At 39.1% G+C, this 57671-nt stretch carries 51 protein-coding genes, 1 pseudogene and 1 riboswitch (2 of these 53 running past the window's edge); of the genes and pseudogenes, 12 read left to right on the top strand and 40 right to left on the bottom strand.

The genetic code is table 11. The annotated features are described in order from the left end of the window. The 5 genes from H7U04_RS00665 to H7U04_RS00645 all read right to left on the bottom strand — a co-directional run. Positions 1-476: the 5' end (the start) of a BglG family transcription antiterminator gene (locus H7U04_RS00665; RefSeq protein WP_060933722.1), read on the bottom strand. 1555 nt of this gene lie to the left of the window's left edge; only the first 476 of its 2031 coding nucleotides appear in the window; its start codon is at positions 474-476; the stop codon falls past the left edge of the window. A 259-nt stretch (positions 477-735) separates the two neighbouring features. Further along, on the bottom strand, positions 736-4647 hold the full coding sequence (locus H7U04_RS00660) for a GH32 C-terminal domain-containing protein (protein ID WP_201059225.1): 3912 nt from the start codon (positions 4645-4647) through the stop codon (positions 736-738). Positions 4648-4901: 254 nt separating this feature from the next. Next, entirely contained in the window at positions 4902-5822 is a 921-nt protein-coding gene (locus H7U04_RS00655; protein WP_070838938.1) for a multidrug resistance efflux transporter family protein, read from the bottom strand. Positions 5823-5947: 125 nt separating this feature from the next. Continuing rightward, positions 5948-6466 carry an RDD family protein gene (locus H7U04_RS00650; protein ID WP_141760007.1) on the bottom strand — a complete coding sequence of 173 codons (519 nt, stop codon included), beginning with the start codon at positions 6464-6466 and terminating at the stop codon, positions 5948-5950. Beyond that, positions 6432-6575 carry a hypothetical protein gene (locus H7U04_RS00645; protein ID WP_176745608.1) on the bottom strand — a complete coding sequence of 48 codons (144 nt, stop codon included), beginning with the start codon at positions 6573-6575 and terminating at the stop codon, positions 6432-6434. Before H7U04_RS00645 ends, H7U04_RS00650 begins: the two co-directional genes overlap by 35 nt. 111 nt (positions 6576-6686) lie before the next feature. Here H7U04_RS00645 and H7U04_RS00640 point away from each other — a divergent pair, with 111 nt between their 5' ends. From H7U04_RS00640 to H7U04_RS00625, 4 genes are all read left to right on the top strand, one after another. Then, on the top strand, positions 6687-7598 hold the full coding sequence (locus tag H7U04_RS00640) for a helix-turn-helix domain-containing protein (protein ID WP_201059224.1): 912 nt from the start codon (positions 6687-6689) through the stop codon (positions 7596-7598). Positions 7599-7683: 85 nt separating this feature from the next. Continuing rightward, positions 7684-8520 (top strand): ABC transporter ATP-binding protein, encoded by an 837-nt coding sequence (locus H7U04_RS00635; protein ID WP_201059223.1) that lies wholly within the window; start codon positions 7684-7686, stop codon positions 8518-8520. Then, the gene (locus H7U04_RS00630) at positions 8513-9232 is read left to right on the top strand and encodes an ABC transporter permease (protein WP_201059222.1); all 720 of its coding nucleotides are present in this window, start codon (positions 8513-8515) and stop codon (positions 9230-9232) included. The genes H7U04_RS00635 and H7U04_RS00630 overlap by 8 nt, the downstream gene beginning before the upstream one ends. 157 nt (positions 9233-9389) lie before the next feature. Then, entirely contained in the window at positions 9390-10301 is a 912-nt protein-coding gene (locus H7U04_RS00625; protein ID WP_110981473.1) for a helix-turn-helix domain-containing protein, read from the top strand. 109 nt (positions 10302-10410) lie between these two features. Here the strand turns inward: H7U04_RS00625 and H7U04_RS00620 are convergent, their stop codons facing one another. The 22 genes from H7U04_RS00620 to H7U04_RS00515 form a co-directional block, all read right to left on the bottom strand. After that, the gene (locus tag H7U04_RS00620) at positions 10411-11337 is read right to left on the bottom strand and encodes a hypothetical protein (RefSeq protein WP_257056585.1); all 927 of its coding nucleotides are present in this window, start codon (positions 11335-11337) and stop codon (positions 10411-10413) included. A gap of 332 nt (positions 11338-11669) precedes the next feature. Beyond that, complete coding sequence (locus H7U04_RS00615; protein WP_073690234.1) at positions 11670-12131, bottom strand: GNAT family N-acetyltransferase; 462 nt, start codon at positions 12129-12131, stop codon at positions 11670-11672. Positions 12132-12169: 38 nt separating this feature from the next. After that, a complete protein-coding gene (locus H7U04_RS00610; RefSeq protein ID WP_073690233.1) occupies positions 12170-12955 on the bottom strand; it encodes an ABC transporter permease in 786 nt (261 codons plus the stop codon). A 1-nt stretch (position 12956) separates the two neighbouring features. Further along, complete coding sequence (locus H7U04_RS00605; protein WP_073690232.1) at positions 12957-13775, bottom strand: ABC transporter permease; 819 nt, start codon at positions 13773-13775, stop codon at positions 12957-12959. A gap of 1 nt (position 13776) precedes the next feature. Continuing rightward, positions 13777-14769: an ATP-binding cassette domain-containing protein gene (locus H7U04_RS00600; protein WP_201059221.1), complete on the bottom strand. Its 993-nt coding sequence runs from the start codon at positions 14767-14769 to the stop codon at positions 13777-13779. Positions 14770-15138: 369 nt separating this feature from the next. Continuing rightward, entirely contained in the window at positions 15139-15741 is a 603-nt protein-coding gene (locus H7U04_RS00595; protein ID WP_201059220.1) for a response regulator transcription factor, read from the bottom strand. Further along, the gene (locus tag H7U04_RS00590) at positions 15738-16832 is read right to left on the bottom strand and encodes a sensor histidine kinase (protein WP_201059219.1); all 1095 of its coding nucleotides are present in this window, start codon (positions 16830-16832) and stop codon (positions 15738-15740) included. Before H7U04_RS00590 ends, H7U04_RS00595 begins: the two co-directional genes overlap by 4 nt. Next, on the bottom strand, positions 16825-17562 hold the full coding sequence (locus H7U04_RS00585) for an ABC transporter permease (protein WP_073690187.1): 738 nt from the start codon (positions 17560-17562) through the stop codon (positions 16825-16827). Before H7U04_RS00585 ends, H7U04_RS00590 begins: the two co-directional genes overlap by 8 nt. Continuing rightward, positions 17559-18440: an ABC transporter ATP-binding protein gene (locus H7U04_RS00580; RefSeq protein WP_201059217.1), complete on the bottom strand. Its 882-nt coding sequence runs from the start codon at positions 18438-18440 to the stop codon at positions 17559-17561. The genes H7U04_RS00585 and H7U04_RS00580 overlap by 4 nt, the downstream gene beginning before the upstream one ends. Beyond that, positions 18433-18612: a hypothetical protein gene (locus tag H7U04_RS00575; RefSeq protein WP_117647979.1), complete on the bottom strand. Its 180-nt coding sequence runs from the start codon at positions 18610-18612 to the stop codon at positions 18433-18435. Before H7U04_RS00575 ends, H7U04_RS00580 begins: the two co-directional genes overlap by 8 nt. Positions 18613-18622: 10 nt before the next feature. Then, on the bottom strand, positions 18623-18832 hold the full coding sequence (locus H7U04_RS00570) for a hypothetical protein (RefSeq protein ID WP_021143966.1): 210 nt from the start codon (positions 18830-18832) through the stop codon (positions 18623-18625). A gap of 424 nt (positions 18833-19256) precedes the next feature. Then, positions 19257-20195, bottom strand: coding sequence for a bile acid:sodium symporter family protein (locus H7U04_RS00565; RefSeq protein WP_037602152.1), 939 nt, complete (start codon positions 20193-20195; stop codon positions 19257-19259). A 142-nt stretch (positions 20196-20337) separates the two neighbouring features. Further along, a complete protein-coding gene (locus tag H7U04_RS00560) occupies positions 20338-20787 on the bottom strand; it encodes a cytidine deaminase family protein (protein ID WP_107373189.1) in 450 nt (149 codons plus the stop codon). A gap of 10 nt (positions 20788-20797) precedes the next feature. After that, positions 20798-21535, bottom strand: a complete 738-nt coding sequence (locus H7U04_RS00555; RefSeq protein WP_002891235.1) for an ABC transporter permease — start codon at positions 21533-21535, stop codon at positions 20798-20800. Further along, complete coding sequence (locus H7U04_RS00550) at positions 21532-22413, bottom strand: ABC transporter ATP-binding protein (RefSeq protein ID WP_201041696.1); 882 nt, start codon at positions 22411-22413, stop codon at positions 21532-21534. Before H7U04_RS00550 ends, H7U04_RS00555 begins: the two co-directional genes overlap by 4 nt. A 71-nt stretch (positions 22414-22484) precedes the next feature. Beyond that, positions 22485-23162 carry a hypothetical protein gene (locus tag H7U04_RS00545; protein WP_155222633.1) on the bottom strand — a complete coding sequence of 226 codons (678 nt, stop codon included), beginning with the start codon at positions 23160-23162 and terminating at the stop codon, positions 22485-22487. 136 nt (positions 23163-23298) lie between these two features. Next, on the bottom strand, positions 23299-23964 hold the full coding sequence (locus H7U04_RS00540; protein ID WP_110981482.1) for a hypothetical protein: 666 nt from the start codon (positions 23962-23964) through the stop codon (positions 23299-23301). Between the two features lie 12 nt (positions 23965-23976). After that, positions 23977-24471 carry a YkgJ family cysteine cluster protein gene (locus tag H7U04_RS00535; protein WP_002885314.1) on the bottom strand — a complete coding sequence of 165 codons (495 nt, stop codon included), beginning with the start codon at positions 24469-24471 and terminating at the stop codon, positions 23977-23979. Positions 24472-24555: 84 nt separating this feature from the next. Continuing rightward, a complete protein-coding gene (locus H7U04_RS00530) occupies positions 24556-26556 on the bottom strand; it encodes an ABC transporter permease (RefSeq protein WP_201059216.1) in 2001 nt (666 codons plus the stop codon). 1 nt (position 26557) lies between these two features. Further along, positions 26558-27316 carry an ABC transporter ATP-binding protein gene (locus tag H7U04_RS00525; protein ID WP_008534947.1) on the bottom strand — a complete coding sequence of 253 codons (759 nt, stop codon included), beginning with the start codon at positions 27314-27316 and terminating at the stop codon, positions 26558-26560. A gap of 144 nt (positions 27317-27460) precedes the next feature. After that, positions 27461-28435 carry a sensor histidine kinase gene (locus tag H7U04_RS00520; RefSeq protein ID WP_371515012.1) on the bottom strand — a complete coding sequence of 325 codons (975 nt, stop codon included), beginning with the start codon at positions 28433-28435 and terminating at the stop codon, positions 27461-27463. Beyond that, a complete protein-coding gene (locus tag H7U04_RS00515; RefSeq protein WP_004182305.1) occupies positions 28425-29105 on the bottom strand; it encodes a response regulator transcription factor in 681 nt (226 codons plus the stop codon). Before H7U04_RS00515 ends, H7U04_RS00520 begins: the two co-directional genes overlap by 11 nt. A 206-nt stretch (positions 29106-29311) precedes the next feature. Further along, positions 29312-29407, top strand: a riboswitch (purine riboswitch). A 146-nt stretch (positions 29408-29553) separates the two neighbouring features. Between H7U04_RS00515 and H7U04_RS00510 the strand changes: the two genes are divergently transcribed. Together H7U04_RS00510 and H7U04_RS00505 are read left to right on the top strand one after the other, a co-directional pair. Next, complete coding sequence (locus H7U04_RS00510) at positions 29554-30135, top strand: xanthine phosphoribosyltransferase (protein WP_004182304.1); 582 nt, start codon at positions 29554-29556, stop codon at positions 30133-30135. Continuing rightward, positions 30135-31403 (top strand): nucleobase:cation symporter-2 family protein, encoded by a 1269-nt coding sequence (locus tag H7U04_RS00505; protein ID WP_145517405.1) that lies wholly within the window; start codon positions 30135-30137, stop codon positions 31401-31403. The genes H7U04_RS00510 and H7U04_RS00505 overlap by 1 nt, the downstream gene beginning before the upstream one ends. A gap of 49 nt (positions 31404-31452) precedes the next feature. On the opposite strand, the gene H7U04_RS00500 is transcribed toward H7U04_RS00505, so the two are convergent. Beyond that, on the bottom strand, positions 31453-31869 hold the full coding sequence (locus H7U04_RS00500; protein ID WP_201041697.1) for a pyridoxamine 5'-phosphate oxidase family protein: 417 nt from the start codon (positions 31867-31869) through the stop codon (positions 31453-31455). A 111-nt stretch (positions 31870-31980) separates the two neighbouring features. Then, entirely contained in the window at positions 31981-33582 is a 1602-nt protein-coding gene (locus H7U04_RS00495) for an ABC transporter ATP-binding protein (RefSeq protein ID WP_201042789.1), read from the bottom strand. Positions 33583-33673: 91 nt separating this feature from the next. Here H7U04_RS00495 and H7U04_RS00490 point away from each other — a divergent pair, with 91 nt between their 5' ends. Beyond that, positions 33674-34507, top strand: a complete 834-nt coding sequence (locus H7U04_RS00490) for a helix-turn-helix domain-containing protein (protein WP_073685800.1) — start codon at positions 33674-33676, stop codon at positions 34505-34507. Between the two features lie 63 nt (positions 34508-34570). After that, positions 34571-35909: pseudogene (locus H7U04_RS00485) on the top strand (MATE family efflux transporter). An 885-nt stretch (positions 35910-36794) separates the two neighbouring features. Here H7U04_RS00485 and msrB read toward each other — a convergent pair. From msrB to manA, 7 genes are all read right to left on the bottom strand, one after another. Continuing rightward, a complete protein-coding gene (gene msrB / locus H7U04_RS00480; protein ID WP_073686878.1) occupies positions 36795-37745 on the bottom strand; it encodes a peptide-methionine (R)-S-oxide reductase MsrB in 951 nt (316 codons plus the stop codon). Between the two features lie 146 nt (positions 37746-37891). Further along, on the bottom strand, positions 37892-38296 hold the full coding sequence (locus H7U04_RS00475) for an SMI1/KNR4 family protein (protein WP_073686879.1): 405 nt from the start codon (positions 38294-38296) through the stop codon (positions 37892-37894). Next, positions 38296-38865 (bottom strand): HNH/ENDO VII family nuclease, encoded by a 570-nt coding sequence (locus tag H7U04_RS00470; protein WP_073686880.1) that lies wholly within the window; start codon positions 38863-38865, stop codon positions 38296-38298. The genes H7U04_RS00475 and H7U04_RS00470 overlap by 1 nt, the downstream gene beginning before the upstream one ends. Then, positions 38862-42263, bottom strand: coding sequence for a helicase HerA domain-containing protein (locus H7U04_RS00465; RefSeq protein ID WP_201042800.1), 3402 nt, complete (start codon positions 42261-42263; stop codon positions 38862-38864). The genes H7U04_RS00470 and H7U04_RS00465 overlap by 4 nt, the downstream gene beginning before the upstream one ends. Positions 42264-42283: 20 nt before the next feature. Further along, complete coding sequence (locus H7U04_RS00460; RefSeq protein WP_155197949.1) at positions 42284-44758, bottom strand: dynamin family protein; 2475 nt, start codon at positions 44756-44758, stop codon at positions 42284-42286. Between the two features lie 164 nt (positions 44759-44922). Beyond that, on the bottom strand, positions 44923-46251 hold the full coding sequence (gene brnQ / locus H7U04_RS00455; protein ID WP_048790061.1) for a branched-chain amino acid transport system II carrier protein: 1329 nt from the start codon (positions 46249-46251) through the stop codon (positions 44923-44925). A 215-nt stretch (positions 46252-46466) separates the two neighbouring features. Beyond that, complete coding sequence (manA, locus tag H7U04_RS00450; protein ID WP_022496483.1) at positions 46467-47408, bottom strand: mannose-6-phosphate isomerase, class I; 942 nt, start codon at positions 47406-47408, stop codon at positions 46467-46469. Between the two features lie 377 nt (positions 47409-47785). Between manA and H7U04_RS00445 the strand changes: the two genes are divergently transcribed. The 3 genes from H7U04_RS00445 (at position 47786) to H7U04_RS00435 (ending at position 49131) form a co-directional block, all read left to right on the top strand. After that, on the top strand, positions 47786-48238 hold the full coding sequence (locus H7U04_RS00445) for a DUF3290 family protein (protein ID WP_155197950.1): 453 nt from the start codon (positions 47786-47788) through the stop codon (positions 48236-48238). Beyond that, positions 48235-48867, top strand: a complete 633-nt coding sequence (locus H7U04_RS00440; RefSeq protein ID WP_155197951.1) for a DUF421 domain-containing protein — start codon at positions 48235-48237, stop codon at positions 48865-48867. Before H7U04_RS00445 ends, H7U04_RS00440 begins: the two co-directional genes overlap by 4 nt. Before the next feature lie 66 nt (positions 48868-48933). Continuing rightward, positions 48934-49131: a CsbD family protein gene (locus H7U04_RS00435; protein ID WP_008534959.1), complete on the top strand. Its 198-nt coding sequence runs from the start codon at positions 48934-48936 to the stop codon at positions 49129-49131. 71 nt (positions 49132-49202) lie between these two features. On the opposite strand, the gene H7U04_RS00430 is transcribed toward H7U04_RS00435, so the two are convergent. The 3 genes from H7U04_RS00430 to H7U04_RS00420 form a co-directional block, all read right to left on the bottom strand. Then, the gene (locus H7U04_RS00430; RefSeq protein ID WP_201042802.1) at positions 49203-51932 is read right to left on the bottom strand and encodes a carbohydrate-binding domain-containing protein; all 2730 of its coding nucleotides are present in this window, start codon (positions 51930-51932) and stop codon (positions 49203-49205) included. Between the two features lie 120 nt (positions 51933-52052). After that, positions 52053-52496: an ASCH domain-containing protein gene (locus tag H7U04_RS00425; RefSeq protein WP_201042803.1), complete on the bottom strand. Its 444-nt coding sequence runs from the start codon at positions 52494-52496 to the stop codon at positions 52053-52055. A gap of 73 nt (positions 52497-52569) precedes the next feature. Next, positions 52570-53955, bottom strand: coding sequence for an amino acid permease (locus tag H7U04_RS00420; RefSeq protein WP_201042804.1), 1386 nt, complete (start codon positions 53953-53955; stop codon positions 52570-52572). Positions 53956-54280: 325 nt separating this feature from the next. Here H7U04_RS00420 and H7U04_RS00415 point away from each other — a divergent pair, with 325 nt between their 5' ends. Then, entirely contained in the window at positions 54281-57430 is a 3150-nt protein-coding gene (locus H7U04_RS00415) for a KxYKxGKxW signal peptide domain-containing protein (protein WP_201059215.1), read from the top strand. 169 nt (positions 57431-57599) lie between these two features. Here the strand turns inward: H7U04_RS00415 and H7U04_RS00410 are convergent, their stop codons facing one another. Beyond that, positions 57600-57671 carry the final stretch of an amino acid ABC transporter ATP-binding protein gene (locus H7U04_RS00410; RefSeq protein WP_201059214.1) on the bottom strand. 693 nt of this gene lie beyond the right edge of the window, so only the last 72 of its 765 coding nucleotides appear in the window; its start codon lies beyond the right edge, outside the window — the gene reads right to left on this strand; it ends in the stop codon at positions 57600-57602.

Below are 57671 nucleotides of genomic sequence, written 5' to 3'. Positions count from 1 at the left end.
TTAAAAGCCATCAAATGTTTCTGTTTTTCATCACCAAGTATAATGTATCCTTGAGATCTAGAATATTCTATATCCAAGTGATGAGTTTGCAGATTCTTTCTCAAAGAACGAATATCAGACAAGGTGGTATTCTTACTAACCTTCAAAAAATCTTGATAGTGCCAATTGGAAACAAAATCCGTCCGACAAAAAGTATAAAGGTAAATTAACTGTAAACGAATCCTTTTGGGAAGCTGTAATTCTTCAGAACCAATTAAAGTCGCTATATTTTCATCGTTTAGTATGCCAGTAACGTAATACCTCCCTTTATCTTGCTCGATTTTTATTCCTCGGTTATCAAGATAAATAGTTAATTGATTGATACAATCTCTAACGTCTTTTATTGAGCAACGAGTTTTTACAGATAACTCATACAAAGAAAGATTTTGATTAGCCAGTAATGTTATCAAAACTACTATAATTTTATGATCAATCATTTTTTAACCTTTCTACTTAGATTATATGACACCGCTTACAAAACATAAAGATAATTAGGGCACAATTTAGAACGTTGTAAAAACTCTTTAGATTGTGCCCAAGATAGTATTTTAATGGATTTTAAAATAAAGCGACTTACAAAATCAAACCTTTTGAAAAGAACTGAATCATCCCATGACTATTTCTAAGCAAAAAAACTTAGAAGTATGAGTGCTTCTAAGTTTTTTCTTCTTATATAGCCTTTTCAACGTTTTGATCTTAGTTGAATAACCATTTTGTCAAAAAGTGCCATGTTTCTTTGGCAATACTTGCAAGGAAGGTTGATAGACTAAATTTGTTAAATGTTTTTAGGAGATTGTCAACTATTGGAGCAATAGTCTTAGGTGTTTCCACTGGAGTCTTACTTTCTTCTTCCTTACCAGTATTATCCTGAGATGGATTTGGTACTGTACTTGTATTGTCATGGCTATTATTTTGTCCAGTTGGTTCAGGCTCTGGAGCAACCTCAGGTTGATGCTCAGGTTCATCTGGTTTATTTTCCGGACTTGGTTCTGGACTAGGTTGTGGTTGAGGATCAGGTTTGATCGGCTCGTCAGTGGTGTCACTACTTGTGTTTGTCATTTTTTCAGTAACGAAGAAATTTTTGAATTCTACTGCTCCATCCCAAAGACCAACACCTACATGGGCTTGATTGAAGTAATTATCCACGGCATCAAATTGATGATGGAGCACTTCCTTACCATCGACATAGACTGTCATGGTGTCCTTGCCCTTTTCAACCTTGACGTGGTGGTACTGACCATCGTTGATTGCTTTATCCAGATGAGCTTCAGCGATGGTTTCACCACCAAAACGGAAGAGACGTACAGTATCGTTGTCAGCAAATTGGACAGAGTAGGCACGGCCTGGTTCTTCACGTTCCGCAGCTACAAAGAGGTTGACCAATCCATGTTGGTATTTGACGTCGATATCATAGTCAAATTGCTTGAAGCCATTACTTTCATAAGCCATGAAGAAGTCATTGGCACTGACATTGCTATCGTAAAGCGTATCGTCATCAATATACCAATTACCAGTGACAGCTTTCAAGCCTTTAAGGTTGGTCGCAAAATTATTGAGAGTGATGGCAATCTTAAAGGTCTTGGTCAATGAAGGATTTTCAACTGAGGTTGCTGTAACAGTGAGATGACCTTTATGAAGAGCTTTGAGAGAAAGTTTATTGTCATGTTCAGTATATGACACCAAACTTGGATCACTGACCGTCCATGTCACATCTTGCTCTTCAGAAGCGGGTGCGAGGTAAACCTGCAAGTCCTTGCTTTGACCAACTTCGAGGGTCAAATCACCTGCAACTGTGGTGTTCATGGCAACAGCCTTAGTGACTTCCTTCTTGTCAGTCCAAGTACTCTTAATTGGGTAGATAGCAATATTTGCTTTGGCTGGACCACCTTCAACCAAGACGCTCGCTCCAACGGCTCTTGGGCTTGGGAAAATCTGATTGGCACCAGCTACCGTATTGCCCTTAGCAAAGACTTCCACACTCGCACGGTCCACATAAAGATGCAAATCAATAGAACCATCTTCATTGCGAGTCACTTGTTGGCTATTAACCTTAGCAAAGGCATCAGAAAGAATTGTCCCAGATTGGCTACGGTCAATAGACAAAGTTTCCTTGGTTAAATCGTAAACGACCTTTGTAGCTTGACCATCACCGACGCGAAGGTTAAATCCAACTGCAGTCGTGTCCTTACCTGGTACAAAGTGAGAAACCACTTCATAAGTATCACCTGAGAAATCTTTAAGCAGTTCATTGTCAGAAGCTACTCTGACATTTTCAAAATACTGGGCATTATCTGTATCACGAAGGCTTTCATAGGCCTTAACAGGTGTTTGTGTTAAGAGGTAACGGTCGCCTGATTTAACCAAACCAAGGTCAAGGTTAAGGTTAAAGGTACCATTAAATTTTTGACCAACAGTATCTGCAACTAGATTGCAATAATCTTCCCAAGTGTTCATCCAGTTGATTTCAGTCAATTGCGGGATGTTTGGATGGTCAGCTGTCCCAAAATCATGAACATAGTAAGTCATGGCAGCATAGGAATCCTTACCAAAATTCATGATTTCATCATGTTCTTGGTAAACTTCATCAGCTACAAAGGCCCACTTACCATCCACTTGTTTAAAGTCTCCAACCTTGTAAGAACGACCACCACGTGAGAGGACCCACTTGAGTGCCCCATCATTGGCCACAATTGGATAGAGGTCAGGACATTCCGTATGCAAATCCTTATAGGTTGTTTCAACCTGCCAGTTCTTCAAATCTGGTGAGGAATAAATGCGGAGTGGACCACCAGCAAGGACCATAAACCATTGGTTATCCCAGCGAAAGACCTTAGGATCACGGAAATCTTGGTTTTGAAGTGGGTCCTGAGACCAGTCGGCAACCACCTTATCATATTTTTGCCAAGTTCTACCCTCGTCCTCACTATAGGCAATTTCAATCCGTTGCCCATTACCATTTGAAGTGATAATAGCTACCAGACCGCCTTCCGGAGATTTGAAGAGACCTGAGCTATTGGTACTATCAACCACGACAGAGCCTGAGAACATGTGACCTGTTGCATCTGGATAAAAAGCAATTGGCTCTTCATCCCAATGAAGCAAGTCTCGGCTGGTCGCATGAGCCCAGTGCATTGGACCCCATTTGGTATCATCGTAAAATTGATAGAAAAGATGGTAACGTCCTTTGTAGAAGACCAAGCCATTAGGGTCATTAGCCCAGCCATCCTTAACAGAATAATGATACTGATCACGGTAAAGCTCGTTGTAATAGACATCATCGCTCTGTCTTCGGTGGATATTGACACGGTAGGTCAAGGTCACTGGACGACCAAGCGAATCGGTCACACTACTTTCAATAGTAAAGTAATTGGAACCTACAGCCACTGGCAATTGAGAAATATCTGTGTAGACATTTCCTTTGGCATCTTCTACCTTGATAACAGCATTTGGATTATGCTTAGTGATGTCAAAGCCTACTGCCTCAGCATTGTGTCCCACATATTGGATATGGAGTGGTTCTTCAGAGAAGAATTGGGCTTGTTTTTCAACAGAACCTGTCTTTGAGGTCACCACAAGATTGTCAATCAAAGGAAGACTGGCATCATCAAGATTAACATAGCGGGTGTTTTTGAAAATGACATTGGCATTCCAATTAAGAAGTCCAAAGTAACCTTCTGGAAGGACTTGAGGTTGGCCCTTGTCACTTTTTTGAAGAACAGCGTCACCTGTACTTGCGACAAGCACATCATTGACATAGTAAGATAGCCACTGATTAGCCGCAACTACTCTAAGATTGTAGGTTTCATCGGCAGTTGGTGTTACATCTTTTTCATCTACAAGTTGAATATCATGATTATTGACCCAACGCCAAAACTTAACCTTATGGTTACCAGAGTCTACGTTGACCCCGTACATATTTTTATCGCTACTATCATTGTTACCACGGAAAATGAGGGCAGCGGCACCACCAGCTTCCTTGAAGGTCACATCCGTTGAATAGATAAAATTCTTGCCCTCGGATTGAGAATAAAGGAAAGAGTCTCCCTTGTCTTTGGCTTCTGAATGAATACCGTCAGCCTGCATTTCCCAGTGACCATTTTGGTCTGCGGTCATCCCTTCAAGATTGGTAACCGCTTCATTATTAGGCAAATCCGTTTTTTCCTCTGTCACATGAACAGGACTGGTGCTATTCGTTACAACTGGAGATTGCTCTTGACTGGTCTGATTCAAATCGGCTTCTTGCGTTTGCTTAGCCACTTTCTCAGCCTCACTAGCCTGTATTTGTACTTCTTTTGACTGGTCAGGGCTAGGCTGAGTGGGATTCTCTTGAGCTGTTTTAGCAGATTCGGAAACAAGGGACTGGCTAGGCTCTACCACTTGGGGGACTTCCTTGGTCGTGCTAGGAGCAAGCTCCGCTTGAGGAGCAACTTGATGGTCAGTTTGAGTTACCACTTCTTGAGGTACTTGGCTCACAGTTGCCTGTTCCACTTGGTCCGCATAGACAGGACCAGCCAGGGCCAAACCTGCAAAGCTTACCAAGGCACAGCCATAGACCCAAGTTTTCCCACTTTTACGCATAAACCAATTTTTACAAACAGTATCATTCATGACTCTTCTCCTTCTTTAGAGTAACATTAAATGTTAACTCATTTTTCATGAAAATTCAAAGTGAATACATTCGCCTTTATTAATAAGCCTATCAAAGTTTCCGGAAATATCTCTAGGATTTACATTAAAACGGTAAACGCTTACTTTTAATATCATTATATCACTATAATCTGAAAATACCATCTTTTTCTGTAATATTTTTCATATAAATGAAAAACTTCCGAATTTGCCATTCGAAAGTCCGTTCCTTATGCTTAATCTGAGCCTGTTAGCAGGCTATTTCCAATAATACCAATGGTTACAATAGCAATCCCAAGGAATCCCAAAAGGCTAGGTAGACTATCTCCGAGGAAGAGGCAACCACCCAAGAGGGTAAAGAGAACTTCACCAGCCTGAGTAGCCTCAACTACTGCCAGTTGCTTATGGTTATGCTTAACTAGATTAGTGGCCTCGAAGAAAAGCAAGGTTGCGACAACCCCAGAAAAGACAGCCACAATTAAAGACTGTAAAATCTGTCCGCCTGATGGAAGACCAGCATCTGCACCAGCAAAAGCTGACAAAAGCAACCAAAAAGGTGTACTCATCAAGGTCATTCCAAACACGCGCTGCGTCGTTGAAAGCTGATCCTGCTTACAGTGGACCATCATCTTACGATTGCCCAAAGGATAGGCAAAAGCGGCCAGTAAAATCAAGAGACTAGCACGGACCACACCGCTACCAAGACCACTACCGAAGTAAGGAATCTGGATGAGAATGATCCCTAAAAGGATAACCAATGTCATAAGCAGTTGCTTACCAGGTACCCTCTGCCCAAAGAGTGGGGTCAAGAGCAGACCAGCCAGAATGGTAATCTGCCAAGTGGCTGCCACAAACCAGGACTCACCATAAATGGAGGCTAGAGACAGTGGCCCATAGAAAAGCCCAAAACCAACCGTACTCCAAATCAACCAAGTCAGGGGTGCTTTCTTAATGGCAGACAGAACACCTGCCAGCTCACCCTTACGCCAGACCAAAACAGTCAGCATGGGCAAGCTAAACAAATAGCGTAGACTAGCACTCCACATCCAGGACCCACCCGAAAGATTCATACTACGATTAAAGATAAAAGTAAAAGCAAAAAAGAGGGCACCCAGAATACCATACCAAAGCGCCCTCGCAAATTGAGATTGTTTCATATTTGTAAACTCCTGTAATTATTCTATTGTATATTATTTGCAGCAATAAAAAAAGGAGGTCATCAAAATGACTTCCTTGGTTTCGTTTCAATTTTTACTTATGGACCAAGTAAACAACCTGTATTTTAATCACCTTTTAGCTGTACTTGTGTATGTGCTAGCAGGTCTCCTAGATGTCTCCTATCTTTCCTAAAAAACGTCATTGCCAGTAACAAAACTGCGATTAGAGTCGCTGAAAACGAGAGGATAATGGATAACACATCAAAATCACTATAGAAGCCATGAATCGTGCCCATATGACCGAGTTGCCAAGGTAAAAATTTGATGACGTTTCTGATCAAGCTAGCCTGCACTGTTTTTTTCTGGTAGACCAGTTCAAGCCCTGCTTTTCCCTTCCCCAAGCTCCCATTTTTTGCATAATCCAAGAATGTGAAAAGGAGCGTGATTGGCAAAACAGAGGTGAAAAATACAAGCCACTGCGACTGAATTTCTGTAAACTCTGGGACGCCATTAAAAAAAATAATGTATATAAGCATAGAACCTAAAAACAGAAGACCTAAATAAGCTATAATAAAAAGATAATCGAATAGAAATTCAATCATTCTTTTTTTAAACGAAATAGGATTTGTTGCTAAGATCTTCATCGCCCTCTCCTCCTTTATCATCTCCCATTATAACATTTTTTAATATTCTAAATAATATTTGAGAGGAAAATTTGTAGGCTATTGAGCTCGCAAATTGAGATTGTTTCATAATTGTAAACTCCTGTAGGTTTTATTATACACTACTTCTATTATGGCTTTTGGACTTTATTTAGATTTTACGTTATAGTAGTATTAAAAATCTAAATCATAAGGGTAATGTATGTCTCAGGATATTAAAGTAGAAATTGGAAAAAGAATTCGTGAAGAACGTGAACGACAAGGGTTAACACGTGAGCAAGTTTGTTATGCTGAAGATGAATTAACTGTCAAACAGCTGATGAGGATTGAGCTCGGACGTTCATTGCCAACTATTGTAAAACTTCAATATATCAGTGATAAACTAAATGTTTCCCTGAATTATTTGTTGGGAGAAACTAATTTAGACATTCCTGAAGACTATTATCAGGCTAAATATAAACTCATGAAGTCTCCTGTCTATGGCGACCCCGAACGTATCAAGAAGAAGCTAAAAGATATTGAGGAACTCTACGACAACTATATTGAGATTCTACCAGAGGACGAGCTTTTTGCTATTGATATCATTGAAAGAACATTAAATTTCATAGCTGAAGGGGAGGGAGAAGACCTTGTTGAAATAGTATTTGAAGATTATTTAAATCAAGTATTGAAAAAAGAACAGTACACATTGAATGATCTTTTATTGATAAAATATTATTCTGTACAGTGCCAATCATCTTCATATGATGAATCTATGATTGAGAATTTTCGAAAAAATTTGATAAAACAAAGATTGCAAGGAGATGAATTAACCAATGTGGAACTATTGGGAGCATTATCAGCTATAGCTGGGATATATGTTATGCACCATGAATACGAACATATGAAGTCTCTCGTCGATAAGATGTATGAAATCATACATTCCATTATGCAACACTCATATCAGCCAGGTATAACAATGCTTGAAGCAAAATACTATCTCTTCTATGAGAACAATAAAGATAAAGCAACTGAACTTTACAAAATGGCTACCGTACTAGCCGAAGCCTTCGGTGACCAAGTCTTCATCAAAAATCTTAAAATGGAAATGAAAAAAGACTTAAATACGAAATAACAAATCTAAGTGACATAAATGTCCTTTTGATTCGTTATTTTTTTGTTTATACTCATTCATATAATCAAATAGGAGAAATCAAGATATGACAAACCTTATCGTAGCAAAACAGTTAAGCAAACAATTTCAAAAATATATAGCAATAGAAAATCTAAACTTCACAGTTGAAGAAGGTGAAATTCTAGGTTTCCTAGGGCCTTCAGGCTCTGGGAAAACGACAACAATTAATATCTTAACAGGTCAACTCACTCCTAGTCAGGGAGAAACTTATATTTTAGGCAAATCATCCCTTCAGTTAAAAGAAAAAGATTTGTCAAAGATTGGATTAATTACTGAAAATAGTGGCTTTTATGAAAAATTAACACTTCATGATAATCTTCTATTCTTCGCCAAACTCTACAATGTTTCACCAGATTATATTGACGATTTGATGAAACGTGTAGGTCTTTATGATCATCGTAAAACCTTGGCAGAAAAACTCTCTACAGGGATGAAACAACGGATGCTTCTAGTTAGGGCTATCATTAACAAGCCAAAAGTTCTCTTTCTTGATGAACCTACTTCTGGTCTAGATCCATCAACATCTCAAACCATTCACGCTCTTATTGAAGAACTAAAACAACAAGGAACAACCATTTTTCTGACGACACATGACATGCACGAGGCTACCATTTTATGCGATAAAATTGTACTTCTAAATAAAGGGAAGATTGTTGAGGAAGGAAAACCTGCTGAGCTTATTCAGAAATATAATGCAAATAAAATGGTAAAAGTGACCTACTGTTCAGGTCAAGAGAAAGTGATTCCCTTCTCTGAATTAAATCATATTACTGCAACTCAAGATATTCAAACCATCCATTCATGTGAACCAACTTTAGAAGACATCTTCATCCAACTTACAGGAGGAAAACTTAATGTTTAACCAATTGAAATCTTTACTATGGCTTAGAAAACGAGTTATCAAATCTAACAAAACCATTATCCTACAAATCCTCCTTCCTTTAGGATTTGCCTTTCTCTACAAATATATTTATGAGATTCAAGGTAGCCTAAACAATTCAATGAAAGTCAATCTATTAGGCCTGTGTTTAGCTTTATCTTTGAGTTTATCAGTTGGAAATCCAATCAGTACTATTGTTTCCGAAGAAAAAGAAAAAAATATTTTAAGAACTTTGTTTTTAAGTGGTGTTAACAGTACGAACTATATCCTTTCAGTTTTGTTTTACCCAGTGCTTATTAGCTTAGTTATGACGACTGCTATTCCGAGAATACTAGAACTGAATATTGAAACTCATTATGGTCCTTATCTTATTGTCTCATTTGGTACAGCTTTAGTAATGATGCTTATCAATCTTTTCATTGGCTTAATCAGCAAAACTCAAGTGTCTGCCCAAGTGATTAGTCTTCCAGTATCAATGATTAGTATGTTTATTCCAATGCTTTCAGGGATCAGTAAAGATTTCGATAATGTCGTGAAATATAGTTATATGGGACTTTTCACGAAATCTATAAGCCAGCTTGAAACCTTTAAGTGGCAGGATCAAGTTGCTAGCTCACTATCTCTGCTAGCCTGGTTGCTCCTCTTTACTGCACTGACCATTCTACAGTCTAAGAGATTACGAAAAATATCTTAATTCAAAACCATAACCATCTAAACTGAGTGTTAGATGGTTATTTTGTTTATTCCCCCTCTTTTGCTCTAACTAGAAACACAGTCAGCTTCCTAGAGTCTTTTCATTCACATGATTTTAAGGTATATTATTATATAATTAAAACTCAAGGGGAATACAGATGTCTGATGATATTAAAATCGAGATTGGAAAAAGAATTCGTGAAGAACGTGAACGAATAGGTTTAACACGTGAGCAAGTTTGTGACACCGAAGAAGAATTAACCGTCAAACAGCTGATGAGAATTGAGCTCGGTCGCTCATTACCAACTATTGTCAAACTGCAGTATATCAGTGATAAATTAGGAGTTTCCCTCAACTATTTGCTAGGTGAAACAAAACTAGACATTCCTGAAGACTATTACAAGGCTAAATATAAACTCATGAAGTCTCCTGTCTATGGCGACCCCGAACGTATCAAGAAGAAGCTAAAAGATATTGAGGAACTCTATGACAACTATATTGACATTCTACCAGAAGAAGAACTCTTAACCATTGATATCATTGAAAGAACCCTGAATTTTATATCTGAAGAGAAGAAAGAGGATCTTGTCGAGATTGTATATGAAGACTATTTGAACCAGGTATTAAAAAAAGAAGAGTACACCTTGAATGACCTTCTGCTAATAAAATACTATACCTTTCAATGTCAAGTTGGTGACTATGATAAAGAAATTGTTGAAAGTTTTCGATGTAAATTAATTAATCAAGAATTACAAGGGGAAGAGCTAGTTAATGTTGATCTACTGGGGGCATTGTCAACTATAGGTGGAATCTATGTGATGCATCATGATTATAGAAATATGAAAACTATTGTCGATAAAATGCATACTATTATTGATAAGACGCTACAACATGCTTACAAACCCGCCGTACTCATTTTGGAAGCGAAATATTATTTATATTTTGAAAATGACCTAGACAAAGCAAGAGAAATCTATAATACGGCTCAGGTATTATCTCAAGCTTTCGGTGATGAAGTATTCATAAAAAACCTAAAAATGGAAATGGAAAAAGATTTAAACATAAAATAGAAAATATATCAGCAACATTTTAAACATGATTCATTCCAAATGTAATAACTACCAAAGAAGCATCTGAAGTTAAACTCAGATGCTTCTTTTATTATTTCAGTTTTTACTTTCAGCTGATATTATGCTTCTTCAAATACTTCTTCCCATACCAGTCTTCTACTGACTTGCCTTCCCAATCTCGGTATTCTTCAGGATATTTCCATTTGTAGTAGGCTTGCAACATATAGGGAAACATGAAATAAATTTCAAAGGCAGCAATTAGTATATTGAACACTAGGAATAAAAATAGAACGCTTAATCCTCCAACCAGACTATCTACATTTCTTATTGAATCCGAAAATATCGTACGAAAAATTATCCAGAGTGCTACAACTATTCCACCATACTTGACAATGAATCTAAATACTCTATTAAACACTCTATCGGTCGAACTCTCTATTTCAGTACCACCATATAATAAATTTAGTAATGAGGTAGACTTATCACGTATCATATAAATGATTGTGAAAAGAATTAGTCCTCCAAAAACAAACATTCCCACATAGCCAACAAGACCATAAAGTAAATTCATCAAGAAAAGATTAAGTTCAATTAGTAGCCATATTATAAAAGAAACCATAAAATGAAACTGACCTCTATAGATCAAAATGAACTGTTGGTTGAATCGCTTTCCTAATATAATCAGAAAAATCCATATTGCCAGCCCCGTCCAAAATACCCAGTATGGAAGAAAATTAATTTTGGACAAGCCTACTGTCAAATCTCTAGGATTAACATGATAAAATAAATGATTATTTAAAGCTACAATCAACCAATTAGGACCGATTATAAATAAGATCGTCAAAATCACTAACCAAACATACGACTTAAAGGTCCCTCTATATTTTTCTTTTTTTAGAGCATCCTGATAATTTTCCTGTGCAAATTTTCCTGAGACACTATCATCTAAAAGATTTAAACTCTCTTCAAAACTGGCCCTAAAGATTGATTTTTTCATTTTTACCTTATCAATAATTCCTTGTGTTTTTTTAGGCACTTCCAATTAATCTCTATTTCGATTGGTTAAATCATAAAGAGCGAGACAGACCTTTTTAGTTTTCTCAGCTAGTGTAGAGTCTGTGTTTAACTGAGCCTCTAGCTACTCTCTGGACAAATCAGGATCTATCAGCACGATTGAAAGAATGAGATAACTCTCAAAAAGTTCTTATATTTCTGCTTTAATTCCGTCTGACTGATTGCTTCTCTAGCATCCTTTATGACAGCATCAAAATCTCCTGACCTAGGCTTTACGAGTGCCTTGCTCTACCAACTGAGCTAAATTGGCTAACGCTTTTATAGTATAGCACTCTCAATTTTTTGTCAGGAAGTTTAAAAGATTTTCTTTATCAAAATCTGGCAAGGATTTTGGGGATCCCATAGTTGAGGAAAAATCTCTAATTTTTTAAAACCAACACTTCGATAAAAGACATTTGTTCGGTCATAATCTTTATTTGAACCTTCTGCCACTGTTTTTACCTGTAGGTAGTCCACTTGTTTGACTGCTTCTCTTTCTATAGTCGTAATTAATTCCCTTCCAATTCCTTGACCTTGATAAGCTTTTTTTACGCCGAGACAATCAATCTCTGCACACTCTTCACTAGAATAGGACAAGCTTACAAAGCCAAGCAAATTACTCTCCTGAAAGGCGGCCCACACTTGCAGGTCCTTGGCTCCTTCGATGTAGGCTTGCGTGCTTTCTGGTATTCCAAACCATTCTGGCAAATCTTTTAAAACCTCATCAACAACTGCCATTTTTTGATCTTCATCCTTGACTTCTTCAATTGTAAACATCATAAGTTCCTTTCTTGATTTTAGTCTTACTTTCCCCCTTACGAGCCAGCACTTTCGTAGGCATCCAAGCCCCTATCCCAGAGTTTGAGGGAAATGAAAAAGAAGACAAGGGAAATCAGAATCAAACCACCGATATTAAAGAGCCCATTCTTACCCTGCAAGAAATAACTGGCAGGATAGTAGGCCGTAAAGGCGAAAGGAACGATAAAGCTAATTAACCAACGAAGGAGCGAATTGTAAATAGAAATAGGATACTTGGCAAAATCATTAAACATATAGAAAATGTAAATCATGGCACCTGACTGCTTGGTCCAAAAAGCGATGCTGGCTGTCGCGATTTTTAAAGAAGTGTAAATCAAGGTCGCAAAAGGAATACAAACTAGGAAAAGCAGGAATTTTGGAAGAGTCCAAGAGATGCTAGTTACTGTTGTTCCTAATAGGATGCCACCGACCAAAAGTTCACCCAAGGCATCAATCTGAAAGGTCTCAACGAGGATGTGAAAGAGAGGATTGATAGGACGAGTCAGATACTTGTCAAACTCCCCTTTTCGAACTAGCCGTTGACCTAAAGCCCAGAGATTGTCAAAAAAGAGATGATCTAATCCCTTTGGAATTAAGGAAAAGCCATAGATAAAGGCAATCTCTTGAAAGGTCCAACCTTCTAGCGAGGGGATGTGTTGAAATATGACATTGAGAAACAAGAGGTTTAGGCCTTGAGTCAGAAAGACTCCCAAGACACCAACCACAAAATCCACCTTGTATTCCATGATTTGCTTGATGTATTGTCTGATAAAAATCAGATGCATGCGTTGATATTTTTTCATACTAACCTCCCTGAATGGTGATAAATGACTGGACTCGTTTCCAAATCAACTGAGACAAGCCCACCATCACTATAAGCCAGAAAAGCTGAAGCAAAAGTGCTTGAAGAATCTGACTGGCATCGTATTTCCCAATAATGATCATAACCGGAGTGTAAATTAAGGATGAAAATGGCAATAAGGAGAGAATATCTGAAACCACCTTTGGAAAAAACGTCAAGGGAATCAAACTGCCAGACATAAAGGCCACTATGGAAGTCTTGAGTAGATTGGAACCCCATAAATTTTTAAACACAAAGGCTGAAAAACCAAAACAGATATTAAAGAAAAAGTTAATCAGATAAGCCAGAGTTAAGCTAAAGAGATAAAGGACAGTTAATCCCAGCACTTCTACAATCCCTTGCCCAAATAAGACTTTCATCAAAACAATGACACTTAAAAATGGAAGGCCAACTGAGATAAAAATCAACCACTTGGATCCAAGTTCCGTAAAGAGGTAAGAAGCTGCAAAATGCACTGGTCTCAGCAAGCGCATGATAATGGAGCCATCCTTGACCTCCTCCCCAATCATAAAGGAGCTATCAGACCTGGTCAAAAGATTGGTCACAAAACTCATGATGATGTAGAGAGTGATATCTGCCATACTGAAGCCCTGAATCAAAGGCTCCCGGGAGGAGTCAAAGACTGCCTTCCAGAGATAAAAGGCCACAAAAGCCCCCATGACATCACCAATCCGATAGAGAATAAAGTTGACTCGATAGGTAATCAACTCCTGAATCCCTGCATTGATAAAGGGTTTATACCGTCTCCACAATTTGACCATCTTAGAGCTCCTTTCGATAGAAGCGACGGATAATATCTTCAATATCCGTATCTACCATCTTCAAATCACGGACTTCAAAATTAGATAAGGTTTGCTTGATAATATCGGCCGACTGGTAGCGGGAACTATCGAATTCAATATTGAGAGTATTTCCTTGTCTATCGATGGTCATATCAGGCAAGCCTTCATAATGAGAGACGAGATGACTTTGACCTTGCATCAGATCGAAGGAAAGAGTCTTCATCTTGCCAAAGGTCTCCTTGAGCTGGCTAACCGTTCCATCAAAAATCTCTTGCCCCTTGTCTATCATAAAAATCCGGTCACAAAGTTGCTCAATGTCACTCAGATCGTGAGTGGTCAAGAGAATAGTTGTTTCTTCCTCTTGATTGATTTGAGTAATAGCCCGGCGAATGTTATCCTTGACCGACACATCCAAACCAATGGTCGGCTCATCTAAAAAGAGAACCTTAGGATTGTGAAGTAAGGAAGCCGCAATATCCGCCCGCATCCGTTGACCTAGTGAAAGAGTCCGCACAGGATCCTTGATAAATTCCTTCAAATCCAAAACTTCATTCAAAAAGTCCATGCGCTTATGGAAAAGCGAGTCCGGTACATCATAGATCTCTTTCAAAACCGTGTAGGTCTCTTGCAGAGCCAAATCCCACCATAGCTGGGTGCGTTGTCCGAAAACGACTCCAATATCCTTGACATAATCCTGGCGATTATCCTGCGGAATCTTGCCGTTAATCCGACAATAGCCAGATGTCGGCTTTAAAATTCCTGTCAGCATTTTAATGGTGGTCGACTTCCCAGCACCATTTGCCCCGATAAAACCTAGAATCTGCCCCTTGGGCACTTCAAAGGTCAAATCCTTGACCGCTTCAAAGGTCTGCTTTTCAGGATGAATAAAGGAACGCAAAGCCCCCTTCAACCCCGGTTCCTTGACTGTCTTCACAAAATTTTTCTGAAGATGTTTCACTTCTATCATTGCCATATCTATCTCCTACAGTAAAAAATCAACAAACCGTGTCCTCTAAACACAAAAAGCCAATTTCTCATCTCCTAAAATCTGCCTTCTTTATCACAGCAGAAGACCTTAGTATTACTCTATTATAAAGCAGTTAAAAAAGGAAACCAAGTGTTATTCTCTCAAAAGAGAAAATAGTTTTGATACTTGAAAAAATCAAAACCACCCGTCTAATTCACTAAACAAAATGACACAATTCAATAATTCATCAAAGCCTCTACATATTCCTGTAGAGGCTCATTTCAACTTCTCTCATTCTTGCTTGTGAAAGTTTAGATAGATTATAAGGCATAAAAAAAGCCACCATATGGTGACTTCATTCTTATCTATTTCTCCTCACCCTAGCCAGTCTTTTTCTTTGGCAATGCGGACGGCTTCTGTTCGGTTGCCTGCATCGAGTTTAGTCAGGATGGCTGTCATGTAATTTCGGACAGTTCCATTTGAAAGAAAGAGGCTTTCAGCGATTTCTTGGTTGGTTGAACCTTGGGCAACCATGGCCAAGACTTCTTGTTCACGTTGACTGAGTGGATTATTGTCAAAGGCGACACCTTCGACAAGCTCTGGTGAGTACTCCTTTTGACCTGCTAGGACGGTATGGATGGTCGCCATGAGGTCACTGATGGAACGTTCTTTGAGCACGTAAGCATCCACGTGGGCTGCGAGGGCTCGTTTAAAATAGCCTTTTCGTTTGAAGGTGGTCACAATAACAACCTTCGTTTCACTTTGATTGGCACGGATCCACTCTAGGACATCAAGTCCTGTCTTGATTGGCATTTCAATGTCTAAAATGGCTACGTCGACCTCTTCTTTTTCCAAGAGAGTAATGGCTTCTTGGCCATCACTGGCCGCATGAACCTCTTCGACATCATCCTCCAGCATGAGGAGTTGGCAGAGGGCATCCCTCAACATTGACTGGTCTTCGGCGACTAATAATTTCATGCTTTTCCTCCCTCTTTCAAATGCACACGAATGGTTGTTGGATGCGATTGAGATAGAATTTCCAAGTCTCCATCTACCAAACTGAGGCGCTCTCTGATACTGTGTAGCTCTTGTCCTGTGACTTCCTCAAAGCCACAACCATCATCCTCAAACTCTAAAACAATCCCATAATGACGACTTAGACGAATCTGACAGCTATCAGCCTGGCTATGTTTGATGACATTATTGGCCAGTTCACGAAGCACCATGGACAAGGTCGACTGGCTAACAGGTGACAGGCTGTCTAAGTCAAGGCTACTATCCACGGCCAAGACGATATCTGATAGGTCAAAGAGTCGCTCGAGTTCCAGTAACTCCTCCGCCACCGTTCGGTACTTGAGCTTATTGACAATCTCACGTACCTCGTACATAGAGTCTCGGCTAATCTGGTTCAATTCTTCCAGATTCTTTCTAGCAGCTTCATACTGCTCCTTGTCCATCTGTTTCAGAGCCAACTCGGTTTTAAGACTCATCATGGCAAAGGTATGTCCTAAGGTATCGTGCAAATCACGACCGATACGATTGCGTTCATTTTCAGCGGACAGGATATTGATGGTACGATTCTTCTCCGCAAGGGCTTCTTCCATCTTTCTCTCCTGACGCATACGGTTTTGAAAATAGTACATTCCCAACGAAAAGAGGGGAATAATCATAGACATGAGGTGGGTGCTCAAATCGTCTGTCAATAGGAAGGATGATGACGTCAAAATCAAGAGTGTCGCTAGAAAGGATAAGAATCGATAAGATGATATGCTATCCTCAAAGCGCCAAACGAGAAGATTGACGTTAAAAAAAACAAACCACATCATGCCTCCCTGGAAGGTCATGGACATGAGGATAATGTAAGCTAGAGTGTAAAACCACAGAAAGGGAATCCACTTGCTATAGGCTTTTTTCAAATACACCATAAGGAGATAAGCAATGGTAAACAGTCCTGTCAAAACTAGGGTCCAAACTGGAAAATACCCACCAAAAACTCCCAATACTGGGAAGACTAGGAAAATCAGACTAACAAAATAAGCGAAATCATTTTTCTGGTAAGTTCTAAACATGGTCACTTTCTCTGTAAGATTTGATAAAAAGGGCTAAGCCTGTAGCTATTGTAGCATAGACCAAGATAAAAATGAGTGATTTCCATGAAAATTCCCCTTTTTTCGCAAAATTGACCACCAATTGATTGATATGATAGATGGGTGTCCACTCAGAAATGTGCTGAACCCATTTTGGAAACATGGTAACTGGCATCCAAGAACCACCAATAATAGCTAGACCAAGAAAGACGATATTTCCGACGATAGCCATGATTTGTTGAGACTTAATTTGGGCTAGGAGTAAGCCAAAGGATAGGAAGACTAGACTTGACAAGAGTAAAAGAGCACCTGAACCGAGCCAATGTGAGAATGGCATCTTAACATCACGCACAAAAGCTCCTACACAAAAAGTTACGATGATAGCAACCATAAAGTTCATAAGAACTCGGAAGATTTTAGAGAGGTAGTAGGCCTGAATACTGATTTTTGAATGTTCGATGTAGGTTAACCAGTGCTCCGTTTGATCCTCTCTAAGCATGTAGGGAAAGGTAAAGAAACCAAAGCTGGACATAGAGAATCCTGTCATGGTCAACATATAGGACAATATAAAGGCTTTTTGTGACTCTGGGTCAGGACTCATTTCCATTCCTGAATACAAGAGGAAAAATCCGACGGGCATTCCGATAGACATGATAAAGACGGGCCAACTGCGCCATGTTTTTATCCATTCGATTTTAAGTAGTGCTTTCATGACTTGTCCTCCCTTGTGCTATCAAATAAGCTATCTAAAAGTGTTTTGTTTTGAATTTCAATGTCAGAAATGCGACAGCCATGAGCTTGTAAACTACTCCATACACTTTCAACATCTTTAGTCATAAAGGTTACAACATCACGTTTTTCAGTCACATCATAAATGGCTGCCAGTTTGTCAAGACTTGGCGCAAAGCGACTTGGTAAGGTGACTTGTTTTTCCTTTTCTTCGCTACGCATGGCATGTGGCGTAGTATCCCTAATGAGTTTCCCCTGATGAAGGACCAAAATGCGATCAGCTGTGTGCTCGACTTCTTCGATATAGTGGGACGAATAAAGAATAGTCACACCTGACTTTTTCAGATCATTGATGATTTCCCAGAAACGTTGGCGTGTCGTAGTGTCCATCCCTGCTGTCGGCTCATCCAAAAAGAGAATGTCAGGCTTGCCAATTAGACAGAGGACAAAGGCAAGAAGACGTTTTTGTCCCCCTGAGAGTTTGTCCGCAAACTGCTGATACTGATCGTCTTTGAATTGTAAGAGTGCTTGAATCTCTACTTTAGATAATCCATTCTCAGAAATATCTTGGAAAAATGTAATCAATTCTTTGACTTTCAATTGCGAGGGAATGGTATTTTCTTGGAGAAGGACCGCAATTTGATCTTGTGCTTTTCCACTTTTACCCTTGATAAAGACTTGACCGCTACTGGCTTTCTTATCACCAAGAATACAGGACATCAAGGTCGTTTTACCAGCACCATTGGGACCAATTAAAGCAAGACAATCGCCTTTTCCCACCTCAAAGCTAATATGGTCTAAAATCGTTTTTCCTTTGATTTTTTTGACAAGATTTGTGACTTGAAGGATTGCTTCACTCATGTTTGTGATTTCCTTTCTTTTGGTAGAAGGCTAGAAAAACATAACAAGCTGCAACAGATACGCCCATAACACTATAGAGAATATCACTGCTGCCATGAAGTAGGACATAAGCAAAGAGGATGGTCCAAATTGCTGCTAGAAGCATGATGCTTAGTATTTTCAATAGTTTCATGCTGGGCCTCCTAGTTTTTTAAATCATTTATGACAAGGTCGATAAAACTTTTAGCCATAGTGATGAGAATGTAGGCTGAGATAGACAAGCCAATAATCATGCCCAAATTTGAGAAGATAGCTTCAAAATTGCCTTTTTCAAAGATGTCAGTAAACATGCTAAGTCCAGCAAAGACAGTTCCGATGACAGCGTAGATAAGGTAAGATGTTTTGATTTTCATGAGATGACCTCTTTCGTTTTTTATTATTTCTAAGTTATGACTAAAGTATATCTTTTTGGTCATTCTCTTTTTAGCACCAGATGTCATGACATGACATGACATTTGTCATGTGACGTAAAAAAGCCGACCCAAGGTCAGCTTCAAGAGGTAAATAAACGTTTTCAAATACGCCATGAACTATGAAGGCCTGCATATAATGACATCACATTCTTTTTGAGAACAAAGTGAGTAGACTTTCCGCTGTGATAAAAACCCCTGAAGAACTTTAACTTCAGGGGTTCGGAAGTTTCGAGACCTTATACTCTAAGCTTAGGTATGGAACTTCCTTGACATTCGCTGACGTCCATCATCACCTAAGGACAGTCTCAGAAAAGATTATTTATCAAAAAATAAAAGCCAACCCAAGGTCAGCTTTTCATTTATCTTAATGACTATTTTTTGAATGGTTCTTCCACCATGATGAAAGGATAGAACCTGAGATATTATGCCAAATACTGAAGATAGTTGATGGGATGGCAGCTTGTGGCACGAAATATTTCATGGCAAGGGTTGCTCCAAGACTTGAGTCTTGCATCCCCACTTCGAAAGTAATAGCTTTTTGTTGTGGTTCTTCCAAACCAAGGATTTTTGAAAATCCAAAACCAAGGGCATAACCACAAAGGTTATGAAGCATAACAACTGGGATAACAAGGGCTGTCGCTGCTGTGAAAATATTGGCATGGTTGGCAGAAACAACTGCTCCAACAATCAAGAGGATGGCAGCTTGTGAAATCAAAGGCATAATCTTGATGATGGCATCGATTTTCTTACCAAAGATTGAGTGAACGAGCACACCCAAGATAATAGGGACAACCACGATACGCAAGGTACTTAGGAAGAGGCTTTGGGCAGGGACACTCACGTACTGACCAGCCAAGAATGACAAGAGGGTTGGAATCATGAGTGGTGCCAAGAGAGTTGAGAGGGTTTCAATAGAGACATCCAAGGCGACATCCCCACCTGAAAGGAAGGCCATGACACTCGATGAAGTCCCACTTGGACAAGAGCCAACAAGGATAACCCCTGCTGCTGTCGCACCTTTCAGATGGAAAATCATACAAAGCAACCAAGCCAAACCAGGCATGATGACATAGTGAGCTACAGTCCCAAGAACAACGGGAATTGGACGCTTAGCAATACGTTTAAAATCTTCAGTTGTCAAGGTAAGCCCCATACCAAAAAGAATCAAACCAAGCAGATAAGCCGTATTGGGAATGACCCAACTACTAGTTGCAGGAAGGGCGTAGTTAAAGGCCGCCCAGAGGATAACAGCTACAGTAAACCATTTGCTGAGCCATTTACTAAAAGATACAAGTGACTCCATAATGAAACCTTCTTTCTATTTTCACGATATAGTATAGCACTTTCATTTTGAATTTCAAGGTAAATTTCGAATTTTCTGAAATTATTTTCAAAAAATAAACCCTCACACTTAACATGCGAGGATTTTGTGATTTCTATAAACTTTAAGCCTTGTCTTGCGACTTTTGTTCAAATTGTTGAGCCCGTTCTTCTCCCCACCACAGTGGCAATAATTCTCCCAAAGTGACGGTCTGACGTGTTTCGTAGTCAACCATGAACTCTAAATGACGATTGTCGGGATGCAGTTCCATTAAAAATTCTCGACAAGCTCCACAAGGCATGCCAGATGGTCCACCATGAGGTGGCTGGTCACGAAAGGCGATAATACGCTTGACCTTAGTCTGACCAGTTTCTTGATACATATTGAAAAGGGCAGCCCTTTCGGCACATAGATGGAAAACACCACACGTCCCTTCCATACAAAAGCCTGTGAAAATTTGCCCATCTTCAGCCTCAACGGCAGCCACAACGTGCCTAGCATAGACAAAGTCTGAGACTTCCTGTGGCTGATACAAAGCTTTTGCCTCTTCATACATCTTCTGCCAAGCATCCATTATTTCTCCTTTAACCTCGATCACTTTCTCTTTGCGACTTGATAAAGAGTGCAAGCCCTGTTGCTACTACAGTATAAGCCAAAATAAACAAAAGTGATTTCCATGAAAATGTCCCATCCTTTGCAAAATTAACAACTAACTCATTGACATGATAGACAGGCGTCCACTCAGAAATGCTCTGAACCCACTTTGGAAACATGGAAATAGGCATCCATGAACCACCCACAATAGCCAAGCCAAGGTAGGTGATATTTGCAACCACAGACATGATTTGTTGGGATTTAATCTGAGCGATAAGCAAGCCAAAGGCCAAAAAGACCAAGCTTGATAGAAGTAAGAGGGCACCTGAACCTAGCCAACCTGACAAAGGCAACTCAACATCTCGAACAAAGGCTCCCACACAAAAAGTCACAATGATAGCCACCATAAAATTCAGCAAAACACGAAAGATCTTAGATAGATAATAAGCCGAAATGCTGATTTTAGAATGCTCGATATAGGTCAACCAGTGCTCTGTTTGGTCCTCTTGCAACATATAAGGGAAGGTAAATAAACCAAAGCTAGACATGGAAAAGCCAGTCATGGTCAACATATAAGACAGCAAAAAATCTTTTTGAGCCTCAGGATTAGGTGTTGAGACAATACTTGAAAAAAGGAGGAAAAAGCCAACAGGCATCCCGATTCCCATGATAAAGACTGGCCAGCTTCGCCACGTTTTTATCCATTCAATTTTTAGTAATGCTTTCATGCCTTGTCCTCCCTTGTTGAATCAAATAGGCTATCCAAGAGTGTTTTATTTTGGATTTCAATATCAGAAATTCCACAGCCTGATTTTTCGAGTCTTTGCCATACCTTTTCGATATCTTTGGTCATGAAGCTAATGACATCCCGCTTCTCAGTAATCTCATATATATCTTCCAAGCCATGAACAATGTTAACAAAGCTACTTGGCAAAGTGACCTGCTTCTCTTTCTCTTCATGTCGCATAGCGTATGGTGTGGTATCTCTGATAAGTTTCCCTTGATGGAGGACTAAGATACGGTCAGCTGTGTGTTCCACTTCTTCGATATAGTGAGAGGAATAGAGAATGGTTACACCTGATTTTTTCAAGTCATTGACAATCTCCCAGAAACGCTGACGAGTCGAGGTATCCATACCCGCTGTCGGTTCATCCAAGAAGAGGATTTTAGGTTTATCAATCAAACAAAGGACAAAAGCCAGAAGACGTCTTTGCCCACCAGAGAGTTTGTCCGCAAACTGCTGATACTGGTCTTCCTTGAATTGTAGGAGTTCCTGAACCTCTTGATTGGTCAAGGGATTATCAGAAATAGATTGGAAGAAGGCAATTAGCTCTTCCACTTTCAAACTATTTGGAATGGTATTTTCCTGAAGGAGAACCGCAATTTTATTTTTTGCCTTACCTGCTTTACCATCAATGAGGACCTGACCATTACTCGGTTTTTTATCACCAAGAATACAGGACATCAAGACAGTCTTACCTGCCCCATTAGGTCCAATCAAGGCCACACAATCGCCCTTGTTTATCTCAAAACTAATCTTCTCTAAAATGGTCTTTCCCTTGATGCGTTTTCCAAGGGATGTGACTTGAATAACCGTTTCATTCATACCTGTGATTTCCTTTCTTTTGTATAGGAGCCATGCTAATTGACGATAGAGCTGATATCATCGGACTTCCCTTAATACTCCACTTCCAACTCCGTACAGAAGAGACTTCCGCTCAGATGAAGCCTAGTTTCAACTTGCTCGATATCAGATTCAAAACGATCCACCTTCACAGATGACAGAGGATGTGAAATTTCAGTGGCATCCATGACACAGTCGTGAGGAAGTCGGATATGAACTTCACCAAACTTAGCATCAAGATGAACAGCTACCTGATCTGACGCAAAGCTGGCCTGACTCAAATCCAACCAAAGCTCACCAAAAGCTAGATTCATATCAATCGTTTCGACTTCTTGAGAATAGATACGATACCTATCCTCAGCCATATAGGTCTTAACAGAAATATGAGGTCCCTCTTGGTCGTTCTTATTAACCTTATAATCTTTAGTGAGCCCTTTCTTTGGACTACGACCATAAAAAAGCTCTAAAGCCAAGCCAATTAGAAAGATACCGCTAAAGAGATTCCACTGTGCAAAATCGAGGTTTAACAAGTCATGAACATAGGGTGATAAGAAGGCCAAACCAAGAAAAATGAGGAGCGGTCGCCTATTCAAGATACCAAAACAAAAGAAGGCCACGAAGAAAACCAGATTATAATTGACCATGATCCAAAAATCTGGAATAAAGGCACTAGCGATAAAACAAGCTGCTAGTAAAAGCAACAAGATGGCCCGAGCATTAAACCGTTTCATAAGGAGACTCCTTTCTAGTAAATGATTGCAAATTTCCAATTATTTTCACTATCAGTATAGCACTATTTGTAAACGTATTCAATGTTATATTAAAAGGATTTGCAAGAAAAAAAGAGCTTTCGCTCTTTCATTATTTTCAATGTTTGACAGTTACCTGTCCAAAGGATACTGAACCTGTTAGAGAAACTGTAGTGCTAGCCAAGTCTCGTTCTCCTAGACTATCGTAGCTTTTCACTCCTGCCAGGCTTGTATGAAGGCCGTGTGCATCCACTTGCCAATCCTTAGGTACTCGAATGATAACCTGAGAAAAATTTGCCTGAACCACAATCTGAGGTCGATCCGTCATAAACTGAGCCTGACGCAAATCCAAAGTCAAACGTCCAAAATCGGCATTGGCATAGACAGTTTCGAGGTTTTGTGAAGTCACCACCTGAACAGACTCTGAAAATAAGGTCTTAGCGAAAATCTCTCGCTCATGTTCTTTAGAAACCTTGTAAGAAAAGTTCTTCTTATAACTTGGCTTGCTCAAACGGTCCACTGCAATCCCCAAGATAAGAATTCCTACAAAGAGTGTCCATTCTGAATAGTCCAATCTAAAGAGGTCATGGATATAGGTCGATAGAAAAGCCATCCCCAAGAAAAAGAGAAATTTCCCCTTAGATTGCCAGCTCAAAAGCACAAAAAGCAAGGCTAAAATCAATTTATAATTAAAAGCCAAATACAAATCCGGAATAAATGCTGTCGCGATAAAATAGGCAGCAATGATAAGTAGGGTGAAAACACCTGCATTAAATCGTTTCATAACAGTTCCTTTCTAAATCCTATCCTTGAGTTTTTCCACAAAAAGGTAGGCTGCTGGACAGAAAAGCGTATTTTTGATAGTCAGATGATTGATCTGATAGATTTTCTTACGATCCGTGTGAGGAAAGGCTGCACAGGCCTTAGGACGGACATCATAAATATCACAGAGATTATCAGGCCCTAAGAAGGGACAAGGCATAGACTTGAAGACCTTGTCGCCATCCTCATCTACCTGAAGGTACATCTCCTCGAAGGCAGGTAATTTCATTCGAAAATGCTTGGCAATGCGAGTAATGTCCTGCTCTGTGAAGTCGGGACCAAGCGTCTTACAACAATTAGCGCACTGGGTACAATCAATTTCTTGAAAGACTTCATTGTGTACCTGCTGAACAATCTTATCTAAATTTTTAGGAGCCTTCTTCTTGAGTTGTGCTAGAAACTTTCGGTGCTCCCCCTGCTTTTGACGTGCCAATTCCTCGTAACGTTTGACATCAATAGTCTGTGACATGTGTTTTCTCCGATGATTTATAATTCTTTCATCTATTATAGCATAAAAGAAATAGAGCCTAGCATGAACTAGACTCTATGTCAATTACATCGATACGATTCGACGATAGGAACGAGACGTTAGGGCAAAAACCAAGATATAGGCTAGGAAGAATACGCCACAAACAATGATAGTAACCACTAACATAAGACTTGGATTAAGAACTCCAATGATACGCACAATCAAACTGATCATATGATAGGCAAAGGCCAAGTGAATAAAGGCAAAAATCAAGGGGAGGAAGAAGACAGTAAGGACTTGCTTTCCAATGGTTTGCTTGACTTGGAGGTCGTCCAAGCCAATCTTTTGAAGAATAACAAAGCGCTCACGATCCTCATAACCCTCGGAAATCTGTTTATAGTAAATCACGAGAACTGTGCCAAGCATGAAGATGATGGATAGGAAGATGCCGATAAAGAAGGTTCCACCAACAAAGCCATTTACCATGCCTTCTGCATCATATCGACTATTTGCAGTGAAGTAAGACTTAGGGAGGCCAGTAGTTTGTCCAGCTAACTGTTGTGTTTCTTTATCCGTGATTTTGTCTAGCAAATCTGAATTTTTCTTGGCATCATGTGAAGGGTCTTTGACATTAACACCAACATAGGTAGCTTGGGTGGTTGCTGTTCCTTTGATACTTTCTTGAAAATCATCCATATCAGGAACAACAAGGTAGCTATAATCAGAAACTATGATTGTGAAGAGGTTGGGTATTTTACCTTTAAGAAAGTCATTAAGGCTATCATGGATCTGGTAGGTTTGACTATTGACAGACAAACTCTTTTGATCTTTTAATGTTTTATTTTTAGTAAATAAGCCAACTTGATTTGAAGTCAGATTGAGGTCTTTACCTGTTAATTGTTTATAAGTAGATTGTGAGAAGACAAGAAAAATTGACTTTGGTAGAACTTTTCTTTCATTCTCAGAAAAGATGGTTAGCTTGTTTTTTTCTTGTTCTTTGATACCAAAGTAGAGGTAACTTACTTCCACTTTTCTATTTACCTGATTTCCCGTCTGTACTAAGAAATCATCCATAGCTTTCCGTGTACTTGTTAAATCTACATTCGTCCCTGTAACTGAGTAATCATGCGGAGCAGAACTCGCCACATAGTCTTTTTTTCCAGCATAAATACTTGCAGCACCTACAAGTGTCACCAAAACCATACTTGAGAGAATGGCAATGGTCGCCAGCCCAACTGCATTTTTTTTCATCCGAAAGACAAGATTGGAAATGGAAATCATATTATTGGGCTTGTAATAGTAGCTCTTCTTCTTTTTCAAGAGTTGCAGAACAACTGTTGTCCCGGCATTAAAGAGAAGGTAAGTCCCTAGAATGACCAGTAGAACAGCTAGGAAAAAACTCATAATAGCCGTTACTGGATTCTGAACAGAGAGAGCAAGATAGTAACCATACCCCATAGCACCAAGTCCCAAAAGGGTTTGAATAACTAGAAAACGTCCCTTTTTTTCACCCTTAAGGCCATCTTTAGTTAATTGTAAAGGATTAAGCCGTAGCAATCGGAAACCATTTACCAAAACCAACAAACCAAAAATACAAGCAAAGATGACAAGAACAATAGGAATTGTCATTACTTGAAAGGTCGAAACTAAACCAGTACTTTCACCGATAAGCCTTTGAAGAAAAGCATAAATGAGTTTATCGAAAAGTGCCCCCACACCTATACCTAGAAGCAAAGTCACAAAACTCATAATCACTGTTTCTTTTAGAATCATACTAAAGAGGTGACGCTTCTCTAAGCCTAGCACACTATAGAGACCAAGCTCCCTTGAACGATTTTTCATAACAAAGCTATTGGCATAAAGAACAATAATTCCAGAGGATAGGGCGACAATTCCAAGTCCCATCCCCAAAACCATCTTGATAGCATCTGCCCCAGTCAAGTGATCCAGATGAGGATTAAGCGTTAAAGATGTAAAGATATAGGTAATGGCAATAGCCAGAATAGTTGCTAAAGCAAAAGGATAATAAAGCTTACGATTTTTTATGAGATTGGACAAAGCCAGTCTATTGGTTAGACGAAACATATTAGTTCACCTCACTTGCCATTGCAGTTAGTGTATCGGAAATTTCCTGGAACATTTGATGTTCAGACTTATCTCCTTTGAAGATTTGATTATAAAGAATTCCATCCTTGATAAACAAAACACGCTGCGCTCGACTGGCGGCCGCTGTCGAGTGAGTTACCATGAGAATGGTCTGACCGCTGGCATTAATAGCATCGAAGACATCCAAGAGCGCTGCTGAAGATTTGGAATCCAGGGCACCTGTTGGCTCATCTGCTAAGAGTATTTCTGGTTTTGTGATGATTGCACGCGCAACCGCAACCCTTTGCTTTTGGCCACCTGAAATTTCATAAGGGTACTTCTCCAGTAAGGAATGAATTCCCAGTTGACGACTGATTGCATCTACTTGTGTCATCATTTGCTTAAGTGGGCGACGAGAAAGAACCAAAGGTAGCAAAATATTATCTTTAACTGATAGGGTATCTAAAAGATTGAAATCCTGGAAAACAAACCCTAATCTTTCACGACGGAAGCTAGAAGCATCCTTGTTTTTGATGGTTGCTGTGTCCATACCATTCAGATAGACACGCCCTGCTGTTGGTTTATCAAGCATGGCAAGGATATTAAGCAAGGTTGATTTTCCTGACCCAGACTCACCCATGATTGCAACATAGTCACCTTTATCAACCGTAAAATGGATATCTTTAAGGGCTTCAACCTGATTTCCTTTGAAACGTGTTTTATAGATTTTTTTAACATGTTGAACATCTAGTAATGTCATAATAAGCTCCTTTATTTAATAGATTTGGAAGAGATTTTAGGAACCTCTTACTTAACTTCTGATACCATTTTATAGAAAAAGCAAGGTCTCAACCATAACCCTTGCTTTCATTTCTAGCCTTATTTCTTACACTTTTGTAAGTTATTAATCAATAGCCAACTTCTGCTTTTGAAAATGAATAGAAACTGTGGTCCCTTGACCTACTTGGGAACTAATACTAATATCATGTCCAAGCTGATCAGCAATCTTCTTAGAAAGATAGAGACCCAGTCCAGACGACTGCTGAGTCAAGCGGCCATTGTAACCTGAAAAACCACGCTCAAAGACACGTAAAATATCACTATCCTTGATACCAATCCCAGAATCTTTAAGATAAAGCCTATTATCTTTGAAGTAAATGTCAATGCCACCACTCTTTGTGTACTTCAAACTATTTGATAAGACCTGCTCTACGATAACCAAGAGCCATTTTTCATCTGTAACGACCATAACATCCAAGTCATGTAAATTAATAGTCAACCCTTTTTGAATAAAGAAAATACTATGCTTTTTAACAACTTCTTTAACCAAGGGGGCTAATGCAACATGCCTCAACTGCAAATCATCATGAAAGTTTTCCAAACGTAAATACTGCAAGACCAGATTGGTGTAGGCATCAATCTTGAAGACCTCTTGCTCCAAGAGAGCCCTCGTTTTACTATCTGTAACATCCCCTAACAATAATTGACTGGCTGCTATTGGCGTCTTGATTTGATGCACCCAAAGGGTATAGTAGTCCATCAAATCTGTATAGCGCTTGCGCTCCTCCTCAGTCTGAACCATTTGACTCTCCTTAGCATTTTCCAAGGCCTGAGCTAGATAAAACTCTAAAGGACTTGATGGTGTCATTTTCTCATAGAGATAGGCTAAGTTATAAGACTGATAAGAGCTAACCAAGTCCCAAATAACTATGATGATAGCCACAAATGTCAGTATGGTCAAGGCATAATAAAGAATATCTGCCGCCTCTTCAAATAAAAAGGCAAACAAGACTAATATGATTCCATTAAAAATAAACAAAAGATAGAAAGGTAGACGAGACCTAATCTGATATTTGATAAATTGACGCTTATCCATCATGACGCAACCCGTAACCGACACCTTTCTTGGTTTCAATAAAATCCTTCAAACCAACTGCCTCTAACTTCTTACGTAAACGAGCTACATTAACTGACAGGGTATTGTCATCAATAAAGAAGTCACTATTCCAAAGCTCCTTCATGAGGTCTTCCCGACTAACGATATTTCCAGCATGGTCGAAGAGAACTTGTAAAATCTGAAACTCGTTCTTAGTCAAAGAAACGACTTCTCCCTGATAAACCAGATCCATGGCCTTAAGGTTCAGAATCACACCCATATATTCCAAAAGACTCTGATCCTTTCCAAACTCATAAGATCGGCGCAAAAGCCCTTGAATTTTTGCCAAGAGAACATTTTGGTCAAAGGGTTTAGTCACAAAGTCGTCCCCACCCATATTGATTGCCATAACGATATCCATGGCCTGATCTCTGGAAGACAAGAACATAATAGGCACCTTGGAGACCTTACGAATTTCCTGACACCAATGATAACCATTAAATAGAGGTAAACCAATGTCCATAAGAACCAAGTGGGGCTCTACTTTTACAAAAATAGATAATACTTCCATGAAATCTTCAACAAGAACAACTTCGTAACCCCACTGTTCTAGCATTTTTTTGACTTGTTGACGGATAACCTCGTCGTCCTCCACTAATAAAATCTTATGCATAACTCAACCTCTTTCATTTCCCACTATTATAACAATAAATACCCCAAGAAACGACCTTTCTCAGGAAATCTTACAATAATGTTAGATTGAATTTTCCAACTTTTAAAATAGTGCGTTTTCATAGGAAAAATCCTTTGAGTCTTCAAAGAAAATATAGTATTATTATAGAGTTGATATTGGTTTATCATCAACCAACGACAGCTTCATCGAATAATGAGAACATTACTTATTTATGTCACGAATCGGCGTGACGTTTCTACAAGGTGCCGTAACACCTAACAATAAGTAAGTCATAAAGTCATAAAAAGATTTACCGTCTTTTTGTGATTTTAAAGGCTTGCTTTGCAGGCCTTTTTCTGTTATTCGATTGTTTTGATCTTTGTCAGAGTCTCAATGGAATCTGAGAAAATCAAAATACACTTTAGTTTTATTTTTTATAGGAGGTAATATGAAATTACTGGAAGACCGCATTCTCAAAGATGGGAATGTCCTTGGGGAGAACATCCTCAAAGTTGACTCTTTCCTCACTCACCAAGTGGACTTTGATCTCATGCGTGAGATTGGAAAGGTCTTTGCTGAAAAGTTCAAGGATGCAGGCATCACCAAGGTGGTGACTATCGAGGCATCTGGTATTGCTCCAGCCCTCTATGCTGCTGAGGCTTTGGATGTCCCTATGATCTTTGCTAAGAAGGCTAAAAATATCACCATGAATGAAGGTATCCTCACTGCTGAGGTCTACTCCTTCACTAAGCAGGTGACTAGCACTGTCTCTATCGCAAGCAAGTTCCTCACTCCTGAAGATAAGGTTCTCATCGTTGATGACTTCCTAGCTAACGGCCAAGCTGCCAAAGGCTTGATTCAAATCATCGAAGAAGCTGGCGCACACGTCGAAGCGGTCGGTATCGTTATTGAGAAATCTTTCCAAGATGGTCGTGCCCTTCTAGAAGAAGCTGGCTACCCAGTCGTTTCACTTGCTCGTTTGGATCGTTTTGAAAATGGTCAGGTCGTATTTAAGGAGGCAGACATCTAATGCAAAATAAAGAAAAACATTCGCAGGCGGCGGTCCTAGGACTGCAACACCTACTTGCCATGTACTCGGGATCAATCCTGGTTCCAATCATGATTGCTGGTGCCTTGGGCTATTCAGCTCATGAATTAACCTACTTGATTTCAACCGACATTTTCATGTGTGGTGTAGCAACCTTCCTCCAACTTCAACTTAATAAATACTTCGGTATCGGTCTTCCAATTGTTCTTGGGGTTGCCTTCCAGTCAGTAGCACCACTTATTATGATTGGTGAGAAACACGGTAGTGGTGCTATGTTTGGTGCTCTTATCGTTTCAGGGATTTATGTTATCCTCGTTTCTGGTGTCTTTTCAAAAGTGGCCAATCTCTTCCCTTCTATCGTTACGGGATCTGTCATCACTACTATTGGTTTGACCCTCATCCCTGTGGCTATCGGAAATATGGGAAATAATGCTGATAAGCCTACTGGTCAAAGCCTCTTCCTTGCAGCTATCACCGTTCTCATCATCCTTTTGATTAATATTTTCACTAAAGGATTTATCAAATCCATCTCAATCTTGATTGGTTTGATTGTCGGTACTGCTATCGCAGCAAGCATGGGCTTAGTTGACTTCTCACCAGTGGCTGCGGCACCTATTGTCCACGTGCCAACACCATTCTACTTCGGAATGCCTAAGTTTGAGTTGTCATCAATCATCATGATGTGTATTATCGCTACAGTGTCTATGGTTGAATCAACTGGAGTTTACTTGGCCCTCTCTGATATTACCAAAGAACCACTCGATAGCACTCGCCTTCGTAACGGTTACCGCGCTGAAGGTTTGGCTGTTCTCCTTGGTGGCCTCTTCAACACCTTCCCATACACTGGTTTTTCACAAAACGTTGGTCTTGTGAAATTGTCAGGTATCAAGACTCGCTTGCCAATCTACTATGCAGCTGGTTTCCTTGTTCTTCTTGGACTCCTTCCTAAGTTTGGTGCCTTGGCTCAAATCATCCCAAGTCCAGTCCTTGGTGGCGCTATGCTTGTTATGTTCGGTTTTGTTTCTATCCAAGGGATGCAAATCTTGGCACGTGTTGATTTCGCCAACAACGAACACAACTTCTTGATTGCTGCGGTATCAATCGCTGCAGGGGTTGGTCTTAACGGCAGCAACCTCTTCAACAGCCTACCAAATGCTTTCCAAATGTTCTTCTCAAACGGTATCGTCGTTGCAAGTTTGCTTGCCATCGTCCTCAATGCCATTTTGAACCATAACAAAAAAGAAAAATAACACAAGAACACCCCTTATAGATTCACCAATCCAATAAGGGGTGTTTTTATCATAGTTTTAAGGTGCTGATTGTAGCCAAATCTTTTGTAACAATTGCGGTATCAAATTTCACCTCAAATAGAATCAGCGATTCTCCTGCGAAATCTATTGTCTTTTTATAATCTGGAACCTTTGCAATGAACTGTGCTTCCAAATCGAATATCGTTTTCAAACTTCTTTTTGCGAGACCTTTGGCTTTGACATGCTGGTTTCCAGTGTGAGGGATAGTTGTAAAAGCGATTGAAGGATTTTCTTCTATCTCCTTGACCTTGTTATTATCTTTAAATGTCGAAAAATAAAGAATATTATCACAAGGGTCGAAATAGAAATTAACGATTCTTACATTAGGAATGTTATTCACAGAAGTAGCCAAAGCCATTTCTGTTTGTTCCGCCATTATTCTCAAAAATTCTGTTTTCGTGTTCATTTTCAAAGCCTCATTTCCTTAGATTAATTATATAGGTCTGTTCCAAGTTTGTAAATCGAAAGAAAAGACTAAGCAACTACTCTGTCTAACTTTTACTGAAAGTAGCTCGTACTATTTAATTCTTACGATTGACTTATTTTCAATTCTATAGACAGCATCGTAATCTTCCAAATTGTAATGATGGGCAATTTCAATAATACTATTAGGCAATTGTTGCAAGACATTTCTTATTTCTCTAGAACTTGCTGCATCTAAAGAAGCCATCATCTCATCAGCAAGTAAAACCTGCTTGCCTCTCAAAATAGCACGTGCAATCTCCAGTTTTATGATTTGACCACCTGAAAAGTTATCTCCAGTTAATTCATAGTCTAATTGGTGACAACAAGCCTCCCATAGTCCGACCTTTTTTAGTGTTGAAATGAGCACTGAGTCTGAATAATCTTGATAAAGAGTTAGATTATGTCGCACACTTGTATGAAAGACATAGGGATTTTGATGAATAATTGCAATGTTATCTAAATTTGGAGTCAGCTCCCTTCCATCTATACTTTTAAAAATGATTTTCCCACTATATGCCTTATCTTGCCCTGATATTAACCTAAAAAGTGTTGTTTTCCCAATACCACTATCACCAACTATAAGATTATGCTGAGACAATGAAAAAGTAACCGTAACATCTTGAAAAATCTCTTGATTATCATAAGATTTAGTGACGTTTTTTAACTGAATTTCTTTTAAAGTATGTATGTGATGCCCTTTTGAAGGAATTTCTGACTCACTTCCAAATGTCAATAATTTATCTTTTATCACTTGACTTGCTTGAATACTTGCAATAGCCTCCAGAATCTGTTGTAAGGGGTTAATAAGATATGTTGAAGCAGACATCATAGCAATAAGTGTAGTAATTGAATTTTGTTTCATGACAAGACCAATCACAAATGGTCCAATCAAGCCGACAGCTTTCAGAGGTCCTGTCCAAAACATAACTAAATTATGAAGTGTATAATACTTAAATTGTGTCGTCTCCATCTCACTAAGGGTTATGAGAGTTTGCTTTACATTCTCTTTTTCTGCTTGGTTGCAAATAATCGTTTCAATCCCTTTACCAAAGTCTGTAATAGCTCTTAAATTTTTCTCTTTTGAGCTACTTAGTAATTCTCCTGACTCTTTTAACTTTCTCTTAAATATAAACTGAGGCAAAATCATCAGAAAGGCACCTACAGTAAAAAGACTCCCTACAATAATATTTTGTTTGAGCAGATAAATTACAGATACTAGGACAGAGGCGCCCCACACTGGCGAGATAAGAAAAGATTGGAGGAACTCCTGGTCTACAATTCCAAGATCTTGTGTCAAGAGTGAGCAAAGCTCAGAATCGGAGATGTTTTTAGGAAAGACAGCATGATTCTTTAAAATATTTTCTGATAGGCTTACATTAAACGCTCTAATAATAGAACGAAGCAGAATATTCTCTATATACATAAAAGCGTACACAACCACCCAAAGAGAGATACTCGAAAATGTAAAAACTATTAAATCCCAACTATCACTACTATCTATATGACCTGCCATCTGGATAATTACAGGTATTACAATGCCTTGACACGAATAAAGAAGCGCAAAAATGATATAAAGTACCATTTCCTTCTTAGGAAGTAGCTTAATAAATTTAAGCAGTGACACAGCAACCGATTTATTTTTTTCAATAATCATTGCTTTTACCTCCTTCAATTTGATACTATTATTTTAGTTTATTAATAGTATCAACTATTGAAATTTCGGAAATCCGATAAGGTAATTTTATATGGAACAAGGTCAAAAATTTAAACAGATTCGAAAACAGAGAAAATACACTATTCAGAGACTCGCTCAAGTAGCTGGATCTGTAGCGAGTCTTTCAGACTTTGAAAATAACAAAACATCACTCTCAAATGATACTCTTTTCAAACTTTTAAAACATCTAAAAGTCGAATATAATGAATTTTTCGAACAAGAATATCTTGTGGACGAAACCTACATAAAACTTGCTAATCAATTCAATCAAGCCTCAAATCATCTAGACTTTGAAGCACTGGAGCAAGTCGCAGAAAAGTTTCGCATTTTAGGAGAAACCAATTATAGTGATTATCTGATTAGTCTTTGTATTGACTGTCAGGTTTCAAAACTTCAAAACCGGTCAGTTAACCAAGATATTGCTACAGAACTTCAAAACTACTTCTTTTCTATTGATATTTGGACACTTCTCGATATTAATTTACTGAATATGGTAAAGGATATCTTCACAGAAGATGCGCTAAAAATCTACATTAAGGAATTCCTATCAATACTCAATAAAAATCCTAGAAATAATTTAGATCGAATCACTTTAGAAGTTATCAGTCGTTGTATTTTCCAAATCATTCTTTACGGAAATCAAGAAGATAGTGACTACTATATAAACGAACTAAAAACTATTCAATTACCAGACTATTTCATGTTACAAAAACTCTATCTTAAAGAACTAAAAGCCGCATACCTTTATAAATTTATCGATAAGAATATGGGAAAGACTATACATAAAGAAATTCTCCACTACTTGGCTTTTATGGGAGATGACGATAATTTGAGAGAATGGGACCGAACTTTCCGTCAATTATAGACTTTATTGGATAACAGTTGTACAATGATTATATAATTTGAAAAATTTAGAAAGGAAAACAGAATGCACGAAACACATTCTCTCCGTGAGCGATTTCTTGTTTTCTTCAAGATTTTTGTGCCCATACTGATCTATCAGTTTGCCAACTTTTCAGCAGCTTTTGTGGACACTACCATGACTGGTCAATACGATGCCCTACACTTGGCGGGGGTAGCCATGGCAACGAGTTTATGGAGTCCTTTTTTCACCTTCTTAACAGGTATCGTATCTGCCCTAGTTCCTATTATCGGACACCATCTAGGGGCAGGTCGCAAGGACCGAGTGGCACCTGATTTCTATCAATTTCTTTATATGGCTTTGGGTCTATCACTTATCCTCTTTGCCCTTGTTTTTCTAGGGGCACCCTTGGTTTTGAATCATTTAGGTTTGGAGCCTTTGGTCAGAAAGGTTGCCCTTGGTTATTTACGCTTTTTGAGTCTTGGGATTATTCCCCTTCTACTCTTTAGCGTGGTTCGACGCCCTTGGCCTCACGCGCCTCTCCATGTACCTCATGCTTTTGCTCCTACCTCTCAATGGTTTCTTCAATTTCCTCCTCATCTATGGCATTGCTGGTCTACCAGAGTTAGGGGGAGCTGGAGCTGGTCTGGGAACTTCAATGGCTTATTGGGCCCTTCTCCTCATTTCCATTGCCGTTATCAGAAAGCATAAAAAGGTTAAGCCCTACCACATTGAAAAGGTCCAACCCCTTGATAAAACAGCTCTACTTGAGGCACTTAAACTAGGTCTCCCTATTGGTGGAACGGTCTTTGCGGAAGTCGCTATCTTCTCAGGTGTCGGTCTGGTTATGTCTAAATATCCGTCCCTAGTGATTGCCAGTCATCAGGCGGCCATGAATTTCTCAAATCTCATGTACGCCTTCCCTCTCAGCATTTCCAGTGCCATGGCTATCATTATTTCCTACGAATTTGGGGCTAAACGCATGAATGCGGTCAAGAGCTACAGCAAGCTGGGACGGTTGACAGCCCTAGGATTTTCTATCTTTACCTTGATTTTCCTCTACTTCTTGCGCTATGATTTGGCAGAACTCTATGGGCATGAGCCTGAATTTTTGAGGATGACAGCCATTTTCATGACCTATAGCCTCTTCTTCCAAGTGGCAGATGTCTTTGCGGCTCCGCTTCAAGGAATCCTGCGTGGCTACAAGGATACCAAGGTGCCTTTTTATCTCGGTGTCCTAGCCTACTGGGGCATCACCTTCCCAGTTGGCTTCCTTCTTGAAAAAGTCACTGGGCTAGGTCCCTACAGTTACTGGATTGGCCTTATTGCTAGCCTTATCGTCAGTGGTCTCTGTTACCAATGGCGCTTAAATAGAATCGTCAAACGTTACGAATCACAACTTTGATATCCCTGAAGCAGTCTTGTCAGACTGCTTTTTCTATACTCAAATCTCTATAATACAGAAAAAAACCTCCTGCATATTGAAAACAGATAGACTATTATCAATACACAGAAAGCTTCTTTTGATGAGTGATTAATTATATTCAGATTTTCCTGACCTATTACCAAACTGGATTCATTAATGAAAACATAGATGTTTAATATTGAAAAAAGTATCACAGAGACCAGCTGGATCGACTAGGGCACCATAAATCATGACTAAACCACAGAGAGCTAGGAAATGATAAAAATAAACTACTTTCTCCCCTGTTTTAGGAAGTAAAAGAAAAGACCAGAACCACAAGACACAAATGGCTATTAATATGATTAGTTTATTCATCCATTCCATAATAATCTCCGTCAAAAAGGTTTAGCACAATAACATAGTCCTTAGGACTATCTGAATGTTATCACAAAATCTAACAAGCGCTGTCATTACTTCTTAAGGAAATATCTTAGTATTCTCTTGCTAGTCTTGTTTTGGTAAGTTAAGACATATAAAATCATATTGGGAGGTTGGGAAGACTCATTATTACACAAAGTACAATAATGTTTACAGACGCCAAAACCAGCAAAAGCCAAGGAGAAGGACACATTTACACTTGTCAGATTTCTCACTATTATAGTGTACTATTTTTTTATTTGAAACGTAAAACAATTTTGCCTAAATTGTTAAAAAATGTAATGAAAGGTCACTTTTTTGTCCTGAACGGTTAGGTCACATGTTATGTTAGCTTTAAAGGGCTTTCAATAAATTCTTTTACATACAAAAGAGGCTGGTAGCAAGCAGTACCAACCTCTTATTTTATGATAAGCTTCTGCTAGAAAATCTCTTAATACTAGTGAATAATCAGTCTACTTGGTCAAGTAAGTAGGCGTAACCTTCTTTTTCCATATCGGCTTTAGGCACAAATCGTGTCGCTACGCCATTGATACAATAGCGTAGACCACCCTTGTCACTTGGACCATCTGGAAAGACATGGCCAAGATGAGAATCACCCACACGACTACGGACCTCAATGCGTTCCATATTGTGAGAATGGTCTTCCTTGTAATTGGCTACCTCAGGACTAATGGGGCGAGAGAAACTCGGCCAGCCACAGGCTGAATCAAACTTGTCCTTGGAGGAAAAGAGAGGTTCACCAGTCACTACATCAACATAAATCCCTGGTTCAAAATGATTCCAAAGAGGACTTGTAAAGGCACGCTCCGTTCCATTTTCCTGGGTCACAGCATAGGCTTCTGGACTCAAGCTTTCCTTAAGCTCCTCCTGATTTGGCTTGTGATAAGCACTGGCATCAATGACCGGACTAGCTGCCTGATGGACATTGATATGACAGTAGCCATTAGGATTCTTCTTGAGATAATCTTGATGGTAATCCTCTGCAGGAATAAAGTGCTTCAGAGGCAACAATTCAACCGCCAAAGGCTGGCCGTATTGCTCAGTCATTTCTTGGAAAACTTGCTCGATAATTGGCAAGTTATTGACATCAGTATAGTAAACACCCGTACGGTACTGGGTTCCCACATCATTTCCTTGCTTGTTTTTACTAAGGGGATTGATAATACGGAAGAAATGTAGCAAAATCTCTCGCAATGACACTTTGCTAGCATCATAGGTTACCTGAACAGTTTCAGCGTGGCCCGTCTGACCAATAAGTTCATAGCGAGTGGTCTCACTACGTCCATTAGCATAACCCGAAACCGCATCAAGCACACCAGGAACACGTGAAAAGTATTCCTCCACGCCCCAGAAACAGCCACCAGCAAGATAGATTATATGATTATTTAGATTTGACATTTTTAACACTCCCTTCAATAGATACTTGCATCTCCACGCCTTAAGTGTAACGCTTTTGAGAAGATTTCGCACTTATGGTGACTTGGAAAGACACAAAAAATCCCACCAACATGAGTAGTGAGATTCTATAAATCATTAATGATATACTAGTCTATCCTTTCTAAACACTCATTCAAATAATCTGCTAAACTAGTATGGATTTTAGTGCAATTTCCATACTGCCATTCAAAAATAGCCCCTTTAGAATTCGAAAGTATTAAATAGCCATCAAATCCAAGATCTTCGATAATAAACATGTTTATCGGAAAATCACTATAAGTTTCTCTGGCTGCAACAGTTGCATTAATAACATTTAGATAATCCGCTCCATTTAACCCCGTCCATTCAGTTCCAAAAAAGCTAATACATCCAAACACATTCAAATAATCACTATAATCCTTAGGAAATTTTAGTTGTAATGTCTTTTCTGCATCTCTAATTTGTTCTTTGGTTGCACCTTTCGAAAATTCTACATGCTTAATTGATTTAATTCTATTGATAAAGTTTGACATTAGAAATCCTCCGCTCTTTTCTTCCAATAGTCTGCTTTTTCTTTTGCAAATGATTTTCTATCAATCTGAGATGGTTGAGGAGGAACATCATGTAGATTTCTATAGTTTTCTTTATGTACTGAACTCGTTAACTCTGCAAATGGAGAGTCCTGTCTTTGACCAATGTGATGCAGTTCAACAGGCTTACCATCAACAATGGGGGCTTTACCATTTTCCATTCGTTCTTTATTATTTCTGCCTTGTTCATCCTTGATGTTAGGGTCAATATCACCTCGTTGTAAAACCTGTCTACCATCAACTTGTTTTTCACTTAGGTTCTGATCCTTATATACCTCAACTTCTTCTTTCCATCTGAAACTACTTATTAAGTCTTTTGACCAACCTGTTTCTTCCATTATTTTTAATCGGTCATCATCTGTTAATTCAGTTTTTGTAATTTGATTACCTTCTATTCGAGAATAATTATCGACTTCACTCGTACCTAATTTCAGATCAGGATTAAACAAGGTATTTTGTGCCTCTATATTTGAGACACCTGTGTCTATTCTTTTAACTTTTTCAATACTCAAAATATCCCTCCTCTGTTTTGCCAATTTTCAAGTTCTGAACTATCGTTCAACTCGTTAAAGTAATACTGAGTCATTAATGCCTGAACAATATTTATTTGCAATTGGTTCGTCAATGGACCATCAACTTCTTTATGGAGTTCTCTAATTACAGCATTAGTTAATGCTTTATAATCTTGTGATTTCATTCCAACATTACGAATAGCCTTCATTGTTTCCGGATATAATTGAGCTATAATTGGAGCAATTTGAGTCATTTTCACTTCATAAACAGTCTCATCACAATAATCTAAAATTTGACGAACATATTTTCTACTTAAAGTAGAATTTAAAATATCAAACTTTAATTCTTTCTTTGTAATCTCATCAAATGAATTGTTTCCTGTTAACAATGCAGTTAACTTTAAATTAATACTCGGACTTAAGGTATCAAAATAACTATTTCCATTATATTGATAGTCAGTCTTATCATATTCCACCTTCTCAACCTTACATAAAACTGGTTGAATCCATTCATTTTGATAGACTGCTGCAACTCCCTTTGGTAATTTGGCAAGTTCTATGATTTGGTCATCATTTAGATTAGCTGACTTCCCTACTAAATCACGATCTGAAAAATCAGGTAATCGCATGATAATCTTAGTATTGGTATTTCGGATAACTGACAAATCCATTAAACCTGGAGCTTGATCAGCAATAATAAATCCTTCTCCATATGTTCGCATTTCAGCAATGGCATTTGCCAACATCTCCACACTTTTACCTAAGAGATTAGCTGATTCAGCCATTTGTTCTGTTGATGTGCGTTTTAGGAGGTTATGAGCTTCTTCAAGCACAGTGATGTGTTTTAATTCGGCATTCATATCCCCGTTAGCCATGCGATACTCTTGCAGTTTCAAGACCAAAATACCCATTAGCAAAGATTTAGTCTCAGTGGAACCAACTCTACTGAGGTCAACGATGACATTTGAATCAAATAGATGCTCATTGGTGAGTTCATCATTTGAAAAGATTAGGCCATTAATTCCATTTGTCAGAGATTCGATTCGAGTTAATAAAGCTCCCTTGTAAGCTCCTTTATTCTCATCATCATATTCACTGGAATCAATTATCGTCTTAATATTGTCTGCTATATCATTGAAATTTGGATACAGTCTACCATAAGGGTTGGTTGATTCAAGGAGATTCCATCCACAATCCTGATAGGATTGTTCTACAGCTTTTTTTAAAACCGCTGGCATAGCCGCATACATCGGCCAGCACACATTGAAAATTTCGACTAGCCTATCTAGATGCTCTAAGATATGAATTTCTTTAGGGAAACTAAAAGGATTCAACCTCAACAAAGGTGTTAACTGAGGATTCGTTCCATAAACTGAAACATCGTCGTGATTACCAAAGACATGCTTATATTCTCCTTTTGCAGGTTCAACAACTAGGAATTTCAAGCCATTATTTCTACCTTCATTGAGGAGTTGATAAATCGTATTACTCTTACCAGAACCCGTACTTCCTGTTACAAAAACATGCGAAGCCAAAGAGTTTTGTCTAAGGTTAACAGGTACATCTTCCTTATGATACATATGGAAAATATCTCCTAAATGAAGCATCTTATTAGTAACATCTTCTTCATCAAATTTAGCAATATTTCGTCCGAACTCTGCACACTCTAAAATCGGTAGTCCTGGAATAGATTTTCTAGGGAAGTTCAATGAAAAGGCCAATTCTTGACCAGTAAGAGGTACTGTTGGAGTCACAATAGATGGATAGACATTAAAGGTTGAATCAGCTAATAGCAGATTAGGATTCAGTCCAAATAAGGGATGGCGTAATTCTCTTAGATAAGCAACTATTTCTTCTGCATCACCACTGCTCTCACCCAAATCTCCTCTCCATAAATTAACTGAAGACTGACTCATAAATGACTCTTCTCCTTGGGTCAAGGCTAAGTATGTATGAGCAACATTATTCGCAATATTCTGGTCTTCACTGAGTACATAGGCAGCGAACTCCCACATACCCATAGCTGTTCCTTTTTCAAAACGTTTCATCTGTTCTTCAAGGACCTTAAGGGCGTGGGAAATATTATGATTGGTAAAGGACTGGGTAATGCCCTCGTTCTTACCAAGAGTAGCAGTCACATTTGAGGCACGCGCAAAATTAGCACCGATATTAGAACCTAAGTTAACACCACTTGAAGAGCCCAAGGTTTGTCCAACCGTTTGAGATAAGGCACGACTAGCGGTTTTAGCGAGGGCACGGCTAACAGTTTTTGTAGTCGATTGACCAATAGAGTCTGCAGTACTTGTTCCATGATTTTTAGAGTAATGATAGTCAACAGTTGCTCCCACTCCAAATGGCGTCCCTTCAAGACTGCCACCAGTAGTATGTGATGATCCTTTATTTGTTCCATCTGTATGAGATGTATTGGTACCATCCGTTTGTCCAGACGAATCCGTTTGAGATTCACCGCTTGTTTGCGTATCACCAGAAGATTGGTTAACTGACTGATTCTTACCATGTTGGATACCAGCACTGGCTCCAACATTGACTCCAAAAGTAGCCATAGAGGTCGTTGCATCTGAAGCTGTGAAAGTATAGTTGGTTTGCCATTTTTCATAAGGAGCTAAGGCTGAAAATAGCTCAGACAAACGCAACTTTCTATTTTCTATATCCTGGATAGGACTTGCCAAGAGGATTAAGGTATAGTTTTCGGATGGTTGTGAAGGAATGACACCATCAATCAATTTTTCAATGGTTTGACTAATAAATTTTTCAGATTTGGCAGTTGGTAAATTAGACACCGTTGCCACCGAATAAGGCTTAGAGTTTGCTAGACAAGGAATCCTTCCAATTCCCCTCTCATTTTGAACTGTAGATCCAGGAAAATTACCTTTAATGGCTTCTAACAATCGCTTGCGATAATTTTCGACATTGACATTATCAGAATCATTCTTAGTATTTACTACAGCCAGAAAAACTTCTGTATTGGTCTCAGTTCGATTGAAGACGAGAGCAATATTACAGTCTTCGTTAGAAAGTACTTCATAGACATTAACTAGTTTTTCTAAACTATTTTCTTTTTTGTCAACGACCCATTTTGTGATATTGAAATACCTGATATTATATGATTCCTGAAAGTCTGTACCAAATTCTACCTTATTTTCGATAGGAACATAGAGTTCTTTTATCTGTTCCAAATACGAATTGAAAATCTCTACTCCACATGAAGCTAATAAGCGATTCGTTAATTCCTCATCACTAATATTAGGTTGATCAGCTAGATATTTCTCTCTTTGCTCCTCAACTTGTTTGAGTTGCTCAGGGCTCAAAGATGAAAGTTTAGCAACTTTATCTGCGGCCTTAGCTCCTGCCTTATTAATAATGTTTTTTATTCCCATAAGATTCACCTACAAAAAAACTATTTCCAAGTAATCATTTGTTTAATCTGGTTAGTATAATTTTCAATTTGTTGCTGTTGCTCCTCTAAGCTTGCAACTTCATTTCTTGTTTTCTGAATTTTCGTATTCAAAGCACTTAATTCTGGACTAAATTCAATAATATTTTGAACAATTATACTTGTAAGATTTACTAGCCAAATTTTAAAAGCTTTCTCGTGTTCCGAACAAATACTTCCTGCAAATTCTGTCATCTTTGATTTAAATAAATCATTATAGGTCTTCTTAAGGCCAGACGCGTTAACTTTACTTGATCTCAAAGTAAAATCACCCAATCTAAAGACATAACTGAGTTCTTCTTTACTAAACTTTTCAAGATTCAATTGAGTAAAATCTATCTCTTCATAAGATAGAATCAAGTGAGAAAGCTTTTGACGTTTTTCTGGTTCAAGCCCCATATCACCTGAAATAATACGCTCAAAATGAGATTTTATCTCAGAAGCATGATTAGACCAAAAACTGCTAGAAATACGCTCAAATTCAACCCTTGACAAATAAAGTTCTTCTACAAATTGATTTCTAAAATAATCAACTGTTTGTGCAGAAGCTAGATTCTCTAAATTGATTTTCTTTGTCTTGTTCTCACGTGTAACACTGAGATAGTTACTAAACTCATTACTGATATTTCCTAATTTTAGATTACTAATATCAATTTGTTGATGCTCAGTTAAATTTAAAGTTGGATTTAATGAGAGTATCTCTTTGTGTATTTCATTATAACGATCTAAAACATCCCCTTTTTCAATCTGTTTCATTAGACGCTCTTGGAAAATCTTCATTTCTTTTGGATACTTGATCAAAAGGTCATTTTTTTGGGATAATGAAGTGGATTTCAATCTTTCAACAATGACAGATTTTTGGCCATCAAGATTAGCCTCTAATTCTGCCTCTCTACTACGTAAATCTTCGTTTTTCTCTGTAATTACTGCATTTGTTCTCAATAGTAGTTTATCTAATAAAGCTTTTGCCTGTTGACACTTGTCATAGTGTGAATAGCGGTCAACAAAGGTTTTAATAGAATCCTCAATGGTTAATAAACCACTATTTGCATAAATAAGGTCGGAACTTTTTTCAGCAGTTGCTCGAACGGTACTAGACATTTGTCTTGGAAGGATATCAAACTCATACAACTTCTTATAGTATTTCGTTTCAGGATTTGAGTATTTTTCTCTATACGTATCAAATTGCTCAGAGTAAAACTCTCCCTCTAAATGCCCTTTCAACTTCGCACCAAGTCCCAAAATTGATGAAACATAATAAATACCTTGAGCATACAACTCTCTTGGAATGGCTTGATTCATGATTCTATCTCTAAAAGAATCACTTTTAAGATTAGTCGAGCTTAAAGCCGCTGCCTCGGCCTTATTAACCACAATCATGGTGAACCGTTCATCTAATCCTTCTACTGAAATTAGCTTTTCTTTTAAATTACTGTTGTCAGTGCTGTCTAAGGAACTACTGTCAGTAACAAAGACTGGCAAACCATTTGACATACCAGCCATGGCATTTACAAGAACTTCTGAATGCTGACTATTGGTTGATGAATTAGAACCCGGGGTGTCGAATATTGTAATTTTTGAACCTACATCTCCTAAAATACCTTTCGAAAATGGGACATGTACTTCGATTAAATCTCCAATATCTTTATCAGTAGAATCATTGATAGTTTCTAATATTGCATATAGCTTTGAAATAATTGAATCAAAAGAAGTATTCAAGATACCATCGACTTTCTTACCAAATGAATCATTCATATTTAATCCATCATAAAACACTTGATCATCATAGAAACTGAGAACAACTCTCTCTTCTTTATATACAAAAGAGATTTTAGCACGATCTTCATAAGTACTAGCCGTGATTTTATAGATTTTAGCGGTCACGGGAGTCTCAGCACTTGGAAGTAATTCCTGTCCAATCAAAGCATTAATAAAGGTCGACTTTCCTGCACTATAAGTTCCGAGCACACAGATAGGAACTGTATCTCCCGAAGCATCCGAAAAGCGTTTTAACTGTGCTTCAATTTCCTTGTTGCTCTCACCAATATTCTTTATAATCAGTGGCTCAAGATTTCTAAAAATACGATTAATTTCTGGCAGAACATCACGTGCATTCTCTAAATAGTTTGTTGATGATGACAAAATAATATTTGAAAACCGCTCATCTTTTAAAGCCTCTTCTAACTGTTGCTTCTCATCATTAGGCCCTTCAAAAATTAATTCTAGTTTTTCATCAGGAATAGAATATTCATTTTCAATTTCTTTTAAAATATCATATACCTTAAAGGGAAAAAAGCCACGTTGAAAAACGGCTGAAACTAACTTACTATTTGAGTTATTCTCACTATTTATTGTTATCCAACTTTCACTAGATAAGTCGTAACGGCTAAAAGTTACTATCTTTTCGTAAGGATTACTTACAACTTTAATTTTATTCATAATTACTCCGATTATTTAATAATACAAGTGTATTATATCACAGCAAACGGTTTTCTGTATGCGCTTTCTATAAAATCTAACTATTTTTATTTATCTAATGTTTAGCTCATTTTCCACCCCACACAAAAAAATCCCACCACATATTATGTGATAGGATATTATTTTTATTCCATTTCGAAGCTTTCGCTCTTAATCTTATCAGGTAAGATGAGAGACAAAAGAATACACAAGATGGCTGGTATCAACCATGGCAGTGATGCTCCCGACAATGGGAGGAAGTTAATGAGGGCATTGAGTCCCGCAAGTTTAAACTGGCTTCCAATTACACTAAGCAAGGCAATCAGCGTGACTACTGCAACTGTCACTTGCATACCAGGTTTAGACAAGGCCACGAACTTGTTGGCAATCACAATCATAACAATCGTGATGGTGATTGGGTAGAGAATCAAAAGCACTGGCACTGAGAAAGCAATGATATTGTTAAGTCCCAAGTTGGCAATCGCAAACCCAATCAAGGTAAAGATAATGGCGTAAGCCTTGTAAGATACTTTCGGAAATGCCTTGTGGAAGAATTCCCCAGTCGCAACGATAAGTCCTGCGGTTGTTGTGAAGCAAGTCACTGTCACCATGATAGCTAGGAAAATCTGAGCCGCTGGTCCAAAGATGGCTTGTGTGGCTTGTGACAAGACACTTGCACCAATATTGGCATCTTTTGGTAATCCCGCCACTTGGAGTGGGAAATGATTCCCTAAAAAGGCTAATCCCAAATACAGAGCACCGAAGAGGATAGTCACTACGAAACCAACGACCCAAATCGTTGAGATATACTCTTTTTTAGACTTGAAGCCTAATTGGTTGAGTGTGACTACTGCTACTACACTGAAGGCCACAGAAGCCAAGGCATCCAAGGTGTTGTAGCCTTCCAAGAATCCTTTACCAAAAGCAGAAGCCTGATAGGCTTGACTTGCATCCTGAGGATTGTAACCACCATATTTAAATACTCCTGCCACGATAACGACAACAATCATGATGGCAAAGATAGGCGTCAATATACGTCCAATACTATCTAGAATTTTAGATGGATTCATGGCAATCCAAAGTGCTAGAGCAAAGTAGATTACGGTAAAGACAAAGAGCCAAAGGCTAGTATGTCCACTTCCAATCAAAGGAGAGAAGCCAATTGAAAAGGCGGTGGCGGCCGTTCTAGGAATGGCAAAGAAAGGACCAATGGACAGATAAAGTACTGCCAAATAGACTAGGGCAAACTTAGGCGAGATTTTTTGAGAAATCTCATGAATGTAACCCTTAGGATTTAAAGTCCCGATAACCAGTGTTAGGATGGCAATACCAACACCTGATAGGACAAAGCCGGCAATGGCTGGCCAAAAACGACCTCCAGATTCAAAGCCTAACTGAGGGGGAAAAGTCAGATTTCCCGCTCCAAAGAACATACCAAACAACAATAAAGCTGTAAGGCTTCCCTTTTTTAACATAAGTTTCTCCAATCTAAAACAAACAAGATCTTATGCCCCAAATAGACACAACTTGTTTATTATAATTTTAGTCAACTTATTTAGTATGACATGATTAGTTTGGAACTTCAAGCTATTGAAACGTATTTACAAAGGTTTTTAAAATTGCTAATTTTCTGTATCCTTGTACGAAAAAACTAGACAAGATTCTCATCTCGTCTAGTTTAATATTTTGATTATGGGTGACTGACAATCAATTCAAGCTCTCCCTTAATTTGCCATGTTTCAACATCGCTAGGAAGAATAAAGTGGCTGCCTTTTGCAATGTCATAATCTTGCCCATCTACTTTAAGGCTTCCTTGACCGTCAAGTACACTAAACAAACTGTAATCAGCAGTCTTTTCAAAATCAGCCTTACCTGAGATTTCCCATTTATAAACGGCGAAGAAATCACTTGCTACTAAGAGCGTTGACTTGAGATCATCTACTTTTGTTGTGACTGGTCGACTGTTGGCTGGCTCACCGATATTAAGGACATCGATAGATTTTTCAAGATGGAGTTCACGCAGGTTACCTTGATCATCTTTACGGTCAAAATCATAAACACGGTAGGTCGTATCACTAGATTGTTGCGTTTCAAGAACCATGATACCTGCACCAATAGCATGCATGGTACCACTTGGCACATAGAAGAAATCACCTGCTTTAACTGGAACCTTAGTCAAAAGATTTTCCCAATCCTTACTTTCAATTTGCTGACGCAGTTCTTCTTTTGATTTGGCATTGTGGCCATAAATAATTTCAGCACCTGGTTCAGCAGCAATGATATACCAACACTCTGTTTTACCAAGTTCACCTTCATGTTCAAGTCCATAAGCATCATCTGGATGGACCTGCACACTGAGCCAATCATTGGCATCCAAAATCTTAGTCAAAAGTGGGAAGACAGGTTCTTGACGATTGCCAAATAACTCACGGTGCTCTGCATAAAGAACATCTAAAGTTTGACCGGCATAACGACCATTCTTAATAGTAGAAACACCATTTGGGTGAGCAGAAATAGCCCAGTACTCTCCGACATGGTCACTTGGAATGTCGTAGCCAAAGACATCACGTAAATGCGTACCACCCCAGATTTTTTCTTGCATAACAGATTGTAAAAATAATGGTTCAGACATAATTACTCCTTTTTCTAGGAACGAGAGGCCTTAACATTTTTTGGAATTCAAGAAAAGGTGTTGACTCTCTTAGAGATTAACAGTGAAGTCTTACATAAAATAACCAATCTCTTTAAGTTACCAGACTTCTGATTCTCGAAAAATTTAGGCAAGTTCTGATTGTTGATTACCTCAATTATAAGCATAATTTGTGAAAATATCAACAAAGTCCTTAAAGAAATCACAAGATTTTGGCTTAATGGCTGCAAGTCATTTCAATAGCAAATTTCCTTTAAGAATCCTACTCATTCCTTCATTTTTCGGATAGACTGATTGAATTTAAAGACTTTTTAACCTATAATAATAATACTAGAGATATTATGAAAGGAAATCTCTCAATGAAATTCTATTCCTACGACTATGTGCTAAGTCAGATTAGCCAACAAAACTGGGTTATGGTTGCCATTACTGCAGGACTTATTTTAGTGACCGGCGTATTTGCTTTTAAGGCCTTCAAAGAACGCCATGATACTAAGTTTCGTGAACTCTCTATTATTTCTATTTTAACCTTAGTTGCCGTGGTTCTAATTACTATCAGTAATTTCCAAAGCAATCAATCAAACAATGACCAATTTAGAGCATCTCTTCACTTTATCGAGATTGTGTCTAAAAATCTCGACGTTGATAAGAGTAAAGTTTATGTCAATACTTCTACTACTACAGATGATGCTATCCTCAAAGTTGGAAACAAATACTATCGTGCCATCTCAGGTTCAGAACCTGACAGCTACTTGCTAGAACAAATAAAACTTTACAAGTCTGATGTTGAACTCGTGGAGGTTAAAAAATGACATCTTTTTATCTTGCTGTTGCAATTAAACTAGCTTTGGGGCTTATTTCACTCGTCTTTGTTATCAATTTAACAGGTAAAGGAAACCTAGCACCTAGCTCAGCTGCTGACCAAGTACAGAACTTTGTTCTTGGTGGAATCATCGGTGGTACAATTTATAATAGTACCGTTTCCATCCTTCAGTACTTTGTTATCCTGATTATTTGGACTATTTTGATCTTACTTCTTAAATGGCTCATCACCAATATTCGCTTCATCAAACATTTGATTGACGGTAAACCAACTCTCATCATCAAACAGGGTCAACTAGATCCTGAAGCTTGTCGCTCTATAGGACTTTCAGCTTCTGATGTCGCTTTAAAATTACGTTCTCAAGGAATTTTTCAACTCAAAGAGGTTAAACGTGCAGTTATTGAACAGAACGGCCAATTGATTGTGGTCCGTTCTGGCGATGAAAATCCAAAATATCCAATCATTACTGATGGGGTCATTCAAACAGAAATTTTTGATACTATTGGTAAAACGGAAGATTGGTTAAATGAAGAGCTTCAAAAATTAGGATATGAAAACGTTTCGGATATCTTTATTGCTGAATACGATAAAGGAAACATTAATGTCGTTACTTATTAAACAAATCACTTGCATTACCGTTTAATATTGTCTACAATGGTCTCATCATAAAAAGGAGGTTCTACTATGGGAATCGAAGATAAATTGAATCAAGCTAAAGGCGCTCTTAAAGAGGGTGCTGGTAAACTGACTGGCGACAAAAAGACTGAAGTCGAAGGTGCTGTTGAAAAAGTGGTAGCAAAAGCAAAAGACGGTATCGAAGATGTTAAAGAAGGCGTTGAAGGTGCTGTTGAAGGCCTTAAAAATGCTTTTTCTAAAAAATAATAATAAATAAACAGAAGCTCTTTTCCTTTTTTGAAGAGGGCTTCTGTTTTTCTTTATGTTCTTAACTAGAATTACTTACGAGAATGCTTGCTTCCTTTAATTGCAAATGATGTTGTCATAAGTACAGCCCCTAATGCACCTAGTCCCAAACTGCTCACATCACCAGTATTTGGTAGACTTGATTTACTTGTTTGATTGCTTTGTGAACTTTTAGATGACTGATTAGCCTTAGAGCTTGTTTGGGTATTTTGTTTCTGAGCAAGATTAGTTTGTACGACTGAGCTTACATTTTCCTTTTGACTTGAAACTTCTCTTGTCTGACCTTTTGCTGCTTCAGAAGTTTGATTTTGAGTAAGAATCTTATTCAATTTCTCAGCAGTCTCTTGAGCTTGTTGTTGGGCACTGCTTGATGTATTGGTACTTGCCTGTTCAGGCTGTGCTTCTGCTGACTGATTGGCAACTGCTACTTCAGATATAAGTGATCGTACTTCAGGCTCTGCAGCTCTAGTCGTTGATGAGCCTTGACCTGATGGGCTTGTGCTTCTGGCTGTCGTTGCTGAAGTAGTTGCATCTGCTTGGTTCGCATTAGTTGCTACTGAATTGCTAGCAGTCGCAGAGGCTGAGGCATTCGCAGTTGGAGACATTGTGACACTAGCAGTCGTAGAAGTTGTGGTACTCACATTTGAAGACGTTGAGTTACTTGTTTGACTAGCAAAGTTTGGTGGGGTAGGAAGTCCAGTATTAGCCGTCTGGCTTGTTGAACTTGTACTACTTGTGCTAGTTGTATTCTCAGAACTTGTCGAAGCAGATTGGCCCCATGGGGTATTGACGTTACCCGTATTTGTAGAGCTGCCACCATAGCTAGTTGGTCCGCCGTAGCCTCCGAAGTTATCAGACATTGAACTATTACCAAAACCATCACCTGGGAAGCCGCCCATGCCACCAGCACCAGGACCATTGTTTGTGCCTTCTTCAGTAGCTGTTGCAGTCACACTAGCACCACTTGATGTCGTAATGGTATAGGTTTCACCCGAAGTTAGACTCTCGGTACTAAAGACCACATTTCCAAATGAAGTTGTTGCTGTTGTGGTCGCTACAACATTTCCAGAACTATCTGTAACTGTGATGGTATCTCCAGCACTACCAGAGATGTTGGCCATGATATAAGACTGGCTTGAACCCGTTGTAAAGGCCTGAGCCATTCCTTGGTTACCTATGGCCCAAACGGTACCGCCAGAAATAATACCTGTTCCATCGTAGTCGATAGCAGCATTATCTGCACTTGTCTGAGCGACGTAGAGAGAACCACTTTTCACTGTCACATTGCCGTTACTGTCGATACCATCACCATCTGCCAAGATAGTTACCGTTGCACCGTCAATATTGATGCCCACTTCATTTTCCAAGTCAGAAGTCGAATTGGTTAAGCTTGAAGTATCAGCGCTGTCCTTGGTCGTCCACTCAGTGGCGTTAATACCGTCATCACCAGCAGTGATATCAACGGTTCCACCTGTCAAATTGATATAACGCCCTTCAAGGCCTTCGTCACCTGCTACAACTGTTACTTTAGAATTGCCTTCGACAGTCAATTCATCTGTAACCGTGATACCTTTATCAGTTGCATTAATGGTTACCGTTGAGTCGGTAATCGTCAAATCACCACTGTTCACATCTGTTTTGTCTTCGACCTGAATACCGTCATCAGTTGCCGTGATGTTGACTGTGGCATTTTTAATAGTTACAGCTTTCGTCGCATTGATACCATCCTTTGCCTCAGAAGTCAAATCAAGTGTTACAGAGTCAACCGTTACACTGTCAGCCTTGATGGCGTGCTTTTCAGTGCTTGAAAGGGTCAAGCTACTTCCAGTACCACTGGTAATGGTCAAGGCTCCCGCTGCTTCAATTGCATTAGCAGATGTTGAAGAAATAGAACTGTCTGAAAGGACATTAACAGTCAATTCTGCTGAAGAATTGGAAGTAATAGACGAATCCGTTAAGGTCACACCATCCAAGTAGATTGTAACTGGATCTGTCACGCTACCTGACACAATAATGGTATAGCTTGAACCATTTCCGGTCAAAGTGTATGATCCTGCTTGATTGATGGTAATTGTCGTTCCATCAACTGTGACAGTACCGCTATCACTTGTTACCACGGTTGTTCCATTGAAAGTAATCGTTGTCGTTGAGCTTTCTGAATCACTATCTTCAGACTCAGTTGTCGTTGCCTCAGAAGCAGTATCAGAAGAATTGTTAGTTAGAACAGAAGCCGTTTCTGAGGCCGTCGCTTCAGTGGTATTTGTGTTTGTATTAGTGCTAGTGTTTTCTTCTGTAGTGGTCGTTGCTGTATCTGAAGTCTCTTCAGTTGTGCTTTCAGCAGTTTCAGAAGAACTTGCTTCTGGAGTTGCGGAAGTACTTGAATGATCAGATGTTTCACTGCTTGTTGATGTAGCAGGCGTGTCCTCTGTCGTACTTGTTGTACTTATTGTTGACGAATCAGTGTCTGAAGTTGAAGCCGCAGTTGAAGTACTTGTAGCCGATTCTGTGCTTGTTTCAGTAGTTTCTGATGTATTGTTGGTCTGAGTACTTTCTTCAATCAAATCGGCAGTGGTTTCACCCGTCGTAACCGTTGAGAGTGTTGATTCAGTGTTCGTCTCATCGGCTGAAACCTTATTTTCATTTAGGACGACCGAGCTACCAAAAATTAAGCTAGCTACTAGGACTGATCCTGCTGTTTTCCATTTTGATGATTTTTTAATGGCATAACGTTCTTGTGTTTGTTTTGTATCTTTGTATGTCATATGTTGGACCTCTTTCTTACTTTTGAGACGCCTCTATTAAACACAAGAAACCTAAGACAAGACTTAAAGAAAGGTTAATCTTTCCTTAAAGTAAAAAAGTCCCCAAGATATTGGGAACTTTCAATCTCTAGGATAAACTACTCTAAATTCTTCTAAAACAACTAGACTGTCCTGACTAAAATGTAATCCAACCTCTTCCAACCAATTGCTAAAGAGATTCTCATGAAGCTCTTTCCAATAGGTTAGCCCACGGTCTCCTTCACCTTCCTTGTAGGCATGGTCTTTAGAAACCTCTTTAAATGGGATGACCTCAACTTTCGTCGTTTCAATAATACAAATAGCATTCTCCTTACTATCAAGAATGACGCTCAGTTCATTTTCCTTGGGCAATGGTTCATTCCCCACTGCATACAAGTCAAAAGCTGAACTGGTTGCTGTCTTTTGCCCCATCAATACGAGTTCTGCCAAATAATCTGCTTCCACGCCAAAGGCCCAGGCATCAATCTTATCTCCGATTGTCTGATTTAAAATCTTATAGGCTTGCCACATCTGGTCTGATTTCATCAATCTACTCCTGCTTTTACTCTCCTTCCATTATATCAAAAAACGCTAGATCATCAGACCTAACGTTTTCATCTTAATACTTAGAATGTTTGTAACCGTAAAAGGCATAGATCGCTGACCCAATTAGCACTGCCAAACCAAAGGTTAACCATGTCTGCCAACTGTACTGACTCATAAAGGAGAGGCAGACGATAATTGAAATAATGGGCAAGACAGGAACAAATGGAACCTTAAACTCATCCTTCTGTGGCAAGCCCTTGTCCTTACGAAGAATAATGAGGGCAATAGCCAAGAGGACCAAGTAAGCCAAGGTCGCAATGTTAACCAAGGATGCCATATTGGCCAAAGAGAAGATACCTGCTGAGATAGCTGACAAAACACCTGTCAAAAGCGTCGCATGATGTGGAACCTTATTAGTCTTTGAAACCTTTTGGAAGGTTTGAGGAAGGAAACCATCACGCGCCAGGCTATAAACCATACGGCTAAGGGCATAGGCCATTGAAATACATACCGTAATCAAGGTCATAATAGCAACCACAGAGACATAGTTGGCCGCCCAAGAAATACCGATATAGCGAAGGGCATAAGCCACGGCATCATCAACATTCAACTTGGTATAGTGGACCACTCCTGTCAAGACCAGCGAAACCACTGCATAAAGTGAAGCTACGATAATCAAGGCAAGAACGATACCTCGAGGAACGTTCTTTTGCGGCTCTTTAATCTCGTCTACTGTCATAGAGATAGATTCGAAACCAAGGAAACCAAAGAACATGAGGGAAGCACCCGCCATAATTCCTGTCTTTCCTCCATAAATTTGTCCAAAGCCAAATGGTGCAAAATCTGCCCAGTTGCTAGGAATCAAATGGAAGAGCCCCACTAAGATAAAGACCGCCAAGGCTGAAAACTTGAGCACTACCAAGAGGGAGTTCAAACGTAGAGCCTGCTTAGAATTCATGAGAAGAAGAGCCGTCACCAAGACTAAGACCAAGACTGGCAAGAGGTCTATGTAAGTACCTTGACTGGGATTGAAAGGTCCACTGATGGCTTGAGGCAACTTAAGACCAAAGCTAGCCAGTAGCCCCTTGAGGTAGGCACCCCAACCAGAAGCAACACTGGATACGGCATTCATAAAGACAATCATGGTCAACCAGCCACCCATCCAGGCAGGATACTCCCCCCAGACAGCATAGAGGTAACCATAGACACCACCGGCTGATGGGTAACGTGAGGCAAACTCAGCAAAGAAAATCGCTGACATACCAACACACACGGCTGAAATCAAGACCGAAATAATCAGGGCAGGACCAGCCAGAGTCGATGCCGCAGTACCAGTAATCGTAAAGATTCCTGTACCAACCATGGCACCGATTCCCAGCAGGACCACATCCCTAAGGGTCAGATGTCGTTTCATCTCAGTCTGAGCGAGACCGACATCCTTTTTACGAAAAATACTCATTTTTATACTCCATTTTTTGCGAAATACCGAACTATTATACCATATTTCTTGGTCTAAATGGACCTTTTTCTGTATTTTTATACTTTTATTGGTGAATGCTATGTTGAAGATGGGGACTTCCAGTGCTTACTTTTTAATTTTACATACATCTCGATTAAAAGGAGCTTGCTAAAGTGGTCCTAAATCATTCTTTTTCGTTTCTCAAATCCTTGCCTAGAAAGAATTTTCAATTTTTAGAAAAACTATGAAAATCTTATGAATGCGTTTGATTCTTCTAATGAAAGATGTTAGAATGGGGGCATTAAAAAGGAAAAGGGGAACTTTTATGGAAAATAAAGTTCATTTTAAACTTCATAAAGTGAAAAAACAATGGGTTACCATTGCCGTGTCTGGTTTGGCACTTGGTGCCTCATTGATTGGAGTTGGTGTCTCTGCCGACGAGCAAGCTACAAATCAAGTTACCTCAGCTAGCACGCCTGAAAACGTCAGTCAGGATCCTGAGCTTGTCGTCACAGAAACAACTGTGGCTACGACAGAAGCTGATCAAGTCGCAAGCAATAAGGCAAGTGATACAACTGCTACTGTCACAACTGATAAGCAGCCAGTCCTTAAAGAAGACCAAGCAAGTAGCACTTACAATTTGTCTAGTGGCGAAACGAGAACTGCTACTTCAACTTCAGAAACAGCTAGCACAGTCACTGACGTAAACAGCCAAACACCGGAATCTGTTGAAACTACTGTCGTTTCTGGCGGTCAATTCAAGAGCGATGCTGAGGGCAACTGGTACTACCTTAAAGACGGGAAAAATCTGACAGGTGCCCAAAACGTTGACCATTTCGACCTTTATTTCCACGAGGATGGCAAGCAGGCCAAGGGTGAGATTATCACAGAAAATGGACAATCTTTCTACTATGACAAAGCCAATGGACGTAAGGTAACCAATACCTCTATCAACATTGATGGTCAAGCCTATAAGGCTGATGCCCAAGGTCGTTTGACAGCAGTTCTGCCTGAAACGAACAAACGCAACCAGTTTATTGAAGACAACAACCACAACTGGTATTACCTCGGTAAAGATGGGAAACCCGTCACTGGTGCTCAGAACATCGATGGCTTTAACCTCTACTTCCACGAAGACGGTCGACAAGCTAAAAACGAAATTGTTACTATTAATGGTGATAGCTACTATTTCGATAAAGACAATGGACGTCGTGTGACAGGTCGCCAATATCTTGATTATGCAAACCATAAATACTTTGGTTACTACTACTTCGATAAAGATGGCAAGATGGTAAAAGATGACTTTGTTACCGAGAATGGTAATCTTTACTACTTTGATGCTACTGGTAATCAACCTGATTCTGTCTTTGTCTCAGATAAATCGGGTAACTGGTACTACTTCGACAATTACAAGGCAACTAAAGGCTTCTCAGCCCCATTTGGTTTCCAAACCGAATTCCTAGACCGTAGCCAATCCGACTATAAGACAAGCGTTCAAAACCTAAACGGACAACAGTATTACTTTGATCCTAAGACTGGTATTATGGTAACCAATCGTTATGTTTCTGATGATAAAGGGAATTGGTATTACTTTGGTAAAGATGGTAAAGCGCTTCATGGCTTTCAAACAGTAGACGGTAGCCTTCACTACTTCAATGACAATGGTCAACAAGTCAAAGGGGACTTTCTTTACTACGGTAACGATATCTACTATTTCGATAAAGATAATGGAAATCCAGTAACTAACCAATTCGTTAATAGAGATAACTCTTGGTACTACTTCGGATCTGATGGTAAAGCCGTGTCTGGTTTCCAAACCATTAACGGTCAGAACCTTTATTTCCACGAATATGGTGTCCAAGCCAAGGGACAACTGGTTACCATTGACGGCAAAACCTACTACTTCGATCCAAATACAGGTGACAAGTGGGTTAATCGCTCACTTACCTTAAACGGTACGGTCTATAACTTTGATAGCAATGGTGTGGCGACTCTTAAAACTGCTCAAACCTCAAATCGAAACCAATTTGTTCAAGGTAGCGATCAAGAATGGTACTACTATGATGCTAACGGCAAAAAGGTCACTGGTTTCCAAACTATTAACAAGGACCTCTACTACTTTAACGATAAGGGCCATCAAGTCCGAGGTGCTTTCTTTACTCTAGGTGATAACCAGTATTTCGCTAACAGCGAAACTGGTGCTGTTCTTCGCAACGCCTTTTATCATGATACATCCACTGACCATTACGGTGTCTTCTCTGAAACTATCTACTACGCAGGAAGTGATGGTGCCTTCAAGACAGGTTGGTTTGAAGTTGATGGCAACCGTTACTATGGTAGCGACTATTCTGATAATGATGCCATTAAAGGAAGTCTCTACACAGGAGTCGTCAACTCTCAGCTCTTTAGCCCAGATGGAAAACTCTTGACAAATGGTCTCTATCCTGAGTTTAAGCGTACTGGTGAAAATGCTTATGACCTTGAAGATGTCTATGTCACAGATAACGACGGTAATATCAAAGAAGGTCCTTATCAGTATGATGGCAAGATTATTGGGTCTAAATATAGTAGCGTCCGCCAATCACAATGGTCAACTTTTGACGAATGGGATATTCTTAATGGACACCTCTATCATTTCGACTCAACACCTATGACCTTCACAGCACCAAATGGCCAAAAAGTAACCACAAACGTTGCCATTGCAACAACTAACAAAGCCCTTACATATCGCGGTGTAACCTTTAATTTTGATGCCAAGGGTATTGATGCGACAAAAGAAAAAGCCATCCACTTTGACCAATTGAAGACGGATCCTAGCGGTACAAGTTATCTCTATGAAAATGGCCAAAAAGTCACTGGTTTGAAGACCTTTGATGGCGTCAGTTACTATTTCTATGAAGATGGCCGTCAAGCCAAAGGTACTGAGGTCGCAATCAACAATAATATTTACCAATTTGACCAATTGACTGGTATCATGACACGCAACGCCTTTTCAAAATCATATAATTACGAAGGTTCTCCACGCTTCCCATACTACCCAACACGCTACTATGGTAACGACGGGGCTGCTCTTACTGGTTGGCAAACCATCGACGGCAAGGACTACTACTTCCGAGCTAGCGGAAACCTTGAAACAGGACGTTTTGTCATTGGAGATAGAGCCTATAACGCTGATGACAATGGCGTGGTTACTGACCGCAAGGGTGAACCTGCCTACCGCAATCGTATTGTCTACGATAAAGGCGACAACTACTATTACAATGACAAGGGTGAGAAAGTGACCGGCTTCCAAGAAGTTGATGGCAAGGTCCTCTACTTCGACGCTAAAGGCAAACAAGTCCTAGGACGCTTCGTCACAGTTGATAATTACACCTACTATTTCGACCCTAAAACAGGTGAAAAATACACAAACCGCTCTGTCCTCATCGATGGTAAACTCTATACCTTCGACAAAGACGGACATGTGGTGTCTTAATATGAGATGAAACCTGAAACCGAGACGAAAGTCTTGGTTTTTTGTGGGAGTTAAGTACCATATAAACTAACATTACATTTAGGAAACTAAAAATAGGCTGAGAAATAACCTCAGCCTATTTTATTTATACAAGAATTATATACTCTAATTATAACTTATCAATGATGAATCAAATCATATATTCCAAATCATAACTAGCATCAGAAAGAATACGTGCCAAAAATTGTTGTGTACGTTTTTC

This window comes from Streptococcus sp. 22.1 (assembly GCF_016648645.1).
GTDB lineage: Bacteria > Bacillota > Bacilli > Lactobacillales > Streptococcaceae > Streptococcus.
Note: the sequence above shows the minus strand (reverse complement) of the source record. Positions and strands in the feature narration are given on the sequence as shown.

Coding starts and splice junctions, on each gene's coding strand:
- H7U04_RS00660 (WP_201059225.1), bottom strand. CDS start 4,647: ATGAATGATACTGTTTGTAAAAATTGGTTTATGCGTAAAAGTGGGAAA.
- H7U04_RS00655 (WP_070838938.1), bottom strand. CDS start 5,822: ATGAAACAATCTCAATTTGCGAGGGCGCTTTGGTATGGTATTCTGGGT.
- H7U04_RS00650 (WP_141760007.1), bottom strand. CDS start 6,466: ATGAAGATCTTAGCAACAAATCCTATTTCGTTTAAAAAAAGAATGATT.
- H7U04_RS00645 (WP_176745608.1), bottom strand. CDS start 6,575: ATGAAACAATCTCAATTTGCGAGCTCAATAGCCTACAAATTTTCCTCT.
- H7U04_RS00640 (WP_201059224.1), top strand. CDS start 6,687: ATGTCTCAGGATATTAAAGTAGAAATTGGAAAAAGAATTCGTGAAGAA.
- H7U04_RS00635 (WP_201059223.1), top strand. CDS start 7,684: ATGACAAACCTTATCGTAGCAAAACAGTTAAGCAAACAATTTCAAAAA.
- H7U04_RS00630 (WP_201059222.1), top strand. CDS start 8,513: ATGTTTAACCAATTGAAATCTTTACTATGGCTTAGAAAACGAGTTATC.
- H7U04_RS00625 (WP_110981473.1), top strand. CDS start 9,390: ATGTCTGATGATATTAAAATCGAGATTGGAAAAAGAATTCGTGAAGAA.
- H7U04_RS00615 (WP_073690234.1), bottom strand. CDS start 12,131: ATGTTTACAATTGAAGAAGTCAAGGATGAAGATCAAAAAATGGCAGTT.
- H7U04_RS00610 (WP_073690233.1), bottom strand. CDS start 12,955: ATGAAAAAATATCAACGCATGCATCTGATTTTTATCAGACAATACATC.
- H7U04_RS00605 (WP_073690232.1), bottom strand. CDS start 13,775: ATGGTCAAATTGTGGAGACGGTATAAACCCTTTATCAATGCAGGGATT.
- H7U04_RS00600 (WP_201059221.1), bottom strand. CDS start 14,769: ATGGCAATGATAGAAGTGAAACATCTTCAGAAAAATTTTGTGAAGACA.
- H7U04_RS00595 (WP_201059220.1), bottom strand. CDS start 15,741: ATGAAATTATTAGTCGCCGAAGACCAGTCAATGTTGAGGGATGCCCTC.
- H7U04_RS00590 (WP_201059219.1), bottom strand. CDS start 16,832: ATGTTTAGAACTTACCAGAAAAATGATTTCGCTTATTTTGTTAGTCTG.
- H7U04_RS00585 (WP_073690187.1), bottom strand. CDS start 17,562: ATGAAAGCACTACTTAAAATCGAATGGATAAAAACATGGCGCAGTTGG.
- H7U04_RS00580 (WP_201059217.1), bottom strand. CDS start 18,440: ATGAGTGAAGCAATCCTTCAAGTCACAAATCTTGTCAAAAAAATCAAA.
- H7U04_RS00575 (WP_117647979.1), bottom strand. CDS start 18,612: ATGAAACTATTGAAAATACTAAGCATCATGCTTCTAGCAGCAATTTGG.
- H7U04_RS00570 (WP_021143966.1), bottom strand. CDS start 18,832: ATGAAAATCAAAACATCTTACCTTATCTACGCTGTCATCGGAACTGTC.
- H7U04_RS00565 (WP_037602152.1), bottom strand. CDS start 20,195: ATGGAGTCACTTGTATCTTTTAGTAAATGGCTCAGCAAATGGTTTACT.
- H7U04_RS00560 (WP_107373189.1), bottom strand. CDS start 20,787: ATGGATGCTTGGCAGAAGATGTATGAAGAGGCAAAAGCTTTGTATCAG.
- H7U04_RS00555 (WP_002891235.1), bottom strand. CDS start 21,535: ATGAAAGCATTACTAAAAATTGAATGGATAAAAACGTGGCGAAGCTGG.
- H7U04_RS00550 (WP_201041696.1), bottom strand. CDS start 22,413: ATGAATGAAACGGTTATTCAAGTCACATCCCTTGGAAAACGCATCAAG.
- H7U04_RS00545 (WP_155222633.1), bottom strand. CDS start 23,162: ATGAAACGGTTTAATGCTCGGGCCATCTTGTTGCTTTTACTAGCAGCT.
- H7U04_RS00540 (WP_110981482.1), bottom strand. CDS start 23,964: ATGAAACGATTTAATGCAGGTGTTTTCACCCTACTTATCATTGCTGCC.
- H7U04_RS00535 (WP_002885314.1), bottom strand. CDS start 24,471: ATGTCACAGACTATTGATGTCAAACGTTACGAGGAATTGGCACGTCAA.
- H7U04_RS00530 (WP_201059216.1), bottom strand. CDS start 26,556: ATGTTTCGTCTAACCAATAGACTGGCTTTGTCCAATCTCATAAAAAAT.
- H7U04_RS00525 (WP_008534947.1), bottom strand. CDS start 27,316: ATGACATTACTAGATGTTCAACATGTTAAAAAAATCTATAAAACACGT.
- H7U04_RS00520 (WP_371515012.1), bottom strand. CDS start 28,435: ATGATGGATAAGCGTCAATTTATCAAATATCAGATTAGGTCTCGTCTA.
- H7U04_RS00515 (WP_004182305.1), bottom strand. CDS start 29,105: ATGCATAAGATTTTATTAGTGGAGGACGACGAGGTTATCCGTCAACAA.
- H7U04_RS00510 (WP_004182304.1), top strand. CDS start 29,554: ATGAAATTACTGGAAGACCGCATTCTCAAAGATGGGAATGTCCTTGGG.
- H7U04_RS00505 (WP_145517405.1), top strand. CDS start 30,135: ATGCAAAATAAAGAAAAACATTCGCAGGCGGCGGTCCTAGGACTGCAA.
- H7U04_RS00500 (WP_201041697.1), bottom strand. CDS start 31,869: ATGAACACGAAAACAGAATTTTTGAGAATAATGGCGGAACAAACAGAA.
- H7U04_RS00495 (WP_201042789.1), bottom strand. CDS start 33,582: ATGATTATTGAAAAAAATAAATCGGTTGCTGTGTCACTGCTTAAATTT.
- H7U04_RS00490 (WP_073685800.1), top strand. CDS start 33,674: ATGGAACAAGGTCAAAAATTTAAACAGATTCGAAAACAGAGAAAATAC.
- msrB (WP_073686878.1), bottom strand. CDS start 37,745: ATGTCAAATCTAAATAATCATATAATCTATCTTGCTGGTGGCTGTTTC.
- H7U04_RS00475 (WP_073686879.1), bottom strand. CDS start 38,296: ATGTCAAACTTTATCAATAGAATTAAATCAATTAAGCATGTAGAATTT.
- H7U04_RS00465 (WP_201042800.1), bottom strand. CDS start 42,263: ATGGGAATAAAAAACATTATTAATAAGGCAGGAGCTAAGGCCGCAGAT.
- H7U04_RS00460 (WP_155197949.1), bottom strand. CDS start 44,758: ATGAATAAAATTAAAGTTGTAAGTAATCCTTACGAAAAGATAGTAACT.
- brnQ (WP_048790061.1), bottom strand. CDS start 46,251: ATGTTAAAAAAGGGAAGCCTTACAGCTTTATTGTTGTTTGGTATGTTC.
- manA (WP_022496483.1), bottom strand. CDS start 47,408: ATGTCTGAACCATTATTTTTACAATCTGTTATGCAAGAAAAAATCTGG.
- H7U04_RS00445 (WP_155197950.1), top strand. CDS start 47,786: ATGAAATTCTATTCCTACGACTATGTGCTAAGTCAGATTAGCCAACAA.
- H7U04_RS00440 (WP_155197951.1), top strand. CDS start 48,235: ATGACATCTTTTTATCTTGCTGTTGCAATTAAACTAGCTTTGGGGCTT.
- H7U04_RS00435 (WP_008534959.1), top strand. CDS start 48,934: ATGGGAATCGAAGATAAATTGAATCAAGCTAAAGGCGCTCTTAAAGAG.
- H7U04_RS00430 (WP_201042802.1), bottom strand. CDS start 51,932: ATGACATACAAAGATACAAAACAAACACAAGAACGTTATGCCATTAAA.
- H7U04_RS00425 (WP_201042803.1), bottom strand. CDS start 52,496: ATGAAATCAGACCAGATGTGGCAAGCCTATAAGATTTTAAATCAGACA.
- H7U04_RS00420 (WP_201042804.1), bottom strand. CDS start 53,955: ATGAGTATTTTTCGTAAAAAGGATGTCGGTCTCGCTCAGACTGAGATG.
- H7U04_RS00415 (WP_201059215.1), top strand. CDS start 54,281: ATGGAAAATAAAGTTCATTTTAAACTTCATAAAGTGAAAAAACAATGG.